The following is a 54,485-nucleotide window of genomic DNA, read 5'->3' on the forward strand; positions in this document are numbered from 1 at the left end:
AATCGACCGTTCGATTCCCGCGACTTCTCACGTTTCGGGGCCGTCAGGCGTCGATGATGCGGACGAGCTCGTCGATGAAGGCGGTGAAGGTGTCGGCGCGGCGGATGAGGCCGAGGACGGCCTCCCGGTCGGAGAAGACCTCCACGAACTGATCGAAGACGGTCTGGAACGCGGCGCGGCCACCCTCCGAGAAGGCGATGAACGCGATCACGTTCACGCGCGCGTCGCCCCAGTCCATCGCGGTGTCGTTGACGACGATCGCGATCGCCGTCCGCTTGGCGTTCATCGTCATGGCGTGCGGCACCGCGAGCGTGTCCGTGAACGCCGTGGACGACATCTGCTCGCGCTCGACGGCCTGCTCCACGTAGTCGCGGCCGATCGCGTCGGCCGCGATCATCCGGTCGCCGAGCGCGCGGATCATCGTGATGGCGTCGCGCGCGTAGAAGTTGCGCAGGAACAGGCTCTCGTCGAAGTACTCCAGCAGCTCGTTCTTGATCCCGGCCCTGCGGCGCTGCCGGCGGATGCGCGCGACTGACTGCCGGATGTGCTCCACGTCCGTCGCGGTCAGGAAGGGCTGCACGATGACCGTGTTCTCGCGGCGCCCGCGCGGGTCGATCGTGGTCAGCACGAGGTCGGCGTCGATCGCGGACCAGTCGGCGTCGGTGGAGGTGATGACGCTCACGATGTCCAGCTCGTCGCCGAGCGCGCTCTCCAGCTTCTCGCGCAGCAGGATGTGCATGTCGTAGTAGTTCGGGCAGACGACCGCGGTGCGCACGGCGTCCCGGCGGCGCGACTGCTGCTCCAGGTAGGCGCCGACGTGCATCGCGATGTAGGCGATCTCGTCGTCGTTGACCGCGATCCCCTCCGCCGCCTGCAGCCGGCTGGCGATGTAGACGGCCAGCTCGTAGGTCATCGGGTACGAGCTCTTGATGGAGCGCGTGAGCGGGTTGCGGGAGTAGGTGTTCTCGTGCGCCCTGGCCACCAGGTTCTGGACGTGCAGGGTGAGCCGCACGATGAAGTCCTCGTCGCGGAGGTCGACCAGGTACTCGGTGGAGGCCCGCGCGACGATCCCGCGCACGATCTCGAGGTCGGTCTCGCTGACAAACTCGGCCACGCTGTCGGCGCGTGCTCCCGGCGCGATGACCCGCGTGCGCAGCAGGATCGCGAGGTAGCGCAGTTCCGTCGGGTCGAGCTCCACGTCGAAGTGGGTGCGCACGAGCCCGCCGAGGTCGTCCGCCAGCCCGCGCAGGGCCTCCCCCGCGTCCGCCGCGCCGGCCGCGGGCAGCACCCGGTCCTTGGCGACGCGGTCGAGGGCGACGGCCATGTGCAGCAGCACGTCGTTGATGCCGTACTCGTTGACGAAGAACCCGCGCGCGTCCAGCATCTCGACCAGGTCGGACTTGAACGCACCCAGCCCCTCCGACGCGAACGCCTCCTGGATGCGGGAGACGTCCACGACGCCCTGCCGCATCTCGTCCCGGAACAACCGGCTGATCAGCTTGCGCCGCGCGATCTCGGGCCCGTTCAACCGCGCGACCGGACCGTGCCGATCGAGCTCCAGCTCGGTGTCGGCCAGGAGGCTGCGCACCCGCGTGAGGTCCGCCTCGATGGTCGAGTCGCTCACGAAGAGGCTCTCCGCCGTCTCGTAGACGTCGATCCCCTCCGGCTCGTCCAGCAGCCGCCGGGCGAGGAAGGCGAGGCGCTCCTGCGGCGAGCCCGCCGTCGGGGAGGCGCCCGGCGCGTCGGCCAGGTAGGCGGCGTAGGCGTCGCCCTTCACGCGGTAGCCGTTCGGCCCCGACTCGACCAGCTCGCCGAGCGCGGCGGAGTAGCTGCGGATGCTGCGGGAGGTCACACCCAGGTCGTGCGCGAGCTCGGCGGCCGTCACCCAGGCAGCACGACGCGACAGGATGTCGAGCATCCTCGTCTGCTTCGCCGAGAGCGCCATGCGACGCGACCACCTTTCCGGTTCCGAGTCAATCACGACCACGGCGCGGACGGAGGTGTCCCGGCGGCTGTTTCCGCACCCCCAGGAAGAAACCCTCCTGGCCCCCACCCGGGCGTCAGGACGAGCATGGTCACGATCCACCGGACCATCCGATCCACCCCGTTCCACCCGTTCGTGCACCACCGAAAGGCATGAGGTCGATGAAGATCATCGTTGTCTGCGGCGCCGGCGCCTCCAGCACCTTCGTCGCCGTGAAGCTGCGCAGCGCCGCGGCCGCCCGCGGGATGAGCGTGCAGGTCGCCGCGGGCAGTGCGAGCCAGCTCGACTCGCTTGCCGCGGTGGACGTCGTCCTCGTCGGCGCGCACCTGGAGGCCGCCGTCCCCGGGCTGCGCGCCCGTGCCGCCGCCACCGGGACCGCCGTCGCCGTCCTTCCTCCCGTGTCGCCTGCCGCGCTCGACGGCGCGCTCGCGCTGGATCTGGCCCTCAACGCGAAGGCCGGGGCACGATGAGAGCCACTGGCACCGCGGAACTGCGGCGTACCGTGCCAATCGACAACGAAGGAGACCGGAATCATGGCTGAGCGGATCATCACCGTCGGATCGACCCACGGGCTGCACGCCCGTCCCGCCAAGCTCTTCGTGGAGGCCGTCGGCGCCTCGGGCGCGAAGGTGTCGCTGTCGAAGGAGGGCGGCCGCACGGTCGACGCCGGCAGCATCCTCGGCGTCATCTCGCTGGGCATCGACCACGGCGACAAGATCGTGCTGACGACCGACGCGACCAACGGCGAGGCGGTGCTCGACGACCTCGCCGAGATCCTCACCACGGACCACGACGCCTGATCATGTCCGAGACCGTGCAGACAGCCCAGCTCACCGGCGCCGGCATCGGCCAGGGCATCGCCCTCGGCCCGGTGCTCCGGATGTCGGACCCGCTGCCCGAGCCGGAGGCCACTCCGAGCACGCGGACGCCGGACGAGGAGAAGGCCCGCGTCGCGCAGGCCGTCGCGACCGTGGCCGCCGACCTGCGCGAGCGCGCCGGCCGCGTCACCGGCACCGCGGCGGACGTGCTGGAGGCGCAGTCGATGATGGCGGAGGACTCCTCCCTCGCCGACGACGTGGCCTCCCGCATCGACGGCGGCACGACCGCCGAGCGCGCGGTGTTCGAGGGCTTCGGCGTCTTCCGCGACATGCTCATCGGCCTCGGCGGCTACATGGGCGAGCGGGCCACCGACCTGGACGACGTGGCCCAGCGGGTGATCGCGGCACTGGAGGGCCGGCCGGCGCCGGGCGTTCCGGAGTCCGACGAGCCGTACATCCTGGTCGCCCGCGACCTCGCCCCCGCCGACACGGCGCTGCTCGACCTGACGAAGGTCCTCGGCCTGGTCACCCGGGAGGGCGGCCCGACCTCCCACACCGCGATCCTGGCCCGCGAGAAGGCGATCGTCGCGATCGTCGGCGTCGCAGGCGCGGACGACCTGGCCGCCGGCACCGAGGTGATCCTCGACGCCGGGGCCGGCACGGTCACCGTCGCCCCGAGCGAGGCGCAATCCGAGGACGCCCGCCGTCGCATCGCCGAGCGGGAGGCCGCCCTGTCCGGCGGCCTGGAGCCCGGCGCGCTGGCCGACGGCACCGCGATCCCGCTGCTGGCGAACCTCGGCTCGGCCGAGGGCGCGCAGAAGGCGGTCGACGCGGGGGCGGAGGGCGTCGGCCTGTTCCGCACCGAGTTCCTCTTCCTGGACGCGCGGATGGCGCCGACCGTGGAGCAGCAGCGCGAGCAGTACGTGAAGCTGCTGCAGGCGTTCCCCGGCAAGAAGGTCGTCGTGCGCGTCCTCGACGCGGGCGCGGACAAGCCGCTGGAGTTCCTCAACGACGCGCACGAGGACAACCCGGCGCTGGGCCTGCGCGGCATCCGGGCGCTGCGCGCCAACGAGGACATCCTCCGCGAGCAGCTCACCGCCCTGGCCGAGGCCGACAGGCAGACGAAGGCCGACCTGTGGGTCATGGCCCCGATGGTCGCGACGGTCGAGGAGACCCGCTACTTCATGCAGCTGGCCGGCGAGTTCGGGCTGAAGACCGTGGGCGTCATGGTGGAGGTCCCGTCCGCCGCGCTGCTGGCCGACCGGGTGTTGCGGGAGGCCTCCTTCGCCTCCATCGGCACCAACGACCTCACCCAGTACACGATGGCCGCCGACCGCCTCCTCGGCTCGGTCGCCGGCTTCCAGGACCCGTGGCACCCGGCCGTCCTCCGCCTCGTCGGCGAGGTCGGCGCGGCCGGAGCGGCGCACGGCAAGCCGGTCGGCATCTGCGGCGAGGCCGCAGCCGACCCGCTGCTCGCGGTGGTTCTCGTCGGACTCGGCGCGACCACCCTCTCGATGTCGCCCGCGGCCCTCGCCGACGTGCGGCTGTCCCTCACCCGTTACACCCTCGACCAGGCGAAAGCCCTGGCCGGGGCAGCACTGGCCGCCGATGGCGCGGCCGAAGCCCGGGAGGCCGTCCGAACCACGGCCGCCGGGTTCGCCCAACCACCTGCCTAGGCAGGACCGACACAGAAACGAGGCACCATCATGACATCGGCGACAGCGACGACGCCGAAGCAGCCCAGCAGCGCTCGCGTCCACGTGCAGCGCTTCGGGACCTTCCTCTCGAACATGGTCATGCCGAACATCCCGGCGTTCATCGCCTGGGGGTTCATCACGGCCCTCTTCATCGCCACCGGCTGGCTCCAGAACACCGGCTGGGCGATCAGTGGAATCCTGGGCGGCTTCGGCGACCAGGCCAAGATCGGGTGGAGCGGCGCGGCGACCGTGCTCGCTCAGGACCCGAGCGGCCACACCTTCCAGCAGTACGTGGGCCTCGTCGGCCCGATGATCACGTACCTGCTGCCGCTGCTGATCGCGAACACCGGAGGCCGCATGGTCTACGGCGTGCGCGGCGGCGTGGTCGGCGCCATCGCCACGATGGGTGTCATCGTCGGCTCCAACATCCCGATGTTCATCGGCGCGATGATCATGGGCCCGCTCGGCGCCTGGGTGATGAAGCAGGTCGACCGGATCTGGGAGGGGAAGATCAAAGCCGGCTTCGAGATGCTGGTCAACAACTTCTCCGCCGGCATCGTGGGCATGCTCTTGTCGATCGGCGCGTTCTTCGGGATCGCTCCGCTCGTCGAGTGGCTGAGCTCGGTCCTGAGCAACGCGGTCAACTGGTTGGTCACGGCGCACCTGCTGCCGTTCGCGAGCCTCCTGATCGAGCCGGGCAAGGTGCTGTTCCTCAACAACGCCATCAACCACGGCGTGCTCACCCCGCTCGGCATCGAGCAGGCGCAGCAGCAGGGCAAGTCCATCCTGTTCCTGCTGGAGGCCAACCCCGGCCCCGGCTTCGGCATCCTGATCGCGTACTCGATCTTCGGCCTCGGCATCGCGAAGGCGAGCGCCCCGGGCGCCGCGCTGATCCAGTTCGTCGGCGGCATCCACGAGATCTACTTCCCGTACGTGCTGATGAAGCCGATGATCGTCATCGCGGCGATCCTCGGCGGCATGACCGGCATCGCGATCAACGTCACGTTCAACTCGGGCCTGCGCGCCCCGGCCTCCCCGGGGTCGATCATCGCCGTGCTGATCCAGTCGCCGGCCAACAGCATCGTGGGCGTCACGCTCTCGGTGATCGGCGCCGCGACGGTCTCGTTCGTGGTCGCGTCGATCATCCTGCGGGCCAGCCGCAAGCGTGACCTGGCCGCGGGCAACGCGGGCGACCTGCACGCCGCGGTCGCTCAGACCGAGGCCAACAAGGGCAAGTCCTCCTCGGTTCTGGAGGGTCTTGTCCAGGAGGGCGAGCACGACACCGGCGACGCGCAGGGCGACGCCACCGAACGACTGGTGCGCAACATCGTGTTCGCGTGCGACGCTGGGATGGGCTCGTCCGCGATGGGCGCGTCCGTGCTGCGGAACAAGATCAAGAAGGCCGGCGTGGAGGGGGTCACGGTGACGAACCAGGCCATCAGCAACCTCGACGGCTCGGCCGACCTGGTGATCACGCAGCGCGAGCTCACCGACCGGGCCAAGGGTCAGTCGCCGGACTCGCTCCACGTGTCCGTCGACAACTTCATGAACAGCCCCAAGTACGACGAGGTCGTCGACCTCGTCGCGAAGCAGCAGACCGTTACGGAGGACGCCACCAAATGACCGACACGATTCTCGACCGGGCGAACGTCGTGGCCGCGGGCACCGCGACCACGCGGGAGGACGCGATCCGGGAGGCGGGTGAGCTGCTCGTCAGGGCGGGCGCCGTGCAGCCGGGTTACGTCGACTCGATGGCGCAGCGCGAGGCCACCGTCTCCACCTCCATGGGGAACGGCCTGGCCATCCCGCACGGCACCAACGAGTCCAAGGACGAGATCGTGCGTTCGGCGCTCTCCTTCATCCGCTACTCCTCGCCGCTCGACTGGGGCGGCGAGGAGGTGCGGTTCGTCGTGGGCATCGCCGGCAGGAACAACGAGCACCTCGACATCCTGAGCAAGATCGCCATCCTCTTCTCGGAGGAGGACGACGTGCAGCAGCTCATCGACGCGCCGGACGCGGACGCCCTGTTCGCGCTGCTCGGCGACGTCAACGACTGAGACGGGGGCTCGCATGAAAGCCGTCCACTTCGGTGCGGGCAACATCGGGCGCGGCTTCGTGGGGCTCCTGCTCCACGAAGCCGGGTACGAGGTGGTGTTCGCGGACGTCAACGCCGAGCTGATCGACGCGCTCGACGCGGCGGACTCGTACGAGGTCCACCTCGTCGGGGACGACGCGGAGACCAAGACCGTCACCGGCTTCCGGGCGATCAACAGCGCCACCGCGGAGGACGCGCTGGTCGCCGAGATCGCGACCGCGGATGTGGTGACCACCGCCGTCGGCCCGCGCATCCTGCGCTTCGTCGCACCGGTGATCGCGCGCGGGCTCGCCGCCCGGGCGTCCGACGCTCCCCGTCTCGCGGTGATGGCGTGCGAGAACGCGATCGGGGCGACCGACCTGCTCGCGGCCGAGCTGATGGACGGCCTCCCCGACGACGACACCCGCGACGAGCTGGCCGCCCGCGCGGTCTTCGCGAACACGGCCGTCGACCGGATCGTCCCCGCCCAGGCGCCGGACGCGGGCATCGACGTGACGGTGGAGACCTTCTACGAGTGGGTCGTGGACCGCAGCCCGTTCAACGGGAACGTGCCGCCGATCCCCGGCGCGCACTTCGTGGACTCCCTCGGTCCGTACATCGAGCGCAAGCTGTTCACGGTCAACACCGGGCACGCGACGGTCGCCTACACCGGCTTCCTGGCGGGCGCGACGATCATCAGCGAGGCGATCGGCATCCCGTCGGTGCTCGCGGCGACCGAGGCCGCGCTGGCGGAGACGTCGGCCGCACTCAGCGCCAAGCACGGGCTCGACCCGGAGGAGCTGGCCGCGTACCGCGCGAAGATCCTGAACCGCTTCCGCAACCCGTACCTGGTGGACGAGGTGACCCGCGTCGGCCGCGAGCCGCTGCGCAAGCTCGGCCGCAACGACCGGTTCGTCGGCCCAGCCGCCGACTACGTGCAGTACGTCGGCGGCGTCCCGTCGGCGCTGCTCGCCGCGATCGGCGCGGCACTGCGCTTCGACGTGCCCGAGGACACGCAGAGCGTCGAGTTGCAGCAGCTCCTCCAGCGCGCCGACCCGGAGGACATCGTGGACGAGGTCATGGGCGTCCAGCGGGGCGACGCCTTGTTCGAGCCCCTGGTGGAGGTCGTGCGCGGCGCCGGGCGCTGAGCGCTCCGCCGTCGCCGCCTAGCGCGGGACGATCGTGGCCGTCGGATCGAGACACCAGTCGAGAACCGACGGCCACGTCCCGTATCCGGACGCGGGCGTGAGGTGCCCGCCGCCCGGGATGGTCGTGAGCGGGAGGCCGAGCGGCCCGGCGAAGACGGCGGCCGCGCCCTCCGGGTTGCAGGGGTCGGCATCGGACGCGACGATGCGGGTCTCGGCCGCAGGGCAGGACGGTTCGAGGGCGGCGAACGCGGCGACCGCCGGGTTCGCGCGCAGATAGCCGGGCGACGGCGGCGCCACGAGGAGGACGCGCTCGACGGATGACCCGGCCTCCGTGTCGTCCGGCCGTGCGCCGAGCCAGAGCATCGCGCTCAGGCTGTGGGCGATCACGGTCACGCGGGCTCCCCCGTCCGCCGCCTCCGCGAGCGCTGCCGCCGCGGCCTCCCGCCACGCGTCCAGGTCCGGCTGCGCGGCGTCCGGGAGCTGCGGGTAGGCGACGCGCTCGCCCCGCTCGTGGAGCGCCGCGGCGAGCTCGTACTGCCAGTGCCCGGGAGGCCGGAAGTTGTCCCAGCCGTGCAGGATCAGGAAGGCGCGCATGAGGGTGAGCGTAGCGGGTGGGCGGGTGGCGGGGGGGCGGGCGTTCGTTCAGTCGCCATCCGCGCATTGAAACTGCACCTGAAACATGTAAAACTCGAACATCACGAGCGGGAAATCGCGCTCGATCAACACAGCTGTGGGGGCTCATGTCGTCGGGGAAAGTCAGTTCGAACGTTGTCGATGCCGATGCCGCCGTCAACGAATTGCTGGGAATCAACACCTCCGGTCACGTGGATCAGCAGGTCAGCTTCGGGGGGACCAACGGGATCGCCGGGATGGACGCCGGCCGTGACGTCACCAATCAGCTGTTCCAGACGATCACGCAGTTCTGCTCCGCGGTGTTGGGGCAGGCGAACAAGTTCCCCGAACTCGCCCGCAGCATCGAAAAGCGTGACGTCGCCGACGCCGAGCGGTGGGAGAGCGCCGAGTGAGTGCAGACAGGAGCGCGAACGAACGCTTCCGACTCACCGCCGAAATCGCGCATGTCGAGCGGCGAGAAGACGAGTTCTCCGAGTTCCGGGACGCGTACGAACGGTCGTTGGAGCAGTTCCGGCAGCAGTTTCACTCGGTGACCCGCCGATTGGAGTCCGTGCTCTCTCGTGACCCGCACCCTAACAGCGCCGCGCGACAGGAGCACGAAGCCCAGCACGAGTTGCTCTTTCACGTCGATCGGTACGTCCAAGAGTCGGTGGAGGAGCTGGCGTGGACGAGCACACAGGTGAGGATGCCTCTCCACGATGAGCGGGAGCGCCTGATTCGCGAGAGGAATGCGTTGCCATGGGAGTGAAGTTCGGTGTCGACGATTCGAGCAACCTCATCAGCGCGATGCGCAACAACGTCTCGATCGCGAACACGATCATCGATCGATTGAGTGCAGGGTCGCAGCATCTGATTTCCCATCTCGACGCCGGCGTGTTGCACGGCGCCGCCTACACGGCCGGGCGTGGGCTGTTCAGCGAACTGATCATTCCCGCAATCGGGAAACTCGGCGAGGCCATCGACGACATTCAAGCCGAGCTCAGGTCCTACGAGCACGCGCATTCCGTCGTGGCGGAGCATGGCGACCTTGATCTGGACGTTCTGCGGGCAGCCTTGGCGAGCGCGGAAGAACAGCTCCGTCTTACCGAGGACCAGCTCGAACGGAACAGGGAGTTCTTCACCCAGGTCCAGGCGTTCGTAACGGGCGAGCTGCCCACCCTCCACCTGCAGAACCAGGCACTCGAGCGACTCGCAGAGCGCCTGGAATACACGATCCGCGAGCACAAGACGAAGATCGAGAAACTCGAGTGGTTCGTCGCTGACGTGTCGAACTACTTCTCCGACAGCCTGCAGGCCCTGCAGCTCGCGACGCGGGCTGCGATCGAGTTGAACAATGTGGCGGTCGAAGCGGACGGAACGTATTACCCGAACGGCGTGAACCTGGCGCTGATTCGGCAGTTGAACGGTGCGGAGGTAACCACCCACGAAAGCTCGATCGAGACGCTCATGGAGCTGTACGGCTTCACCAAGGAAGAGGCCGCAGCGATCCTCCTCGCCGAACGCCTGTACCTCAGGTCGGGTGAGCATTCCGATGAGCACGAATTCCTCGCGATGATGGCATCGCTCTGCGACAGCTATCGCGCGACGCGGTGGACGATCACTGCGGGAACCACTTCGATCGAGCACGCACGGGAGTACTTCGCCGGCTTGGGACTCACGGCCAAGGACGTGAATGCGTTGGTCGCAGCACTCAATCGCCAGCACGCCGAAGCGAGCAACTCTGGCAGCAAAGACTTCGCGCACGAGATGGTCGGCCTGGCGATCTTCACTGCGCCTCGCGGAGGGACCCCGGCGGGCATCATGGACCTCCTGCTGGCCGGGCAGCTCGATGAATTCTCGAGCTACAAGGGTGACGTCGCCTCGACTCGATTCGGCCGCGACGACATGCAGTCCGACACCGACATGATCAACATCCACCGACGCTCCCTGAACCCCGGCGCTAGCGTGCTGCAGGCGATCAGCAGCTACAACAGCGAGCTCGCCAGCGGAGACACGAACAGAGCCCAAGAACTCATCGACTCGCTGGGTGGCGGAGACTTCGAGCAACTCAGGAGCGTGCTGACGAAGGAGGTCGAGTCGTACAACCTCGGGGACGAGGTGATGAACGACCACCTGCACCTCACGGCAGGGTATTTAGGGTCGTTCGGGTACAGTCCAAGGGCCGCTAAGCACTATGACGACGCCATTCAAGACTACAAGAGGCTCAAGCGCAACAGCCTTGAAGCGTATTTGAGCTTCTTGGAAAGGGAGCTGTCCAGATGAAACACAGACCTCGGCGTCGGTTCGCGGCTCTTCTCGTCGCAGCCACAGGGACGGCGACGGTAAGCCTCTTAGCATCGTGCGGGCTGTCGACCCTTGAATACGGGCCGTACCTTCGAGGGCTGGAGGACAACTGCGAGCGACTGACATCTCACCTGGAGTCAGAAGGAATCAACGCTCACTGCGAAGAAGAGGGTTGGGCTGTCATCGAGGAAGCTGGTGTCAAGTACACCCTCAATGACTCCGGCATGCGATGGTTCGAAACTGACATTGCGTTCTTCTCACATTTGGGCACGATTAAGGGTGGGAAAATCGCATCCTTCACAATCATGGTGGGCGGCGGCTACGACGCACCCAAAGCAAGCTATCCCATGAGCGATCTCTCCAAACCCAGCGCGTACTACTGGGGCGACGACCTCGACTGGGTCCAACGCACGATCGAGGCGTCAATATCGACCCAGGAAATGAAAGCGCTCGTTGAACAGGCCGAGCACTACCAGCGGCTCGTAAGAACCCGACTCGACAACCTGAAATAGGACTGCGACCGCACACTCAGGCGAACCGTTCTGACAGTTCACCGCGACCTCACTCCCGGGAACCACCCCGGTGGTACGTTTCGCATGTGAGCCGTATCGTCGCCGTGGCGCCCGTGCTGCCCGCCCGCAGCTACAGCCAGGGCGAGATCACCGCCGCGCTCCTCGCGATGATCACCAGCGACCCGGCGCGGCAGGCCGTCATGCGGCGCATCCACGCCGCCAGCGGGGTCGAGACGCGGAGCCTCGTGATGCCGCTCGAGCGGTACAGCTCGCTCGCGTCGTTCCGGGAGTCCAACGACTTCTTCATCGCCGAGGGCACCACGCTCGCCGAGCGCGCCGTGACCCAGGCCCTCGCGATCGCGGGGCTGCGCGCCACCGACGTCGACTACCTCCTCTTCACCTCCGTCACCGGGATCGCCGCGCCCTCCATCGACGCCCAGCTCGTGCAGCGGCTCGGGATGCGGCCCGACGTCAAGCGGCTGCCCAGCTTCGGGCTCGGCTGCGTCGCCGGCGCGGCCGGGATCGCCCGCGTGCACGACTACCTGGCAGGGCATCCCGGCGAGATCGCGGTGCTGCTCTCGGTCGAGCTGTGCTCGCTCACCGTGCAGGCCCGTGACGACTCGATGGCCAACATCGTCGCGAGCGGACTCTTCGGGGACGGCGCCGCGGCGGTCGTGATGGCGGGCGACGACCGTGCCCGCGAGCTCGGCCTCCCCGGACCGGAGGTCGTCGACACCCGCAGCCGCATCTACCCCGACACGGAGGACGTGATCGGCTGGGACATCGGCGGGACCGGCTTCCGCATCGTCCTGAGCGCCGGCGTGCCGGACGTGATCGACCGCAACTTCGCCGACGACGCCCGCGGTCTCCTCGCCGAGCACGATCTTGAGGTGTCGGACGTCAGCGCCTGGGCCGCGCATCCCGGCGGCCCGAAGGTGCTGGAGGCCTTCGCCCGGTCGCTCGAGCTGCCGGCGGACGCCCTGGAGGCGAGCTGGCGGTCGCTGGCGCGTGTCGGCAACCTGTCGTCGGCAGCGGTGCTGCACGTGCTGGCCGAGCAGTTGGACGCCCATCCGGCCGGGACGGTCGGGCTGCTGTTCGCGCTCGGGCCCGGGGTGACCAGCGAGCTGGTGCTGCTGCGCTGGGCGGCGGGGACGGAGGCAGCGGACGCCGCCTCGCGGACGATCGGCTCGGCCGCGTGATCTGGTACACCGTCCTCATCCTTGCCACCGGCGCCGAGCGGATCGCTGAGCTCGTGGTCTCCGCGCGCAACGCCCGCTGGTCGTTCGCCCGCGGCGGCGTCGAGTACGGCCGCGCGCACTTCCCGCCGATGGTCGCCCTCCACACCGGTCTCCTGCTCGCCTGCCTGGCGGAGGTGTGGCTGCTCGACCGGCCGTTCCTGCAATGGCTCGGCTGGCCCATGCTCGTGCTCGTCCTCGCGAGCCAGGCGCTGCGCTGGTGGTGCATCGCGACACTCGGCCCGCGGTGGAACACGCGCGTCATCGTGGTCCCCGGCCTCCCGCTGGTCGAGCGCGGCCCGTACCGGTGGCTGCACCACCCGAACTATGTGGCCGTCGTGGTGGAGGGGTTCGCCCTCCCGCTCGTGCACACGGCGTGGATCACGGCGCTCGCCTTCACCGTGCTGAACGCGGTGCTGCTGCTGGGCTTCCGGCTGCCGTGCGAGAACCGGGCGCTGGCGTCCCTCGCTGCCTCCTCCGCCTCCTCCGCCTCCGCATGACGACGGCCGAGCTCGTCGTGGTCGGCGGCGGGCCGATCGGCCTGGCGTGCGCCATCGAGGCGCGGCTCGCGGGCATGGACGTCGTCGTGGTGGAGCCCCGCGACGATCCGATCGACAAGGCCTGCGGCGAGGGCCTCATGCCGGGCGCCCTCGCCGCCCTCCACCGCATCGGGGTCGACCCGCCCGGCCACCGGCTCGACGGGATCGCCTACCTGGACGGCGCGCGACGCGTCGAGCACCGCTTCGCCGAGCGCCCGGGACGCGGCGTCCGCCGCACCGTGCTGCACCGCGAACTGGCGCGGCGTGCCGCCGAGCTGGGGACGCCGGTCGTCCGCGGACGAGTGGCCGCGCTGACGCAGCGCAGGGACGACGTGGAGCTGAGCCTCGCCGCCGGGGAGACGATCGACGCCCCGTGGGTGATCGCCGCGGACGGCCTCCACTCCCCCGTCCGGCGGCTGCTCGGGCTGGAGGGGCGCGCGCAGCACCCCGTCCGTCGCCGCTATGGGCTGCGCCGGCACTACGCGGTCGCGCCCTGGACCGACCTGGTCGAGGTGCACTGGTCCCCCCTCGTGGAGGCCTACGTGACACCCGTGGACGACCGCACCGTCGGTGTCGCCGTGCTCGGCCCGCGCCCGCTCGACCAGGAGGCGACGATCGCCGCGATCCCGGAGCTCGCCGACCGCCTGGCGGGTGCGGAGCCGGTGTCGGACGCGCGCGGCGCCGGGCCGCTCCTGCAGCGCTCGCGCTCCAGGGCGGCGGGCCGCGTGCTTCTGGCCGGGGACGCCTCCGGGTACGTCGACGCGCTCACCGGCGAGGGGATGCGGGTGGGGTTCGCGCAGGCGCGCGCCGCCGTCGCCGCGGTGCGTGCGGGGAACACCGAGCAGTACGAGCGCGCGTGGCGGGCGACGACGCGGGATTTTCGGATGCTGACGACCGGGCTGGTGGTCGCCGCCCGGTCGCCGTTCCGTCCGCGGATCGTGCCGACCGCGACGGCGCGGCCGCAGCTCTTCGGCGCGATCGTCGAGCGCCTGTCGCGCTGAGGAAGCTGTCGGGTCCCTCTCTGGTCTCCCGCGGCCTCATCACGTAGTATGTTGCCGGTAGATGACACATGCGGTATTTTGCGAGGTGCGTTCGTGACTCTTCAAGACCTCTCCCCGGCCATGCAGGGCATCCCGGCCATTCCGGACGTGCGGGCGGATCCCCCGCTCGCGGACGAGCGCCCCGGAGAGACGTCCGACCAGCCGGACGCCGTCGCCGACTCCCTGACCACGCCGCGGAAGACGACGGTCACGTTCTACCTGTCCGAGACGCTGCGCAACCGCGCCCGCGCGGCCTACCGCTCGACCTCCTTCGAGGAGAGGGACAGCAGCTGGTCCGAGATGCTGAACAAGGCCCTGATCGCGGAGGTCGAACGGCGGGAGGCCGAGTACAACCGCGGGGAGATGTTCACCGCGAGCGAGGCGCCGCTGACGCCGGGGCGGCCGATCGGGTTCTGAGGGGCGGATGACGCGCGGCGATGGGCCGGGCCGGTCCTCCGACCGACCCAGCCCCGTCGCGTGGTGCGCGTCGTCACCGCGTGTGGTGGCGGCGCTCCCTGTTCGCGGCTCCGAAGAGCAGCACCGTTCCGATCATCGCCAGCAGTGCGGCGATCGACCCGAAGGCCAGGGCGTCCGAACCGGTGGACGCCAGAATGGAGGCGGTCGGTCCGGTGGAACCGACAGCGGTTTCGCCCAGCATGGACGAGCCCATCGCGGTTTCGCCCAGCGCGGTTTCGCCCAGCGCAGCCGTGGCCACCGTGGCCGGGTCGGTCACGGTCACGGTCCCGGTCGTGGCTCCGGGCCCTGCGGTCCCGCCGACCTGACCGGTCCCCGTGATCGTCGTACCCGACGCGACCGGAGTGGTCACGGCGCCGGTCGTCGCGTTCCCGCCGACAGCGACGGCGTCGGCCCCCGCTGCGACCGGAAGCGCGACCCCGATCGGCGCCTGAACGCCACCGAGGATGCTGCCGGCGCCCGTCGTGACCGGCGTCGTGCCCGCGCCCGACGTGGCAGGAGCGGTCACCGCACCACTGGTGCTCGCGTCACCGAGCACGCTCACCGAGTCACCGCCGACCGTCGCCGGCAGAGCCGCGCTCACCGGCGCCTGAGCGCCGGAGAGGACACCGCCCATGCCCGAGGTCGTCAGACCCGAGGCTGCCGGAGCAGAGCCTCCCGGAGCAGCCGTCGGCGCGCCCGCGGAGCTGGCGTCACCGAGCACGGCGACCGAGTCGCCGCCCACCGTCACCGGCGCCGATGCGGCCACCGGCACCTGAGCACCGGAAGCGACGCCGTTCGCACCCGAGGTCGTCAGACCCGAAGCGGCCGGAGCGCCAGCTGCAGGCATGCTCGCGGCGCCGGTGGCGCCGGCATCACCTAGGACCGCCACCGAGTTGCCGGAAGCGGTCACAGGAGCGGTCGCGTTCACCGGAACCTGCGCACCCGAGCCCACACCGTTCGAGCCCGAGGTCGTCATGCCCGAGGAGACGGGAGCGGACGAGACCGGACCGGACGACTGAGGCGTCATGGTGCTCGCGTCACCGAGCACGGCGACCGAGTTGCCGGAACCGGTCACGGGAGCCGCCGCGTCCACCGGAGCCTGCGCACCGGACAGCACACCGTTCGCGCCCGAGGTTGTCGCACCCGAGGTCGAAGGAGTGCCAGCCGACGTCGGAGCGGACGAGGAGGACCCGCCGCTGCTCGCGTCACCCAGGACCGCCACCGAGTTGCCGGTCGCGTCAACGGGAACCGCCGCCGAGACAGGCACCTGAGCACCCGAGCCCACACCGTCCGTACCGGAGGTGGTCAGACCCGAAGCCGCGGGAGCCGATGATGCCGGAGCGGACGAACCCGTCCCATCGCTGCTCGCGTCACCGAGGACCGCCACCGAGTTGCCGGAAGCGTTCACCGGAGCCGACGCGGCGACCGGCGCCTGAGCACCGGACAGCACACCGTCCGTACCTGAGGTGGTCAGACCCGAAGCCACGGGAGCGGATGATGCCGGATCGGACGAAGCCGTCCCACCAGTGCTCGCGTCACCCAGCACCGCGATCGAGTTGCCGGTCGCGTTCACCGGAATCGACGCGGCGACCGGCGCCTGAGCACCCGAGCCCACACCGTCCGTACCCGAGGTGGTTAGACCTGATGCCGCGGGAGCGGATGATGCCGGCACAGACGAAGCCGTCCCACCAGTGCTCGCGTCACCCAACACCGCCACCGAGTTGCCGGAAGCGTTCACCGGAATCGACGCGGCGACCGGCGCCTGAGCACCGGACAACACACCATTCGAACCGGAGGTGGTCAGACCCGAAGCCACGGGAGCCGACGATGCCGGAACGGACGAACCCGTCCCGCCACTCGCGTCACCCAGCACCGCCACCGAGTTGCCGGTCGCGTTCACCGGAACCGCGGCAGAGATCGGCGCTTGCGCACCCGACCCCACACCATCCGAACCCGAGGTCGTCAGACCCGAAGCGGGAGCAGCAGAGGTGCCGGTCGCCGGAGTACCCGAGCCTCCGCTCGTCGCATCCCCCAGCACCGCCACCGAGTCACCGGTCGCGGTCACCGGAACGGCCGCCGAGACCGGCGCCTGAGCGCCGGACAGCACACCATCCGAACCCGAGGTCGTCGCAGGCGCGGCAGCCGCGGGCGCAGGTGCCGCGGCAGCTGGCGCAGCGCCGCTCGTCGCGTCGCCCGCCGCACTCGCCGCGTTCCCGGACACCGTGACCGGCACGGACACGCTGACCAGGGCCTGGTCGCCGCCGGCCACGGACCCGAGTCCGCTCGTGGTGGCGGCGGGCGCCGGGGCCGGCGCTGCCGGAGCGGCGGACGTGCCGGAGGCGGCGGAGTCGCCGAGCACGGCGATCCCGTTCCCGGTGACGGTCACCGGCGCCGTGACGCCGATCGCGGTCTGGTCGCCGGACGCGATGCCGCCGGATCCTGTTGTCGTCGGTGGTTCCGCGGCGTTCGCGGCCGCGGTGCCGGCGAGCCAGAGCCCGCCGACGCAGAGGGTGAACCACAACCCTCTGGAAACGTACTTGTTCATCGTTCAGCCTTTCGAGTGAGTGTCGGACTCCCGGGCGGGAGTTCGGGTTCCGTGTCCGCGCCGCGCACGTGCGCAGGGCGGAGGGAACCCACTCAGTCGGGGCTGATGTCGTGATCGAAGACGGGTGAAGTCGGGAGGTCGTCGTCCGCGGGGAGGCCGGCGCGGACGCCCAGGGCGGTCGCGGGTGAGGCGTTTCCGCCGAGCGTGGCGACGCCGGAGCCGTAACCGCCGGCCTGGGCGCCACTTGCGCTCGTGCCGAGCACACCCGAGGGAGTCCCCGGCACGGGCACGTCGGAGTCCCCGTGCGGGGCGTCGGCGAGCAGTGCGGAGGGCGCACCGGTGGCCGGCGCGGAGGCCGGCGAGTACGAAGAAGCGGTGGCGCGCACAGTGCTCACCGCAGCCACGCGAGCGACGGCCGGCTGGACGTCGACCGACGGGAGGGCAGACTGCTCACCCGCGGGCGCAACGCCGGCAGGGACAAGCGGCTGGACGGTCTGCACAACGACGCCCGCGACGCCCGCGAGGACGCCGTCCGCGGCGGCCGCGATCGGCGCGGTCAGCGTGCTGACGGGGTGGTTCGCGAGCAGCGACGTCACCGGAGAGAGCGGCGCTGCCAGCGTGCGCACCAGGGCGAGCGTCGACGAGGTCTGCGGGGCGGGAGCCGGGGAGGCAGGGGTGTCGGCAGCCTGTGCAGGCGCTCCGGGGGCGGTTGCTGTCGCGGCCCCAGCGCCCAGCTCCGGTGTCGCAGCACCAGGAGCCACCAGCTCCACCGGCGCTGCCACCACCCGATCCGCCGCGTCCGCAACGGGGCTCACCACAGCCTCCACCGGCGCGGCGCCCGCCGCCTCCCGCACGCCGCTCGCCACCGGCTGGACGACCTGCGCCGCCACCTCCGCGACCGGAGCCGGAGCGGCAGGCGTCACCGACGCGACGGCCGCGACCACTCCGCCCAGCGGGCTCGGTGCGGGCGGTTCGGCCGCGTTCGCCGTGCCGCCCCCGAACAGCATCCCCAGCGCGACGATGCCGCCGCCGAGGACGAGGGATCCGATCAGAAGCCGCGCGGGGGTGAGAGAGGAGCGCCGCTCAGGCACATCCACCACACGATCACCCCCTGATCGTCGGTCTTCCGTTCGAGACAGGTGCGAGTGTACGCCTCTGTCTACCGGACCGGAAGCGTCCGGCCCGACCGGCCGCCGCGACAGCGACGACGGCGAGGGCCGCGACGGTCATCGCGGCGCCGACCCACAGCGGGGACGCGTAGCCGAGCCCTGCCGCGATGGTGAGGCCGCCCAGCCAGGCGCCGAGCGCGTTGCCGACGTTGAACGCGGCGATGTTCGCCCCGGAGGCCAGCGTCGGCGCGGCGTCGGCCGAGCGGAGGACGCGGAGCTGGAGGCCGGGGACCGTCGCGAAGCCGAACGCCCCCATCAGCACGAGCGCGACGACCGCGGCGACCGGCTGGGCGGCGAGCAGCGCGAACGCGGCGAGGCTGACCGTGAGCACGGCCAGCACGACGAGCAGCGTCCCGTCGATCGAGCGGTCGGCGAACCGGCCGCCGATCGCGTTCCCGGCGAACAGCCCGAGCCCGAACAGGATCAGCAGCCACGGGACCGCGGACGCCGGGAAGCCCGAGAGCCCGGTCAAGGTGTAGGCGATGTAGGTGAAGGCGCCGAACATCCCGCCGAAGCCGAGGACGGTCGCCGCCAGCGAGAGCCAGAGCTGGCCGGAGCGGAAGGCGCGGAGCTCGGTGCGGAGGCCGGAGGCCGGGGCGGACGCCTGGCCCCCCGGCACGAGCACGGCGACGCCGACCAACGCCAGCACCCCCACCACGGTGATGGCCCAGAACGTCGACCGCCAGCCGAACTGCTGGCCGAGCAGCGTCCCGAACGGCACGCCGAGGACGTTGGCAGCCGTCAGACCGGTGAACATGATGGCGATGGCCCGCGCCTTCCGGCTGGGGTCGACCAGGCTCGCGGCGACCACCGAGCCGATGCCGAAGAAGGCGCCGTGGCAGAGGGCGGCGACGAGGCGTCCGGTGAGCATGGTCGGGTAGTCGGTGGCCAGGGCGGAGATCGCGTTGCCGAGGATGAACAGCACCATCAGCCCCAGCAGCACGGTCTTGCGCGGGAGGCGGGTGACGGCGGCGGTCAGGCCGATCGCGCCGGCGGCGACGGCGAGCGCATAGCCGGAGATGAGCCAGCCGGCCGCGGCGGCGTCGACGTGGAAGTCGGCGGCCACTTCGGGCAGCAGCCCGGCGATGACGAACTCGGTAAGGCCGATGCCGAAGCCGCCCAGCGCGAGGGCGATCAGGCCTGCAGGCATGAGAACTCCTGGGAAAGTCGGGGATGGGAGAGGCGACCGCGTACACTAAGTACTTGCAGACGCGTCATAAATAGTTGCACATGCAATTACTTTGCGCAAGCACGAGGCACGAACCGAGCACCACGAACCGACCACCGAGGAGACCGCACATGGGCATCGCCGACGACGCCGTCGAGGTGCGCGCACAGGGCTGGCGCACCCTCGCCGCCCTCCACAACTTCATCGAGAACGAGCTGGAGAAGGCACTCTCCCGGGGGGCCGGCCTCTCCGTCGTCGAGTACACAGTGCTCGACGCGCTCAGCCGGCAGGACGGCTGGCACATGCGCATGCAGCAGCTCGCCCGCGCCAGCGCGCTGAGCCCCTCCGCGACCACCCGGCTGGTCAACCGTCTGGAGGAGCGCGGCCTCCTGACCCGCATCGACTGCCTGGACGACCGGCGCGGCATCTACACCGAGCTCACCTCCGGGGGCCACGAACTGCTCGACAGCGCCCGTCCGGTGCACGACGAGGCGCTGGAGGCCGCCCTCCAGGAGGCGCACAGCATCCCGGAGCTCGCCCCGCTGCTCGACGCCCTGCCGCAGCTCGCGCTCGCCCGGAGCTGACCTACCGCAGCACCTCCACCAGCGCCACCCACGAGAACACCACCGTGGTCACGATCGCGAGGATCGTCGCCACCGCCACCAGCACCAGCCCGACCGCGGCCACCCCGCTGAGCAGCAGCACCCCGCCGGCCAGGTCCAGCAGCAGGGGCACCGTGAACAGCGCGATGCGCTCGGCGTCGTACCGTCCGTACCCGGTCGTCGCCGAGTCCCGCCGGATCGCGATCGACGACCGCACGGCGACGAATCCGACGATCACCGTCCCCGCGACGACCTGGAGGCCGAACCCCCACGGCGTCTGCCCCGGGATGAGCGCCGCGCAGCTCAGCGCGACGCCGAGGATGAGGGTCGCGATCGACGCGCCTGCCCGCGCGGCGAGCCCCCGGGACTCCGCGATCTGCCGGATATTCACCGACAGAGCGACGATCAGCAGGCCGCCCAGGGCGGCGCCGGCACCCGCGACCGCGACGTTGAACTCCGACCACTCGCGGAAGATCCCCACCATGCGCACAGCGTACTGGCGCGCTGTCAAGTCTGGCGGGCTCGCCGGACCTGGGCGTATAACGGGGGACATGGCCGACGCGATCACGACCTGGATCGACCGCTATCGCCGCGCGTGGGAGACGAACGACCCCGACGACATCCGGGCGCTCTTCACCGAGGACGCGAGCTACCGCACGGAGCCGTTCGCCGAGCCGTGGGACGGGCACCTGGAGATCGTGGAGGGCTGGCTCGACGCGCAGGACGACCCCGGCTCGGTCGACTTCGAGTGGCGGCTGCTCGGCCAGGACGGGGCGCAGTACTTCGTGGAGGGCGTCACCGACTACCACGACGGGCCGACCTACTCGAACCTGTGGGTGGTGGTGCTGGCCGCCGACGGCCGCGCCGAGGAGTTCACCGAGTGGTGGATGGAGCAGCAGGCCTGAGCCGGCGCCTGCCGCCGCTCAGAGCAGCCCGCCCAGCCAGAGTCCCAGCCCGGCCGCGGCGAGCGCGAGGATCAGCATCCCCGCGCCGTTGAACAGCGCCGCCCGATACCGCCGCTGCTGCGCCAGCCGCACCGTCTCGTAGCTCGCGGTGCTGAACGTCGTGTACCCGCCGAGGAACCCCGTGCCGAGGATGGCGCGCCACTCGGGCGGCAGCCCGTGCGCGAGCGCCAGCCCGGTGACGAGGCCCAGCAGGAACGACCCCGTCACATTGATGACCGTGGTGCCGAACGGGAAGGTGATCCGGAACCGGCTGCGCAGCACCCCGTCGAGGACGAGCCGCGCCACCGCTCCGAGGCCGCCCGCGACCGCGACGGCGAGCACCAGCAGCGGCGTCACTCGGCCGCCTCCGCCCGGCGCGCACGCCGCCTCCCGAGCGCAGCGGCCGCCGCGATCCCCGCCACCGACGCCAGCGCGCCGATCAGGATCGTCGCCACCGCGTATCCGATTCCCGCGCCGGGATTGTGCGCCGCGAACAGCCCGTCCGTGTCCACCGCGAACGAGCTGTAGGTCGTGTACCCGCCCAGGATGCCGGTGCCGGCGAACAGCCGCAGGTCACGCCGCCGCCCGGCGTCCGGTCCGCGCAGGGCCAGCGCCTCCAGCAGCCAGCCGAGCACGAACGCGCCCGTCACGTTGATCACGAGGGTGATGAGCGGGATGCCGGCCACGGTCGGCACGGCGGCCGACAGCAGGTAGCGCACCGTGGTGCCGATCGCGCCGCCGACGAAGACGAGCAGCACGGAGCGCCAGTGCAGGTGCACCGGCAGCGGGGTTCTCACGGACACGCGGCATCCACCCTTCAGAACGAAGCGCAGGAACTATCAGCGACCGTCGCGGTTCGGGCTGTTGGCCCCGGCGAGATCCATCGCCGCTGGACCACTATACCGGCGGGTCCTCCCACGGCAGCGCCTGCGACCCGCTGACCGGCGCCAGCGGCACCACGATCACGGGCCGGTGCTGCCGGTGCGCCAGGTGCACCGCGACAGAGCCGTTGAAGAACTCGCGGAGGCTGCCGCGCAGGCCCGCCTCGCGCGTGCCCACCACGATGTAGCGCGCATCCATCTCGTCCGCCAGCCGGGCGAGCGCCCAGGCCGGGTCGCCCGCGAGCTGCTTGAGGGAGTACGGGACGCCGCGGCCGTTCAGCGTCGTGCGGATGTCGGCCTCCAGCTCGGCGTCGAACGTCTCGTCCTCCACCTCGGGGAGGTCCGGGTCGTACGGCAGCGCGACGACGGTGCCGTCCACGTAGCTGGAGACCAGGTACCGGTTGGGGTCGACGTTGGCGCACACCAGCGGGACGTCGAGGTCGTCGGCGAGCCGCGCCGCCGCGTCGAGCACCGCGGTCGGCTGACCGGGGACGACCGCGACGAGCACTCCCCCGGGTCTGATGCCGGCCGATCCGCCGCCGCCCGCGCCATTGCCGCCGATGCCGCTCATGCGACTAGTGTGCACTATCCCGTGGGCCACGCGGAGACGGCACTCCCTTGGCTCGCCCCCAGTGGTGGGGTACGTTCGGACCCGAACCCAGGGAGGCCATGCATGACCGAGAACAAGGCCGCGCTCCCCCGCGAGCGCCGCCGGACCACGCGCGGACTGCGCCCGCTGCCGGAGCTGACGCGCGACGCGGCAGCCCAGCTCAAGCGGCTGCTCAGCGCCGAGCTGGCCCTGTTCAAGGCCGAGATGACGGCGAAGGCGAAGGCGGCCGGGGTGGGCGTCGGCCTCCTGGTCGGCGCCCTGGTGTTCGTGTTCTTCGCGCTCGGCGTCCTGGTCACGGCCGCGGTGTTCGCGTTCGCGCTCATCGTCCCCGGCTGGCTCGCGGCACTCATCGTCGCGGGCATCTTGATCGTGCTGGCGATCATCGTCGCCCTCATCGGCCGCGCCATGCTGAAGCGCGGGATGCCGCCGGTCCCGGAGGACCTCGGGCCCGAGCTGAAGGCCGACGTGCAGGCGCTGAAGGGGGAGCAGCCGTGAGCGGCAAGGGGATGAACACACTGAAGCTCGAGCTGGAGGAGACCCGCGACCAGCTCGCCGGGACGCTCGACGACATCTTCGCCACCTTCAACGTGCGCGTGCAGATCCGGTCGCACCCCGTCGCCGCGGCTGCGGTGTTCCTGGCGGTGCTGGGTGGCGCCGCCGCTCTCGTGGCGCGAGGGATGGCGCGTGGCCGCTGAAGCCTCCCGGCGCCGCCTGCCGTGGGGCTACATCCTGAAGCGCACGCTGCGCAGCTTCGGCCAGGCGTCGTGCACCGACCTGGCGGCGGGACTCACCTACTTCGGCGTGCTGTCGCTGTTCCCGGCGATGATCGCGCTCGTCAGCGTCCTCGGCCTGGTCGGTCAGAGCAAGTCGGGCATCGACGCGCTGTTCGGGATGATCGACCAGCTCGCGCCCGGGATGCTCACCGTCATCCAGGCCCCGATCGAGACGCTCGCGAAGTCCCCCGCCACCGGCGTCGCGCTGGTGATCGGCATCGTGGGCGCGATCTGGTCGGCGTCCGGCTACGTGGGCGGCTTCGGGCGCGCGCTCAACCGGGTGTACGGCGTGCGGGAAGGCCGCTCGGCGTTCACGCTGCGCCCGGTCCAGCTCGGCGTCACGCTGGCGTCGCTGGTGCTCATCGCGATCGTGGCGGTGCTGCTCGTGATCTCCGGCCCGATCCTTCAGGCCCTCGGCAACGTCCTCGGCGTCGGGGACGCGGCGAAGACGGCGTGGTCGGTCCTGCGCTGGCCGGTGGTCGTGTTCGCCCTGGTGCTGCTGGTCGCGCTGCTGTACTCGGCGACCCCGAACGTCCGGCAGCCGCGGTTCCGCTGGCTGACTCCCGGCGCCGTGGTGGCGATCGTCCTGCTCGGCGTCGCGTCGGCCCTGTTCGCCTTCTATGTGGCGAACTTCGGGCACTACGACAAGACGTACGGCACGCTCGCCGGGATCATCGTGTTCCTGTTGTGGATCTGGATCGCCAACGTCGTGCTGCTGCTCGGCGCGGTCTTCGACGCGGAGATCGCGCGCGCCCGGCTGATCCTGGCCGGGGTGGAGGTCGAGAACGGCTACGAGTTGCCGCTCAAGTCGGACAAGGCCATCGTGAAGGCGAAGGACGCGGAAGCGGCCGACATCCTGGCCGTGCGCGCAATGCGGCGGAAGCTGCGCTGACGCTGTCGAATCCGCGCCGCCCGGTTCGACGTCCTGGTGACGACAGAGAGGATCGCTCATGGCCCAGTTCGCCATCTTCATCTACGGCAACGGCGTGGCCGGCACTCCCGAGGAGCTCGCCGAGCACGACCGGCACTCGGAGGACCTGATCGGCGACGGCTCGCTGACCGCGGCGTTCGCGCTCGCCCCGTTCACGGAGGCGACCTCCGTCCGCGGCGACGGCGTCACGGACGGCCCGTACACCGAGAGCAAGGAGATCATCGCGGGCATCGGCATCGTGGAGGCCGCCGACCGGGAGGCCGCGCTCGCCATCGCCCGCCGCAACCCCGCCACCTGGCAGGGCGGCGGCGTGGAGGTCCGCGAGATCGTCGGCGCGTACATTCGCGCGGGAGAAAGCTCCGATACCCTCCTGCCATGAGCGGTGAGGAATCGACGGAGCACGACGCACGACCCGGGCACGACCTCCCGGACAGCAGGGGGCGCACCGGGCTGCACCGCACCGGGCGCTCGGCCACCGGCAACCCCGCCGTCCGCGTCACCGACGTGGAGGTCGTGTCCGACGGCTGGCACGTCCTCCGCCGGACCACCTTCGACTACCGCGGGCGCGACGGCGTGTGGGTGACGCAGTCGCGGGAGACCTATGACCGCGGCAACGGCGCGACCGTCCTGCTGTACGACCCCGCCGCGCGCACCCTTCTGCTCACGCGGCAGTTCCGCCTCCCGGCGTACGTCAACGGCCACCCCGACGGGATGCTGGTGGAGGCCGCCGCGGGCCTGCTGGACGGCGACGCCCCGGACGAGGCGATCCGCCGCGAGGCCGCCGAAGAGCTGGGCGTGCGGGTGGGCGACCTCCACCACCTGTTCGACCTGTACATGAGCCCGGGCTCGGTGACCGAGCGCGTCCACTTCTATGCGGCCGAGTACCGGCCGGGCGAGATCGTCGGCGGGGGCGGCGTGGCCGAGGAGGGCGAGGAGATCGAGCCGGTGGTCGTGGGGTACGAGGAGGCTCTGGCGATGGTGGCGGACGGGCGGATCGTTGATGGGAAGACGGTCATCCTGCTGCAGTGGGCGGGGTTGAACCTGTTCTGAAATTCTTGACGTCACAGTTCAGTTCGACCAGAATGGCCCGAACATGATTGCACATGTTCGGGAATCGGAAAGGACTCAACGGTGCAAATGGGACGACCCAATGTCGGATACGCTGCCACCGTCGCCGCAAGCTGTAATCCATGAACCGCGCTTCTGCAATCGCGACATGGGTTCTCGTACTGCTGGCGACGACAGCGTCGACGGTTCTCACGTGCTGGTGGTTCGTGATCGACGGTGAGATCATCGAGCGCGCCGACCTGCGCGGATGGAATGGCCGGACGATGCTGCCTGCCCAGGAGCTCATCTGGCTGGCGGTGAACATCCAGTTCCTCGTTCTGGTCGCCGCCTCGGTTCTGACGACGGTCGTCGTGATTCACTCTCGACGTTCACGCAACCATGACGCGCTCCCCGCGCTCAGTGCTGCAGGAATCGCTCCACCAACAGGCTCGCCCCGATGAGCACCATCATCGCGCCCGACAGCTTCCCCACGATGGCGAGCGCTCGCGGCCGGGACCGCAGCAGCCGGCGCGCGAGCAACGCGACCAGCGTGTAGATGACCGCGATGTCGGCCAGCTGGATCGCGCCAAGCACCAGCATCTGGACGGCCGCCGGCATCCCGGTCGGCGAGGTGAACTGCGGCAGGAGCGCGAGCAGCAGCAGGAGACCCTTGGGGTTGAACCCGGACACCCCCGCGCCGCGGAGGAACTGGGAGGTCGCGCTCCCGACGATCGGCTCGCCGTGCGGCCCGACCGGCTCGGCGCGCTTGAGGAGGGCGGCGATCCCGAGCCAGATCAGGTAGGCGCCGCCGCCGAGCGTGAGCGCGGTGAGGACCACCGGGAACCGCGTGACGAGCGCGCCGACACCGAGCGCGACGGCCGCGATGACCAGTGCGTAGGCGGTCAGCATCCCGAGGATCGAGGGCGCGGCGGACTTGGCGCGCACACCGGCGCCCATGATGTAGGCCCAGTCGGCGCCGGGCGTCAGCGTGAGCAGGACGGCGATCGTCCAGAACTGCGCGACCAGTGCGGGATTCATGTCGCAGAAGCTACGGCAATACCTGCGAAAGGTGCTTCGCAATCTGCGACGGAAACGCCGAAACAGCGGGAGAATAGTTCACATGGACAGCCTCGACCGGGAGATTCTCTCAACCCTCCAGCAGGACGGCCGCATCAGCGTGACCGAACTGGCCTCCCGCGTCGGGCTGAGCCTGTCGGCGTGCCACCGCCGGGTCCGCGAACTGGAGCAGTCCGGCGTCATCGAGCACTACCGCGCGGTGGTGTCGCCGACCGCGGTCGGGCTGACGTTCGAGGCGATCGTGTTCGTGACGGTCAGCCGCACCGACCCGGACACGGTCGGCGCGTTCGAGGAGGCGGTGGTCGCCATCCCGAACGTGATCGAGGCCGAGCGCCTCTTCGGTGACCCGGACTACATGCTGCGCATCCTGACCCCGAGCCTGGCGGCCTACCAGGAGCTCTACGACGGGGAGCTCGGCGGGCTGCCGGGGATCCAGCGGATGACGTCGACGCTGGTGATGAAGCGGCTGGGGTCGGGGGTGGCGGTGCCGCTGGGGTGAGCAGCGGCTGCCGATCACCCGTACCGGAGCGTCGCCCCCTGCGACTTCAGGAAGTCGATGTGCACGTGGTTGCAGGTGTCGTCGAACGGGGCGAAGTTCTGCACGCTGATCGAGCCGCGGCACTCCGCCTGGCCCAGGCCGGAGCCCTTCGGGACCAGGGGGTCGAGGAGGCGGATGAGCTGGAGGGACTTCGCGTCGCCGCCGGTGAGGGCCGAGCCGTTGAGGAGGAAGAAGTCGACCGCGTGGCCGCCGCCGTCCGCGTAGTGGGCGGAGTCGGTGCCCGCGCCCTCGATCTGGCCCGTGCACTTGCGGTTGATGTCGCTGATGCCGACCTGGCTGAAGTTGTCCAGCGCGACGGAGATGGCCTGGAGGACGCGGTAGTCGACGCCGCAGTTCGGGACGACCTTGCCCTCGGCGAGGTTCGCGATCTCCGGGATGTGGTTGGGCGTGGAGCCGACCAGGCGGCCCGCGGCGACGGCACCCATGAGCTGCACGGCCAGCGCCTGCACCGTGGGCGACACGGCGCTGTTGGTGGTCGAGTCGAGGGCCTGCGGGCTCTCGGCGATACCGAGGCCGTCGCGGGAGACGACCTGCGCGGTGGCGTCGCCACCGGTCAGGGTCTGCACGGCGAGGGCGGTGCGCGCGGCGCCGGCGACGGAGGCCTCGCCCGTCGTCGCGTACGCCGGGAGGGAGGCGGTGCCGAAGAACGCGGTCAGCGCGACGAGCACGAAGAGGTGGAAGCCGCGGCGGTGGCGGCTCTCGGTGTGGAGCTTGCGGTAGATGCCGCGACGCGGGTGACGGGGGTTCGTCGGGTCGGCGACCGAGGGGCCGGCGGCGACCTGCGTGGCGGGGACGGACGACTGCTGCGCAGCGGCGGCGGCACGGCGCTCGGCGCGGGACGGGCGGGTCGGCTTGACGACGACGCGCTCGCGGACGACGCGCTTCTTCTTCCGCGGGGCGGTGTGCTGCTCATCCGCGCGACGGCGGGCGACGGCGCTCTCGTTCTCGGCCGCGGGGGCCTCGGCAGCCAGGGTCTCGGCGAACAGCGACGCGATGCCGTCCACCGGAGCGGCCTGCGGCGTGACAGGCGCGACAGCAGCGGCCTGCGCCTTCGCGGCCTGCGTCCGGCGCGCCTGGGCACGCTCGGCCTCCAGCGCGGCACGGCGGCTCATCGGCGCCGGGGCAGCGGGCGCCGCGGGAACAACAGGTGCGGCCGGGGCCAGCGACTCGGCCCGCGTGAAGTCCGTGATCGGGTCGGCCACTGCCTGCGTCTGCGCGTCCACGTCGAGTACGACGGGTCCCCGAGTACCGCGGCGAGGCCGCAGGGGGGCAGAGGACTCGGGCAAAAAGGGCCTTCCTGGACGAACTGAACTCGCCTGGGACGGTCGGGTCCGAGCGCCGCGGGGGGACGACGCTTTCAGGCGTACCGATCATTCTTATCAAATTTCCGCTGGACGTTCTATCAATGCAGACGAATAGATCGCACCAATTCGGGGCACGACGCCGCTGAACGGGCGAACTCGCGGATGAATGCAGGTCGGCGGAATCCCGCGGGATGCCGGGGGCGGGGCGCATTCCGCGCGTTCGGGTCGCGCGGAAACCACCCCGGCCCTGACGACGACGGATGCGGGTCCGATCACCTTGAAGGTAACCCTTCGAGTCCACTCAGACGCCACCGGGTACGGCTGCTACGACTGGCGACCGCAGGCCGGTCGGATGCTAAGGAACGACCACCGCGAGTTCGACCCGGCCGGCGAGCTCCTGCAGCGCGACGTCCCCCCGCTCGGCGAGCTGACGGAGCCCGATCCCGGGCACGGCGGCGGACAGCGCCCCGCCGGAGACGATCACGACCGAGACGCCGTCGCCGGACGCAGGGAGCACGTCGAGCGTGACCTCCGACCCGTCGCCGTGGCGCACCGCGTTCGCCAGGCCCTCCGAGATCGTGTCGATCACCGCGGCCGCGCGCACGGGCTCGCGCAGCCGCTCCCAGACGTCGTCGGCGAACGACGACCGCAGCGGGATGGCGCACGCCCAGCTCTCGACCAGCGCGGCGATCCGCTCGGCGGCGTCCGGCTCCACGCGCGGCGCGCTCAGCTCGGCACGGATGCTCGCCACCACCCTGCGCAGCTCGGCCGAAGCGTCCGCGGACGGCCCCGCCGCCAGGGCGAGGGCCGAGGCGATCAGCTCGGACTGGACTCCCGAATGCAGCAGGCGCGCGAGCGCGGCCCGCTCCCGCTCGAAGTCGCCCCGGATGGCGGCCGCGGCGCGGATGTTCTCCTGGACCGCCTCCTCCAGCTCGCTCTGATCCCGGCGCACCTGGGCCGTGAGCGAGGCGACGAAGGCGACCCCGAGGCCGACCAGCCAGTACGAGGCGGCCTCGAACCAGACCAGCTCCGGCTCGCCTCCCATCAGGCGGACGGTGATCTCGCTGGTCGCCGAGAGCAGCACACCGATCAGGGCGTAGCCGCTCGCGAGGGCCAGCGCGCGCAGGGCGGGCGGAGTCCGCGTCGCCGCGAGCCCCAGCAGCATGTTCGCCGCCCACACCACGAGAAGGCCGGACAGCAGCGGGGGGATGCAGAACAGCAGGCCGTACTGCCAGACGCCGAACGGGAGCACCATCGCCGCGAAGAGCACGGCGAGCAGGAGCGGAGGGGCCGCCTGCATCCCGCCGAGCACCGACGCGATCCAGTCGCGCCGGCGCACACGGCCCGCGTCGGACTCCTCCCCGGCGGGGGCGTCGGTGTCGAAGACCCGGTGGCTGGCCGGGCGCACCACCTGCTCGGCCACCTCGCGGAGCAGGTTCGCCGCGTCGACGGGACGGATCCCGTGACTCTCGGCCGCGACGGTGGCCCGCTCCAGCCCTTCGGAGACGGCGTCCAGGGCGGAGTCCCGCAGAGCCCTCGCGCGATCCGCCGCCCGCATCGCATCGCGAGCCGACGCCTCCTGCGCCGCGCGCAGCCGTCGGTAGACGCCGAGATGGTCCTCGACGAGCTGCACCCCGATCGCGATGAGCGAGAACACGGCGACGGTCGTCACCAGGTTGATCGTCATCCGCCCGCCGAGGTCGCCGGCGGCGGCAGGGATGCCCAGCACCCATCCGGCGGCGAGGAAGAGGACGGGACGGAGGATGCCGATGACGGCGAACACGGCGAACACCGTCGCTGCGCGCACCGCCGCCGGCGTGACCCGGAGCAGCGCCCAGCCCGCCAGCAGCAGGAGACCGACCGCCAGGTGTTCGACGAAGGCCACCGCGAGGACCGCCCACGGCCCCCCGGTCACGTACTGCAGCCCCGACATGACGGTCAGCGCGACCGGGGCCGTGATCAGCCACGTCCACCAGGTGATCGCGCGACGGCCGGTCGCCTGAGCGACGATGCGCCGGACCCGCGACGCGACGGACGGATTCACAACCCCGACCCCGGATCGCCGAACGTCGCCGTGTAGAGGGTCGCAGCCGCCACCCGCGGGGCGATGCCGTCGTCACCGCCGAGGCCGAGCGCCTGGAAGACGCGCTCCACGCTCTTCTCGACGGCCCGCACCGAGACGCCGCGCCGGCGGGCGATCTCCGCGTTCGTGAGTCCCGCGGCGAGCAGCCGGGTCGTCTCGCGCTGGGCCGGGCTCAGCCGGAGCAGCGCGCCCTGGGAGCCGGTCGCGCCGGTCAGGTGCTCGACGGGTCGGTCGGCCAGGACGGCCTCCGCGGCGTCGACCAGCTCGGCGACCGACCCGATCGCGCCCTTGTTGACGAAGGAGGCGCCCTCGACGGTGTCGCGGGCCTGGGCCGCCGCGGCCTCCCGCGACAGGTTGCTGAGGAACATCACCGCGACGTGCGGGGCGCGCTCGCGGACGATCGTCGCCAGCTCCACACCGTTGGGCCGGGAACCGAGGTCGATGTCGGTCACGAGCAGGTCGGGGTCGGCGTCGTCCACGAGCCGGAGCGCGTCCACCGCGGAGGGCGCCGCGGTGATCTCGAATCCGCGCTGCGCGAAGGCGTCGGCCACCAGCGAGCGCATCAGGGCGTGGTCCTCGACCACGAGCACCCGCCTGCGCCACATACCGACCGCCACGTGGAAAGACTAACCGGGCGTGCAGTATGTATTGCCCGCATTACGCGCCCCCCATTCGGGACTGGATCGGCGGACTCGGTGATGTTGCCCGCCCCGGGGTTCGCGCGGCCCGGGGCGGGCGGTCTGGGTCAGCCGCGGACGAACCGCAGCGTGACGATCTCGAAGGGACGCAGCGCGAGCGTCGTGCCGGCGTCGCCCGTCGCGCGCTCCAGCAGGTCGGTGCGCTCGATCCGCTCGTACGGGAAGCCGACCGCGAGCGTGGTCGTCGCCCGTGAGCCGTGCGCCTCGTACAGGCGGACGACGACGTCGCCCGAGCCGTCCTCGGCGAGCTTGACGGTCTCGACCACGACGCCCGCCGTCGAGGAGGCGATGAGCGGCTCGCTCGCGGCCGCGGCCGGGCGCAGCGGGAGGTTGAGCCGGTAGCCTGCCTCGATCGCCGCATCCACGCCGCCGACGACGACGGAGCTGCGCAGCGTGTGCTGGCCCTGGTCGGCCTCCGGGTCCGGGAACAGCGGCGCGCGCAGGAGGGTCTGGCGGACCAGCGAGTAGGTGCCGCCGCCCTCGCGCTCGTGCCGGGTGATGTCGTGGCCGTAGGTCGCGTCGTTGGCGACGCCGACGCCGAAGCCGGGCTCGGCCACGTGCACCCAGCGGTGCGCGCTGGTCTCGAACCGGGCGACGTCCCAGCTGGTGTTGGTGTGCGTCGGCCGGTCGATGTGCCCGAACTGGATCTCCGAGCGCGCCGACGTGGTGTGGACGTCGACCGGGAAGCCGAGCTTCAGCATCCGCTGGCGCTCGTGCCAGTCGACGTGGGTCTCGATGTCGAGCGCGGGCGACCCGGCGGCGAGGGTCAGCGTCTGCGTGACCGTGGAGGCGCCGAAGCGGCGGACCAGGCGCAGCGACACCGCCTCGGGCGTCTCGGTGGCGACGTCGAGGGACTCCACCCGCGTGAGGTCCTCCCCCGCGAGCCGGTACTCGATGTCGACGTCCCAGGCGTCCCACTGGGTGGGGGTGTCCCGGAAGAGCTGGAGGAGGTTGGCGCGGGTGCCCGCCGGGACGACCTCCCGGCCGGTCGTGAGCTCCACGATCGAGGGGATGAGACCCTCGGCGTCGACCGTGACCGCGATGCGGTCGTTGACGAGCCGGAACCCGTCGCCGTCGCGCTCGACGCGGGCGTCGGAGCCGCGCTCCGGGACGCCGATCCCGCCGGGGGCGATCCCGTCGACGCGGTATGGGGAGGCGTTGGCGACGGCGTCCGAATCGGTCGCGCCCGCGGCGAGCGCCGCCAGCGACCTCCCGATCACGTCCTCCAGACTGCGCGCCACCGCGGCGTAGTTCTCGACGGCCTGGTCGTGCACCCAGCCGATGGAGGACCCGGGCAGGATGTCGTGGAACTGCTGCAGCAGCACCGTCCGCCAGGCCTCCCGCAGCTCCTCCGCCGGATACGCCGCGCCGGCCCGGACGGCAGCGGTCGCCGCCCACAGCTCCGCCTCGTGCAGCAGCGCCTCGCTGCGGCGGTTGCCCTGCTTGGTGCGCGCCTGCGACGTGTAGGTGCCGCGGTGGAACTCCAGGTAGAGCTCCCCCGCCCACACCGGCGCCGGGTCGAACTCGGCGCGCGCGGCGTCGAAGAACGCGGACGGCGCCGCGACCCGCACGGTCGGCGAGCCCTCCAGGTCAGCCGTGCGCGCGGCCGCGGCGACCATCTCGCGGGTCGGACCGCCGCCGCCGTCGCCGAACCCGAACGGCACCAGGGAGGTGTTCGCGCGGCCCTTGTCGGCGAAGTTCTGCTCGGCGTGCGCGAGCTCTCCCCCGGAGAGGATGGAGTTGTAGGTGTCGACCGGCGGGAAGTGCGTGAAGATGCGCGTGCCGTCGATGCCCTCCCAGTCGAAGGTGTGGTGCGGGAACTTATTGGTCTCGTTCCACGAGATCTTCTGGGTGAGGAAGTAGTCCATCCCGGCCTCGCGCGCGATCTGCGGGAGGGCGCCCGAGTAGCCGAACGAGTCGGGCAGCCAGACCTCGCGCGGCTCGTAGCCGAGCTCCTCCAGGAAGAACCGCTTGCCCTCCACGAACTGGCGGGCCAGCGCCTCCGAGCCGGGCATGTTGGTGTCCGACTCGACCCACATCCCGCCGACCGGCACGAACCGGCCCTCGGCGACGCGCACGCGGATGCGCTCGAACAGCTCGGGGTAGAAGCGCTGCATCCACGCGAACTGCTGCGCCGACGAGCACGCGAACACGAAGTCCGGGTCCTGGTCCATCAGGTCGAGGACGTTGGAGAAGGTGCGCGCGCACTTGCGGATCGTCTCGCGCACCGGCCACAGCCAGGCCGAGTCGATGTGAGCGTGGCCCACCGCGAACACCCGATGCGCCGTCGCGGCGGCGGGCGACGCCAGCACGCCGGCGAGCGCGGCGCGGCCGGCCGCCGCGGTCGCACCGACGTCGAACGGGTCGACCGCCGTCACCGCGTCCTCCAGCGCGGCGAACAGCGCGGCCCGGCGCGGGGAGGTCGCCGGGAGCTCGGCGGCCAGACCGCGCACCGTGAAGATGTCCTGGATCAGCTCCCACACGTCCCGGTCGCGGTGGACGACGTCCACCCGCCGCAGCGTGTAGATGGAGTCCGTCGACGCGGTCGATTTCCGGCCGACCGGCGTCGGCCGGAACGACCAGTCCGACCCCACGTCGGGGTTGGAGGCCGCCTCCACGAACAGCTCGAACGACTCCCCCGGCGCCGCCTGCAGCCGCACGTAGTTGTTGAGCGGCTCCAGCGCCTTGACGATCGTGCCGTCCGTCGCCCAGACCAGGCCCTCGGCCTGGAAGCCGACCTGTCCGGCGGTGAAGCCGAGGTCGACGACCAGCTCGACCTCGTCCGGCGCCGCCGACCACTCGGCCGGGACCGTCCCGGTCACGCGGAACCAGACCGTGCCCCACGGACGCCCCCACGGCCTCCCGACGGCGAACGGCTCGAAGGCGCCCTCCACCGCCTGCGCGAACGGCACCGGCTCGTCCGGCACCTCCCACGCCTCCACGGTCACCGGGACGGACGCCCGTTCGAGGGCGGGCGTCAGGCGCTCGCGGACGAAACGGTCGACCCGCAACTCGGCGAGCTGGTTCTGCTGGTACAAGGAGGACTCCTTCTCTATAAGAGGTACGGCTAGCCCTTGACCGCCCCGGCGAGCGCGGACGAGCCGCCCAGCGCACGGGACACGATCACGTAGAGCGCGATGACGGGCACGGAGTAGATGAGCGAGTAGGCGGCGAGCTGGCCGTAGGCGACCGCGCCGTACTGCCCGAAGAACGTGAAGATGCTCACGGCCGCCGGCTGGTTCTGCGGGCTGAGCAGCAGCACGAACGGGACGAAGAAGTTGCCCCACGCGGCGACGAACACGTAGATGAACACCACCGCGATCCCCGGCCGCACGAGCGGGACGACGACCGTCCACAGCGTCTTCATGCTGGACGCGCCGTCGACCCAGGCCGCCTCCTCCAGGGAGATCGGCACGGAGTCGACGAAGTTCTTCGTCATCCAGATCGCCATGGGGAGCGACGAGGCCGCCATGAACAGGATCGTCCCACCGAGCGAGTCGATCAGGTTGAGCGACACGAACAGGCTGTAGACCGGCACCATCATCGCGGTGATCGGCAGGCAGGTCCCGAACAGGATCGCGTACAGGAACGGCCGGTTGAACCGGTTGCGGTATCGCGACAGCGGGTAGGCGGCGAGCACCGCGATGATCACGGTGAGGACCGCGCAGCCGGCCGACAGCAGGAGGCTGTTCCACAACGGCACGAACGCCAGCTCGGGCGTGAGCACCTTCTGGAAGTTCTCCAGCGTCCACTGCTTCGGCCACGCGACGGAGAGGGTCGCGCTGCCGTCGAACGAGGCCAGCACCACCCACACCAGCGGCAGCACGAAGACCACGCCGATCAGCAGCAGCAGGATGTTGGCCGTCCACTTGAGGGCGATGCCGTTGGGCGACGAGAGCTTCATCAGTCCACCTCCGTCTTGAGTGCGCGCACGTAGACGATCGCGAAGACCGCTCCGACGAGCAGCAGGATGGTCGCGATCGCGGTGCCGTAGCCGAGCTCGGAGAACTTGAACGCCTCCTGGTAGGCCAGCACCGGCAGGGTCATGCTCTTGTTGCCCGGGCCGCCTCCGGTCATCACGTAGATGAGCGTGAAGACCGAGAGCGTCTGGAGCGTGATGAGCATGAGGTTGGTCGAGATGCTGCGCCGGATCATCGGCAGCGTCACGAGGAAGAACCGCTTCGCCCCGTTGGCGCCGTCGACCTCCGCCGCCTCGGTGATCTCCGGCGGCACCTCCTGCAGCGCGGCCGAGTAGACCAGCATCGAGAACGCCGCGCCGCGCCAGGTGTTCGCGAGGATGATCGACAGCATCGGGAAGGCGAACAGCCACGACGGACCCGTGATGCCGAACCCGGCGAGGATCGCGTTGAGCGTGCCGTGCTGGCTGAAGAACGCGTACGACGCGAACGCCGCCACGATCTCCGGCAGCACCCAGGCGCCGACCACGAAGGTCGAGACGAGGGCCCCGACCCAGCGGCTGCCGCTGCGCATCAGCAGGGCGAGCACCATGCCGACGATGTTCTGGCCGATCACCGCCGAGCCGATCAGGAAGACCAGGGTCAGCCAGACCGAGACCGGGAAGTCCGGGCTCTTGAACAGGTCGATGTAGTTCTGGAGGCCCACCCACTCCGCCGACGCCGCCGCCGAGCCGGTGAGCGACATGTTGGTGAACGAGCCGTAGAACGACGACAGGATCGGCCCGACCAGGAAGACGACCAGCAGGCCGATCGCCGGGACCAGGGGGACGGCCCGGGCGAGCGAGCGCCGGGCGTGTGCGCGCGAACGTGTCTTCGGCCCGCGCGGCGGCCGGACCGGGGTGGTCCGGCCGCGCGCGTCGGTGCCGACGGCATCCAGAGTGGAGGTCACCTTACTTCGACTCCGTCTTGTCCTTACCGACGATCCCCACGACCGAGTCGTCGTAGGTCTTGGCGGCCTGCGCCGGTGTGGCCTGCCCGGTCATCACCGACTCCATCGCCACCTGGATGCCGTTGGAGATCTTCGGGTAGTCCGGGGTCGCCGGGCGGAACTTGGTGACGGCGACCAGCGAGGAGAAGAACTCCGACGTGGGGTTGGACGTCTTGTACTTCTCGTCGTTCGCGACGTCCTTGCGAACCGGGATGCCGGCCGTGTTGATGTTGTACTCGAGCGAGCGCTGCTTGTCCGTCACGAAGGTGATGAACTTCCAGGCCGTGTCCTTCGCCGAGCTCTTGGAGCCCATCGAGAACGTCCAGCCGCCCGAGAGGCTGATCGAACCGGGCGCGCCGCCGTTCTGGGTCGGCATCTTGGCCGTGCCCATCACCTTGTCCCAGTCGGCCCACGGGGTGGCGCCGGTGGGCAGCCACGCGTTGGAGGCCCAGGAGCCGTCGAGGTTGATCGCCAGCTTGCCCTGCGGCACCAGCTCGTTGTTGACCGTGTTCTGGTAGTTGGTGTCGCTGGTGATCTCCGGGCTCGGGCCGAGGCCGCCCTGGTAGACCTCCTTGATCACGTCGAGCGCGTCGGTGAACGCCTTCGAGCCCGTGATCCACTTGGAGGAGGAGTCGTCGTAGAGGCCCTTCGCGCTGGCGCCGTACATGAGCATCTCGAAGCCCTGCATCGAGCTCGCCTCACCGGCGGCCTTGCCGGAGAAGATGTTGAGCGGGATGACGCCGGGGTCGGCGGCCTTGATCTTCTTGGCCGCGCTGATGACGTCCTCCCAGTTCTTCGGCTGCCACGGCGTGGGGATGCCGGCCTTCTCGAAGATCTGCTTGTTGTACCAGAGCCCGCGGGTGTCGGTCCCGGTGGGGATGCCGTACACCTTGCCGTCGTCGCCCTTGCCCGCGTCCTTGGCGTTGTCGAAGAAGTTGGACCAGTCCGACCACTTGGAGACGTAGGAGTCGAGGGGCGCGAGGTACCCGGCCTGGGCGTCCGCGCGGATGAGGAAGGTGTCCTCGCTCATCACATCGGGCGCGGTGGTGGCGGCCCGGTTCATGAGCGCGAGCTTGGTGTAGTAGTCGTTCTCCGCGGCCTTGATGGGCACCAGGTCGACCTTGGTGCCGGGATTGGCCTTCTCGAAGTCGGTCTTGGCCTTGTTCATGAAGTTGGCCATGATGTCCGACCCGAAATCCTGGAAGGCGACCTTGATGGTCTTGCCGTCACCACCCCCGGACGACGACGAACAGCCCGCCAGTGCGACGAGCGCGGCGGCGGCGACTGCTGCGACCACAACCCTGCTTCGCTTCATGGATGCTCCTTTGCATTGGGGTCCTCCGGCTCCCATGCCGCGGACTCTTCGTAATTTATAAATCAAATTGATTTATAAGTAAAGAGCGCAGAGCAAATCGCCCGTCCACCCTCGGGTGGGGGACGCGGCGAAGGCCCTGCGCTAGGACTTTTTCCGGCTGATGCGGCGAAGCCAGACGGCGACGAGCACGATCGCGGCGATGAACAGCGCGATCTGGAGCGCAGCGAGTATGTTCCAGAGGATCATGGCATCCCTCAGTTGTCGTTCCAACTGACCCGCGCGGACCCACCGTAGACCGTGAGCTGCAGCCAGAAGACAGTGGCGTATGGGAGGACGCACATCTGGGCCGATACTTTCAGCCGGACGATCTTGCCGGCTGGCCCGTTGAGACTTGATGAGGCGCCGCGCGCGCCGAGCGGGGCTGGTGGGCGCGATCGACCCAGCAGGGTAGGTGCCGATCGTGTACGCGTCTTCGGCCTCGGTGGAGCTCCGCGTCGAGATGGGGCTCTTCGAGCTCGACATCGAATCCCACACCCCGCCGGCACGATATTCGGCGAGGAGCCGGTCCCGCGTGCTCTCATCCGCGCCGTACCGAGTGAGAAAGCCGCGGACGAGTTCGATTCCTTCATCGGCGGCAGCCCGCGCCGACGTTCCGGATGCGAGGACGAGAGTCGGCGGTGAGCAGCACGGCGAGCGCACTCGTGGCGCGTCCCCGGTGGATTCTGGTGTTCACGGTGTCGTCCTCCCATCGAGCGACAGCCGTTGTCACTCTGAGATTTAGCACCTTAGCACTGGAACAACATTACCGAAACGCTCCTTCACCCCCGCCCCACCCGCGGCGAGAACGTCTCATTCAGCACCAGACACGCAGCCCCCACCGCCGCCACGTCCTCCCCCACCGCGCTCCCCTCCAGGAGCACGGGATGCGTCAATATCCCCATGTCGATCTCCGCAAGGCGGTCGGCGAGCTGCGCGAGGTAGCGGCGCTCGACACGCGACCACGACGGCCCGCCGAACACCACGCGGTCCAGGTCGAGCAGCGCCGTGAGGTTCGACAGGTAGAACGCCGTGTTGCTGATGGAGCGGTCGATGATCGCCGCGGCCCGTTCGTCGCCCGAGTCCGCGGCCTCCGTCAGCTGCGTGAAGAGCGCGTCGACGACCTCCACATCGAGGTCCAGATCGACCCCGTCGACGACCGACGTCCCCGCCGGCGCCGTCAGCACTCCGGCCCACAGGCCCTGCATGACCAGCCGCTGCGGCCGCACCGACTCGCCCCAGCAGCCGCGGCGGCCGCACGCGCACAGTGCCCCGCCGGGGTCGACCAGCACGTGGCCGGCGTCGCCCGCGTTGTCGGTCGAGCCGGTGTAGACCTCGCCGTCGAGGACCAGGCCGATGCCCGCGCCGGTGCCGTAATAGATGAACGCGTAGTCCTTGCTCGCGCCGGCAGGGTCGCGCCAGCGTTCGGCCACGGCGGCGCTGATCACGTCCTTCGCGACCAGCGACGGGAGGCCGGTCGCGGCGGTGAGCTCGTCGCGGAGGTGGAAGTCGTTCCAGCCCGGGATGAGCGGCGGCCGCACCACGACGCCGGTCGCGGTGTCGAGGGGGCCGGGGGCTGCGACGCCCACGCCGATCACCCGCGACGCGTCGACGCCCGGCGTCGCGAGCAGCGAGCGGATGGCGTCCAGGATGACGGCGAGCGTCGCCTTCGCGTCGCCGTCCGGCGGGGACGGCCGGCGCAGGTGCTCGACCACCTCGCCTTCGAGGTCGAGGAGCACGCAGGTGATCACGGTGGGGTCCAGGTGCACGCCGACCGCGTACGCGCCGGCGGGGTCGAGCCGGAGCAGGGTGCGCGGCTTGCCCGGGCTGCCCTCGCTCTGCTTCCCGGCCTCCCGGATCAGCCCCTGGCCGAGCAGCCGCCGCGTCACGTTCGTCACCGTCTGCGCGGACAACCCCGTGACGGAGGTGAGCTCCACGCGGCTGAGGCCGCCCTCCGAGCGCCGCACGGCGTCCAGCACCACGGTCTCGTTGAACGCGGCGATCGCCGGGAGGTTCGCTCCCTTGGGCACGGCATCCTCCTCCACGCTCGGGTCGGGAACCCGGCGTCCCTCGTAATATACCCACGCACATACAGGTTTCCGGTTCCGTACATCTGTACCCCAGCCCGCGCCCAGCCTGGTGGGGCATGGTGAGAGCCGTGGAGATCGTGGTCGACGTCGTGCTGCTGGTGCTCGCCGTCCTCGCGATGGCGGCGGGCTGGAGCAATGGCGCGATCCGTGCTGCGGGGGCGCTCATCGGGCTCGGCGTCGGGCTCTCGCTGGGCCTCCTCCTGGCGCCGATGGTCGTGAACTGGATGGCCGCGTCCGGGCTGACCGGCGTCAGCCAGCGCTCGATCGTGGCCGCGGTGGTCCTGGTCGTGTGCGCCGGCGTCGTCTACGCGCTGGCGACCGCGGCGGCGTCGGTGATCGGCAAGCTGCTCCGGCACGGGCCGGTCAAGTGGGTGGACTCGCTGATCGGGGCGGTCCTCGGCTTCGTCACCTGGGCGGTCGTCGTCTGGCTGGTCGCCGGCTTCGCGATGGCCACCAGCCTCGCGACCGTGGTGCAGGCCGCGAACTCGTCGCAGGTCGTCTCCACCCTGAACAGCATCGCGCCGATCCCCTCCTCGACCGTGCTGGGCGCCGTGGATGACGCCCTCGCCGGGGCCGGCCTCCCGAAGGTCTTCGAAGGCGGCGAGTCGATCAAGACGATCGGCGCGCCCGACCCGAACGTCCCCGCCGCGGTCGCCTCGTCGCAGCAGTCCACCGTCACCATCCTCGCGTCCAAGCCGGCCTGCGGCGTGGACTCCGAGGGCAGCGGTTGGGTCGTTCAGCCGGGCCGCGTGGTCACCAATGCGCACGTCGTCGCCGGCGCCTCGTCGGTCGTGGTCCGGGAGTCCGGCGGCACGACGGTCGATCGGGCCACGCTCGTGGCGTTCGACCCGGAGCGCGACCTGGCCGTGCTCGACGTCACCGACCTCCGGGCGCCGGCCCTGCACCTCGGGCAGAACCTGGGCGCGGGCGATTCGGCGTACGCGGCCGGCTATCCCGGCGACGGGCCGTTCACCATCAGCCCGCAGCGCGTCCGCGACCAGGTCACCGCCCGCGGGACGGACATCTACCAGAGCGGCTCGGTGGAGCGGCAGATCTACTCGCTGCGCGGCACCATCCGCCCGGGCAACTCCGGCGGCCCGCTGCTCGACCAGGCGGGCCAGGTCGTCGGCGTCGTCTTCGCCCGCTCCACCATCGACCCGCAGACCGGCTACGCGCTGACCCTGGACGAGCTCCACCCGGTGCTCGCCTCGGTCGGCTCGGCGCCGATCAGCTCGGGAGCCTGCTCCGCGGGCTGACGACGGGCGCCGTCCCGTGGTTGGCTTGAGCCATGAAGGCTGTCAGCTACACCTCGACCGGCGACTCCGACGTCCTCGTCCTCGGCGAGCGCGCCGAGCCGCACCCCGGCGACGGCGAGGTGCGCGTCCGCATCCACGTCTCCGGCGTCAACCCGACCGACTGGAAGGCGCGCCAGGGCAGCGGCCCGGCCGACCTCCCGCGGGCGCAGGTGCCGAATCAGGACGGCGCGGGAGTGGTCGACGAGGTCGGCGCGGGCGTCACCACTGTGCGGCCCGGCGACCGGGTCTGGGTGTGGGACGCCGCCTACCAGCGCCCGGACGGCACTGCGCAGGAGCTCGTCGTCCTCCCGGAGGCGCACGTCGTGCCGCTGCCGGAGGGCGTGGGTTTCGACGTCGGCGCGTCGCTCGGCATCCCCGCGCTGACGGCGCACCGCGCGCTCGCGGCCCACGAGGGCGTGGCAGGAGAACTCGCACCCGGCACGCTCGACGGGCGGACGGTGCTCGTCGCGGGAGGCGCGGGAGCGGTCGGCCACGCGGCCATCCAGCTCGCCGTCTGGGCGGGCGCCACAGTCATCGCGACCGTCAGCAGTCACGAGAAGGCCGAGCTCGCGCGCGCTGCGGGAGCCCACCACGTCGTCAACTACCGCGAGCCGGACGCCGCCGAAGCGATCGGAGCGCTCGCCCCACGCGGCGTGGACATCGTCGTGGAGGTCAACGCCAGCGCCAACGCCGAGCTCGACACGAAGGTCGCCGCCCGGGGCGCCACGATCGCGGTCTACGCCGACGCTCCCGGCTCGACCGAGGTGACGATGCCGATCCGCCCGGCGATGCAGAAGAACCTGCGCTGGCAGTTCGTGCTCACCTACACGGTCGCGCCGGAGGCCAAGGCGGCTGCGGTGCGTGCGGTGTCGGCGGCCGTCGCGGCGGGTGCGCTACCGGTGGGCGCCGAGCACGGCCTCCCGATCACGCGCTTCCCGCTGGAGGAGACGGCCGCCGCCCACGACGCCGTGAAGGACGGCGCCGTGGGCAAGGTGCTCATCGACCTGGCGTGAGGGCAGGCTCGGCGGAGGCCGCCGCCTCGGCACGCACTCCGCGCGCCAGCCGCACGATCTGCACCACCATCGCGACCGCGGCGGCGACGGCGATGGCGGCCGCGTAGCCGAGCGCGGTGGGCAGCAGCCCGACGACGCCGATCAGCTCGCCCGCCGCCAGCGCGGGGACGCCGTAGGCCAGGTAGCTCACCAGGAACACCCCGGCGAACAGCTCGGCACGCTGGTCGTTCGGCGCGAGCGGCGCGATGATCCGCAGCATCGCCGAGAATCCGGCGCCGAAGCCCGCTCCCGCGACGACCGCGCCCGCGAACAGCACGGGCAGGAGGCCGGCGCCGATCCCGATGGCGGTCAGCGCGATCCCGGCCATGATCGCCGCCATCGCCCAGACCGTCGTGGTCCGCGCCGGCGCGCGGGTCAGCAGCAGCCCGGCCACGGCGCCGACCGCGGGCGGCACGGCGACGATCGCGCCGTTCAGGAGGCCGGAGTCCAGGTGGAAGACGCCGTGCAGGATCGACGGGGACAGCCCGATGAACAGACCGGCGAGCATCCAGGTCGCGAGGAAGAGCGGCAGCGCTGCCACGAACTCGCCCCGTGCGGCCCGCGGGATGAACAGCCGCGGCGTCAGCGAGCGCAAAGCGCCAGGACGGGCCGCGACGGTCTCCGGCGACGCCAGCACCACGAGGATGCCCGCGGCGAACAGCAGTGCCAGTGTGACGAAGACGAGCGTCGTCGGCTGGGCCGTGAACTGCACGGCCAGCCCGGTGAAGAACGCGCCGAGCGCGATGCCGCCGACCGGGGCCGTCGAGCCGATGGTCGCGCCGAGCTTCTTCTGCCGCTCGGGGGCCAGCTCGACCAGGGAGGCGGTGAAGGTGCTCATCGCGGCGCCGGTGGCGACGCCCTGCACCGAGCGGGCGGCGATGATCGAGCCGATGTCCTTCGAGAACAGGAACATCAGCATCGCCGCGATCTGGAGTGCGAGCGCGCCGACCAGCACCGGACGCCGGCCGATGTGGTCGGACAGCGAACCGGCGACGAGCAGCGTGATCAGCAGCGTCACCGCATAGATCGCGAAGGCGACCGTCAGCAGCCAGGACGGGAAGCCCCACTCCTGCTGGTAGAGGACGAACAGCGGGCTGGGCGCGCCCACGGCGAGCGCCACGGCGACGAACGCCAGGGCGGTTCCGGCGAACGCGGCGGTCGGGCGCAACCGCACTGAGCGACCGCGCTGGCGCGGCCGGGTGGCGGCGGTCGACCCGGTCGCGAGCGTCGGGCTCGCGAGCGTCGGGCAGCTCTCCCCTGCAGTGGACATCTCGGCCTCCTAAAAGCAAATCTGATTGCTTTAATGGACTATAGAGCGCGGTCTGGTAAAAGGCAACAATCTTTGCTTTAAGCTATTCCCATGACTACGACCACACCGTCGAAGCGGACGGGCGGACGCAGCGCCGCGGTCATCCACAGCGTGCGCACCGCCGTCGAGGAGCTCGTCCGCGAGAAGGGCAGCGAGCGCGTGACCGTCCCGATGATCGCCGAGCGCGCCGGGGTCAACCCGACCAGCATCTACCGGCGCTGGGGCGACCTCCCGACCCTCCTCAACGACATCGCCACCTACCACCTCGACCCCGACCGTCCGCTCGCCGACCGCGGCGACCTGCGCGACGACCTCACCGACTGGGCGAGCGGGATCGTCACGCACTTCCGCAAGCCGGTCAACGCGGCGCTGCTGCGCGGCGGCGCGGGCGCGGCGGGAGAGCGCACCTCCGACTGCCTCCGCAACCGGCGCACCGAGGCGGAGCTGCTGCTCGCGCGGCACCCCGAGTCCGACGTGACCGAGGACGACGTGATGGACGTCGTGATCGCCCCGATCGTCAACCGCGTCATCTTCCAGCCGTGGACGCTCGGCGACACGACGGCGGAGGACATGGTCGCGCGCCTGTTCCGGCCGGGCGCCGGCTCCGCCCGGTAGGGGCCTCCCGGCCCGCTAGTCTCGTCAGAATGGCACGCCCTCCCCGCACCGCACAGGAGCGCGCCGCCGCCCGCTCCGGCTGGGCGGTCGGCGTGGCGACGGCGCTGTACGGCATCTCGTTCGGCGCGCTCGCCACCGCCTCCGGGCTCGACGTCTGGCAGGCGTGCGTCCTCAGCCTCGTCATGTTCAGCGGCGGCTCGCAGTTCGCACTCATCGGCGTGCTCGCGTCCGGCGGGGTCGCCGCCGGCGGCACGGCCATCGCCTCCGCCGCCCTCCTCGGCGTGCGCAACTCCTTCTACGCGCTGCGCCTCTCGCGCATCATCGGCCCGGGATTCTGGAGGCGGACGGCGGCCACCCAGCTCACCATCGACGAGTCCACCGCCGTCGCCACCGCCCAGACCGAGCCGCGCGCGCAGCGCATCGGGTTCTGGGTGACCGGCCTCGTCGTCTACCTCGGCTGGAACCTGATGACCCTCGCCGGGGCGCTTCTCGGCAACCTGATCGGCGACGTGAAGGCGTACGGCCTGGACGCGGCGGCGGCCGCGGCGTTCCTCGGGCTCCTCTGGCCGCGGCTGAAGGCGCGCCAGACCCAGGCGGTCGCCGTCGCCGCCGGGTTCGTCGCGACGCTGCTGACGCCCGTCCTCATGCCGGGCCTGCCGGTGCTCGCGGCCGCGGTGGTCGCGATCGTGTTCGGCGTCCTCAACCTGTTCGGCCGCGGCGACGACCGGCCGCATCCCGACCCGATCCCGATGGAGCGGGAGGTCGAGCCGTGACGACCTGGAACATCATCCTGCTCAGCTCGATCGCCGTGCTCGCGCTCAAGGCCGTGGGCTGGCTCGTCCCGCCCAAGGCGCTCGACCATCCCGTCGTCGCGCGCACGAGCGACCTTCTGACGGCCGCCCTGCTCGCCGCACTGATCTGCGTGCAGACCTTCGGCTCCGGGCAGTCGCTGCACCTGGACGCGCGGCTGCCCGCGGTCGCCATCGCCGCCGGGCTGTACGCGCTGCGCGTGCCGTTCATCGTGGTGGTGCCCGCGGCCGCCGTCGTCGCCGCGGTCATCCGGCTGCTGACCTGACGCCGCCGCGCGGCGCCCCTGGGCCGGTGTCGGCGGCCGTCTCTAACGTTCTGACGTGACCGTATCCTGGCATCCCGTGGCGAACGCGCAGCCCTCGGAATGGGTGCTGAGCCAGGGCGCCCTCGGGACGCCGTACGCGGTCGTCCGGCGGTTCGCGTTCGGCGACCTGAACCGGCCCGACGTCTGGTTCCGCGTGGTCACCTGGGCGCCGGCCTCGGAGGGCCGGGAGCTGATCGGCTGGTGCCGCACGCTGGAGGCCGCGGCGGCGGTCGCCTGGGACCACCGCTGCGCCGCCGAGTCGTGGCGGCACCACATGGCCGCCCGCAGGTCGGACGCCGCGACGATGGCGTCGAAGCGGCCCAGCGCCGCCGAGCTCGTCCGGTTCTACCGCGCGGCACTGGCGGCCCAGGGAGTCCACCCGTTGCGTGGGTCCCCTCCCCGGACGACGATGGAGCGATGACCCAGAACCCGGATCGGGACGACATCGACCCGGAGGACGGACGCCCGGAGTCCGCCACCCAGCGCGCCGACCGCAACTGGAACGAGATCCTGCAGGAACTCCGGGTGACTCAGACGGGCACCCAGCTCATCAGCGGCTTCCTGCTCGCGATCGCGTTCCAGGCGCGCTTCGGCACGCTGGACGGGTTCCAGGTCGGCTTCTACCTGGTCCTCGTCGTGTTCGCCGCCGGGAGCACCGCGCTCGGGCTCGCGCCGGTCGCGCTGCACCGCCAGCTCTTCCGGCACCACGAGAAGGCGCAGTCCGTCGCCATCGCCAACCGGCTGCTGAAGATCAACCTGGCCCTGGTGGCCCTGCTGACGTCCGGCGTGGTGTTCTTCGTCTTCGACGTGACGCTGGGCCCCACCGCCGCGATCGTCGCGGGCGCCGGCATCCTGCTGGTGCTCGCGCTCCTACTGCTGGTGTTCCCGGCGGCCGTGCTCAGCCGGCTCCGCCGACGCGCGGACTGAGCGCCTCGGAGAGCTCGAGCAGCATCCCGTCCAGGACGGCCACCGCCCGCTCGTCGCCCAGGACCACCGACCGCACGAAGTCGAGGACGCGCTCCCGCGAGACGGCCGCCGCACCCTCGTCCGACAGCGTCACGAAGCGCACGAAGCGCGGGATGAGGTTCTCGATCGTCTCGGCGAGCACACGGTCGGGGATCACGGCCAGGATGGCCGCGGTCGAGCGCTGGAACGCGTCGATCGGCGAGGCGTCGCCCGCTCCGTCGGACTCGCGCTCCAATCGCTCGGCCACCACCGTCAGTTCCAGCTCGGTGTCCACGTCGACGCCCTGGATCACGTGGCGGATCGCCGGGGGCATCAGGAGCCGCAGCACGCCGACGACGTCGACGATCTCGCGGAGTTCGAGAGGCGACACGAGGGTGTAGCGGTTGGGTGCCGTGCGGATCAGCCCGACCTGCTGCAGCTTGCCGATCGCCTCGCGCACCGGGGTGCGGGAGACGCGGAGCGCGTCGGTGAGCTCTCCGTCTTTGAGGCGCTCACCTGGTGCGAGGTCTCCGGCGATGATGCCGGCGAGGAGTACAGCGTAGACATCGTTTCGGAGGAGGCGCCGGTCAGCCGCGAGCGAGGGGAAGCGCTGGCGGAGTTCTTCGAGGGTCATGGGGGAACTCGTTTCGTGAACTCAGTTTTGCTCTGGTATATTTATAGATTACCAGTAGGCATCTGACCAGAGCAAACTGTTCGTTCCACTCACCCCGACCCAGGAGCACCCGACCATGCCAATGCCCACCGATCACGTCGCCCGCATCTCCCTCTCCGAAGAGGCCTACGTGCGCATCGAAGCCGCCATCATGGACGGCACCCTCGAACCCGGTGAACGCCTCCGCGACGCCGACCTCGTCGAGTGGCTGGGGATCTCGCGCACCCCCATCCGCCACGCGCTCGACCGGCTCGCCGAGCAGGGCCTCGTCGAGATGGAACGCAACCGCTTCACGCGCGTGGCCCAGTTCGACATCCGCGGCGTCCTCGAATCCGTGCAGGTCGCCGGAGACCTGTGGGCCGGCGCGGCGTTGCGCGGGCTCTCGCTCTGGGACGCCGACGACGACGAGCTGATCGGCGACATCCAGGCCGAGCTCGTCGCGACGGCGGCGAACAACGACACCCATCGGTTCGTCACCGTCTTCGCGCACCTCGTCATCGCGTTCGCGCGGATCGAGGAGAACGAGGTCCGCATCCGCGCCCTCGGCAACGTGCTTCCGCAGGTCCGGCGGCTCGGCCGCAAGCTCCACGGCCACCTCGACCCGCTCGCCGTCGAGCGCTTCGCGCGCGATCTGCGCGTGGCCACCGCACGGCGCGACGGGCGTGCCGCGGTCACGCTCATCGACGACTACGTGACGCGGATCGGGGAGGTCCTCGCCACCCTGTGACCCCCCTTCCGACCGCGGAACCCCCACTCGCGATCAGGGTCACCACGGGTGCGGATATCCGTGGTGGCCCTGATGCCGTGACCCCGCACGCGCCCTAGCGTGAGTTCAAGGCCGCCAGAGGGGGAAATCCCGGGGGAACTGTCCAGGGGGGACACAGAAGGCCGGTCCCGAAGCGGGACCGGCCTTCTGCGCGGGCGAAAACAGCCCCGGCGGGGGGCCGCCAACCTGGTGCTCTGACTACAGCTGCCCGGGAGGGGCGCCGACTACTTGGTCAGCGGCTCCAGGGTCGGGTCGTTGGCGTAGGCCTCCGCCGCGTTCGCCTTGGTGACGATGACCGGCTTGAGGAGGTAGGCCGGGACGACCTTGACGCCGTTGTTGTACGACTTGTCGTCGTTCGTCTCCGGCTTCTTGCCCGCCTGCAGGTCCTTGACCATCTGGATGGCCTGCTTGACCAGGTTGCGGGTGTCCTTGTTGATGGTCGAGTACTGCTCGCCCGCCATGATCGACTTGACCGACTCGGCCTCCGAGTCCTGACCGGTGACGATCGGCACCGCCTTGCCTGCACCCTTCACCGAGGTGATGATGGCGCGGGCCAGGGTGTCGTTCGGCGACAGGACGCCGTCGAGCTCGGTCGAGCCGTAGCTCTTCGCGAGCAGGGTGTCCATGCGGGTCTGCGCGTTCGCCGGCAGCCAGCCCTGGGTGGCGGTCTGCTTGATGTCGGTCTCGCCCGAGACGACCTTCAGCGTGCCGTCGTCGATCTTCGGCTGCAGGATCTTCATGGCGCCGTCGAAGAACACCTTCGAGTTGGCGTCGTCGGGCGAGCCCGAGAACAGCTCGATGTTGAACTTGGTCTTGCCCGGGTACTTGGCCTTCATGCCGTCGAGGAGGGCCTGGCCCTGCAGCTCGCCGACCTTCTCGTTGTCGTACGCGACGTAGTAGTCGACGTCCTTGGTGTTGAGGATGAGGCGGTCGTAGGCGATGACGGTCGCGCCGGCGTCGTGCGCGGCCTTGGCCTGCGCGGCGAGCTGGCCGCCGTCGACGGCGCCGATGATGACGACCTTGGCGCCGTTGGTGATCATCGACTGGATCTGCGACTGCTGGTCGGAGACGCCCGAGCCGCCGGCGTACTGCACGTCGCCCTTGAAGCCGGCTGCCTTGAGGCCGTCGGTGAACAGGCCACCGGCGAGAACCCAGTTCTCCGACGTCTTGGTCGGGAGGGCGACGCCGATGGAGGCGTCCTTGGCGAAGCCGGACGCGGTCGACGCGGTGCCGGAGCCGTCGCGGCTCGAGCAGCCCGACAGGGCCAGCGCGGCGGCAGCGGCGACAGCCACGGTCGCGAGTGCGATCTTGCGCATTCTTATCTCTTTCTCTGGATGTGATGGTGCAGGGTTCGGGAAGGGAGGTGCAGGTCAGGAGGTGAGCGACCGCGAGGACTCCTCGGCGGGGTCCGAGGTCGGCAGCACGGCGGGCTGCTCGGCGCCGGCCGCGTCGACCGCGGACTCCCGGCGCCCACGGCCGCCGAGCAGGCGCCCGATCAGCGAGGGGCCGCCGCGGCGGTGCGAGTAGACGTCGATGCCGACGGCGATCAGGAGGACGAGGCCCTTGATGATCTGCACCCAGTCGCTGGTCACGCCGAGGAGCTGGAGGCCGTTGTTGAGGACGGCGATGACGAGACCACCGACGATCGAGCCGGCCACGGTGCCGATGCCGCCGGAGACCGCGGCGCCACCGATGAAGACGGCGGCGATCGCGTCGAGCTCCCAGCCGAGTCCGTCCTGCGGGCCGGAGGAGACCGAGCGGGCGACGGCGATCATGCCGGCCAGCGCCGCGAGCACCGACATGTTCATCATCACGTAGAAGTTGACGCGCTTGATCTTGACGCCCGACAGCTCGGCGGCGTGCGAGTTGCCGCCGACCGCGTAGATGTGGCGGCCGAAGATCGTGTTCCGGGTGATGAACGAGTACAGGATGATCAGGACGCCGAGGATGATGCCCGAGACCGGGAACGAGGTGCCGACGCGGCCTCCCGCGAACAGGAACGTGAAGTAGATCACGACGGCGTCGAGCACGACGACCTTGAAGACGCTCACCCACAGCGGCGCCTTGTCGGAGCCCATCTTCGTCTGGCTGCGGCGGGTGCGGACCTCCAGCAGCGCGATGACCACGGCGATGATGATGCCGAGCAGGAGGGTCGAGTTGTTGTAGCCGGTGTTCGGGCCCCACTCGGGGAGGAAGCCGCCGCCGATGAAGGTGAAGCCGTCCGGCACCGGGATGGTGTTGGCGTTTCCGATGAGCTGGTTGAGGCCGCGGAAGATCAGCATGCCCGCGAGCGTCACGATGAACGCCGGGACGCCGACGTAGGCGACCCACCAGCCCTGCCAGGCGCCGATCACCGCGCCGACCGCGAGGCCGAGCACGATGGCCAGCGGCCAGGGGAGGTTCCACTGCGTCATCGCCTGGGCGACGATGATGCCGACGACCGCGGCGACCGATCCGACCGACAGGTCGATGTGGCCGGCGATGATCACCATGACCATGCCGATGGCCAGCACCAGCACGTACGCGTTCTGGTTGACCAGGTTGATCAGGTTGACCGGGTCGAGGGTCTTGCCGCCGGTGAGCAGCTCGAACAGCAGGACGATGACGACGAGCGCGCCCAGGATGCCGAACTGGCGACCGGTGGACTGGCCGCCGCCGAACATCTTGCCGAGGTCGCGGATGCCGCCGGACTTCTTCTTCTCTTCGATCTGAGTCGTCATTATCGGGTGGCCTTCTTCTTGGCGGAGGTCATGCTCTTCAGGAGCGTTTCGGGGGTGGCTTCGCTGATGGGGAGCTCGTTGGTGATCTGCCCCTCGAAGATCGTGTAGATGCGGTCCGAGATGCCGAGCAGCTCGGGCAGCTCGGAGGAGATGACGATGACGCCTTTCCCCTGAGCCGCGAGCGCCTGGATGATGCCGTAGATCTCGTACTTGGCGCCGACGTCGATGCCGCGGGTGGGCTCGTCGAGGATGAGGATGTCCGGGTCGGTGAACATCCACTTGGCCAGGACGACCTTCTGCTGGTTTCCGCCCGACAGGGTGGCGACACCGCGGTCCACGTCCGGGGTCTTGATCCGGAGGCTCTTGCGGTACTCGTCCGCGACCGCGTACTCCTGCTGGTCGTTCACGACGCCGCGCTTGGCGATCTTCTTCAGCTTGGCGGCGACGATCGACTGCTTGATGTCGTCCAGGAGGTTGAGGCCGAGCACCTTGCGGTCCTCGCTCACGTACGCGAGGCCGTTGTCGATGGCCTCGGAGACGTTGCGGACCTGGATCTGCTTGCCGTCCTTGTAGATCTCGCCGGAGACGAAGGTGCCGTACGAGCGGCCGAAGACGCTCATCGCGAGCTCGGTGCGGCCGGCGCCCATGAGGCCGGCGAAGCCGACGATCTCACCGCGGCGGACGGTGAAGCTGGAGTTCTTCACCACGAGCCGGTCCGCGACCTGCGGGTGCTGCACGACCCAGTCGCGCACCTCGAAGAGGACCTCGCCGATGTCCGGCGTGCGGTCGGGGAAGCGGCTCTCCAGCGTGCGGCCGACCATCCCGCGGATGATGCGGTCCTCGTCCACGCCGTCGCCCTTCACGTCGAGGGTCTCGATCGCGCGGCCGTCGCGGATGATCGTGATCTGGTCGGCGACCTTCTCGATCTCGTTGAGCTTGTGGCTGATGATGATGGAGCTGACGCCCTTGTGCTTGAGACCGACGATCAGGTCGAGCAGGTGGGCGGACTCGGCCTCGTTGAGCGCGGCGGTCGGCTCGTCGAGGATGAGGAGCTTGACGTCCTTGTTGAGTGCCTTGGCAATCTCAACGAGCTGCTGCTTGCCGACGCCGATGTTCTTGATCTGGGTGTCCGGGTCGTCGTTCAGACCGACGCGGGCGAGCAGCTCGACGGCGCGGCGCTTGGCCTGGCTCCAGTCGATGACGCCGCCGCGTCCCGGCTCGTTGCCGAGGAAGATGTTCTCGGTGATCGAGAGTTCGGGGATCAGCGCGAGCTCCTGGTGGATGATGACGATGCCGCGCTGCTCGGAGGACTTGATGTCCTTGAAGCGCATGACCTCGCCCTGGTAGACGATGTCGCCCGTATAAGTCCCGAACGGGTACACGCCCGAGAGGACCTTCATCAGCGTGGACTTGCCCGCGCCGTTCTCTCCGCAGATGGCGTGGATCTCGTTGGCGTGGACGGTGAGGGAGACATCCTCGAGCGCCTTCACTCCCGGGAATTCCTTGGTGATGGCGCGCATCTGCAGGATGACTGCGTTCGACGGCATCGTCGCTCCTTGGTGTGCTGTTCGGGTGCGGGTTGTGCCTAAGTAGTAAACGCTAAGTTCAGTCTTGGCGTCAAATAGTAAAGACAACGGATGCATAACGGTATCCCGTGCACGGGATACGGCGCCTATTCGTTGCCGTCGAGGGCGCCCTGGATGACCAGGGCTGCGGCGCCGAGCGATTCGGCGCGGTCGCCGAGCGACGAGATCCGCACGACCGTCGTCTCGGCGATGACCGGGATGGCGTTGTGCTGGATGCCCCGCCGGATCGGCTCCAGGAGCGCGTCCCCGAGCCCGACCAGAGGGCCGCCGATGAGCACCAGCTCCGGGTTGATGACGTTCGCGATGTTGCCGATGGCCTGGCCGATCGCCGTTCCGGCGTCGCTCACGACCCGCAGCACGGCCGGGTCGCGCTCGCGTCCGCGCCGCAGGATGTCCGCCGTGCTCACCGGCGCGTTGACGCCGTGCCCGAGCGTCTCGATCATCACGCTCGTGGAGGCGATCGTCTCCAGGCAGCCGCGGTTGCCGCAGCGGCAGATCACGCCCTGCTCGGTGACCGGTGTGTGGCCGAGCTCGCCCGTGATCCCGAGGGATCCGTAGTACGGCAGGCCGTTGAGGATCAGCCCGGCGCCGATGCCGGTGCCGATCTTCACGAAGATCAGGTTGCGCACTCCCCGGTTGGCGCCCCAGGTCACCTCCGCGAGCGCGCCGAGGTTGGCGTCGTTGTCCACGACCACCGGGAACCGGAACGCGTCCTCCAGGTCGCGCAGCCGCACGCCCACCCATTCCGGGAGGATGGCGCCCTGCAGCACGGTGCCGGTGCGCCGGTCGATGGGACCCGGGATGCCGATCCCGACCGCCAGGACGGCCTGCCGGTCGTGCCCGCCGTCCGCCAGCATCCGGTCGAGGAGCTCGGCCGCCTGCTGCACCGCGCCGGACACGTCGTAGCCGAGCGGGAGCGCCATCGCCTCCTCCGCGATCACCTCGTAGCCGAGGGTCGAGAGCACGATGCGCGCGTGCCGGCGGCCGAAGTCCACGCCGACCGCGATGTCCCCGGTGTCGGTGAGCTGGACGAGCAGCGCGCGGCGGCCGCTCGAGGTCACCGGCGAGGTCTCCACGACACCCTTCGCCGCCATGTCGCGGACGATGTTGGACACGGTGGCGGTGGAGAGTCCCGTCCCGCGCGCCAGCTCAGCCTGGGTGGATGGTCCGTTGGTCAGGAGGAACTCGACGAGCCGCTCCTGGTTCAAGTGCCTCAGCGCGCCTTGCGACCCGGGATTGCGTGCGCCACGCGGGGGAAGACCCTGAGTGGCGGTCATGCGATAAGAGTGAATGAAGTCTGAGATGTAGTCAAGTTGTGAACGTAACGGTTGGATAGGGGCGGCTGCGAAGGCGTTCATGCGCCCTGCCACAATGGACGCATGCCCATCCTGAACAAGGACATGCAGGTCTGCATCTCGCTGTCCGGCCGCCCCAGCAACATCGGCACCCGGTTCCACAACTTCCTGTACGACGAGCTCGGACTGAACTTCGTCTACAAGGCGTTCACCACCGACGACCTGGAGGGCGCCGTCCGCGGCATCCGCGCGCTCGGCTTCCGCGGCTGCTCGGTGTCGATGCCGTTCAAGGAGGCCATCATCCCGCTGGTCGACAACCTGGAGCCGTCGGCGCTGGCGATCGAGTCGGTCAACACCGTCGTCAACGAGGACGGGCTGCTCACCGCCTCCAACACCGACTACGAGGCGGTGGCCCAGCTCCTCGCCGAGCACGCGGTCGATCCCGCGTCGCGCGTCGTCGTGCGCGGGTCGGGCGGCATGGCCAAGGCGGTCGTCGCGGCGTTCCGCGGCGCCGGTTTCGGCGACCTGACCGTCCTGGCCCGCAACGAGGAGGCCGGCACCGCGTTGGCCGAGAAGTACGGGTACACCTGGACGGCGAGCGAGCCCGAGCCGGACTTCGACGTGATCGTGAACGTCACCCCGCTCGGGATGCGCGGAGCCGACGAGTCCGCGCTGTCGTTCGGCGACGCGTTCGTGGAGCGCTCGTCCGTCGTCTTCGACGTCGTCGCGTTCCCGTCCGAGACGCCGCTCATCGCGGCAGGGCGGGCGGCCGGCAAACGGCTGATCACCGGCGCGGAGGTCATCGCGCTGCAGGCGGCACGCCAGTTCGAGCGGTACACCGGCGTCGCGCTCACCCCGGACCAGGTGACACGGGCGTCCGAGTTCTCCCGGGCCGAGTGATCGGCCGGACCGAGTGATCAGGCAGCAAGGCCGGGCCGGAGCCTAGAATGACCGACGTGTCCGAAGACCTCCTCGCCCTGGAGAATCAGGTCTGCTTCGGCCTCGCCGTCGCCGCGCGGAGCGTGATCGCGCTGTACCGGCCCGTGCTGGAGCCCCTCAACCTGACCCACCCGCAGTACCTGGTGATGCTCGCCCTCTGGGAGCGCGAGCCGCGGTCGGTGAAGGAGCTCAGCGACGCGCTGCAGCTCGAACCGGCCACCCTCTCCCCCCTGCTCAAGCGGCTGGAGGCGAACGGCTACGTCGAGCGCAGGAGGAGCTCGTCCGACGAGCGCGCGCTGGAGGTCACCCTCACGCACGCGGGACGCGAACTGCGCGCCGAGGCCGAGAAGATCCCGCCGCGGATCGTGGAACGGCTCGGCCTGCCGGTGGACGAGATCGTGAACCTGCGGGAGAGCCTGCGGACGATCATCGCGGCGGCCGTCCGGGAGTCCTGAGCGGGCGTCAGGCGGCGATCGGGCAGACCAGGCGGCTGGCGTCGCGCTGACCCTCGGGCCGCAGCACGGAGTGCTCGGTCATCGGGTGCCCGCAGATCGGGCAGGGTGCGGCCGGCGATCGGAGGTCGGGGCCTTCGGGATGCCCGGCGCCGAGCTGCGCGGGACCGGCCACGCGGATCAGCTTGGCGTTCCAGTTCGCGTACCACTGCGCGAAGCGACCGGACATCTCGACTCTCCCATCGACACCCCGAATAGTTAGGGCACTAACTAATAGTGTAGCGCGATTCGACCATGACCCGGGGGTCAGGGTTTACGCTGACGGCGGAGCGAATCATCCCGGCTCCGCGAGGTGAACATGCAGATCGGCGAACTGGCCGGCCGTGCCGGCGTGACGGTGAAGGCCGTCCGCTACTACGAGCGCCTCGGGCTCGTCGCGCCGGAGCGGCTGCCGAACGGCTACCGCGACTACGACGACGCCCAGCTGCGCGCGGTCCGGGAGATCCGCGAGCTGGCGGCCACCGGCATCCCCCCGGGGAAGGCCGCGCCGTTCATCGCCTGCCTCGGC

Annotated in this window: 59 protein-coding genes and 1 riboswitch (1 of these 60 running past the window's edge); of the genes, 34 read left to right on the forward strand and 25 right to left on the reverse strand. The window is 70.6% G+C overall.

Annotated features, from left to right (window positions below; translation table 11 throughout):
• Positions 1-43: 43 nt before the first annotated feature.
• On the reverse strand, positions 44-1,945 hold the full coding sequence (locus ABCS02_RS26325; RefSeq protein ID WP_345838671.1) for a PRD domain-containing protein: 1,902 nt from the start codon (positions 1,943-1,945) through the stop codon (positions 44-46).
• Positions 1,946-2,145: 200 nt separating this feature from the next.
• Here ABCS02_RS26325 and ABCS02_RS26330 point away from each other — a divergent pair, with 200 nt between their 5' ends.
• The 6 genes from ABCS02_RS26330 (at position 2,146) to ABCS02_RS26355 (ending at position 7,721) form a co-directional block, all read left to right on the forward strand.
• Positions 2,146-2,454, forward strand: coding sequence for a PTS IIB subunit (locus ABCS02_RS26330; protein ID WP_345838672.1), 309 nt, complete (start codon positions 2,146-2,148; stop codon positions 2,452-2,454).
• Positions 2,455-2,517: 63 nt separating this feature from the next.
• Positions 2,518-2,784 (forward strand): HPr family phosphocarrier protein, encoded by a 267-nt coding sequence (locus ABCS02_RS26335; protein ID WP_345838673.1) that lies wholly within the window; start codon positions 2,518-2,520, stop codon positions 2,782-2,784.
• 2 nt (positions 2,785-2,786) lie between these two features.
• A complete protein-coding gene (gene ptsP / locus ABCS02_RS26340) occupies positions 2,787-4,478 on the forward strand; it encodes a phosphoenolpyruvate--protein phosphotransferase (protein WP_345838674.1) in 1,692 nt (563 codons plus the stop codon).
• 30 nt (positions 4,479-4,508) lie between these two features.
• Positions 4,509-6,122 carry a PTS mannitol transporter subunit IICB gene (locus ABCS02_RS26345; RefSeq protein WP_345838675.1) on the forward strand — a complete coding sequence of 538 codons (1,614 nt, stop codon included), beginning with the start codon at positions 4,509-4,511 and terminating at the stop codon, positions 6,120-6,122.
• Positions 6,119-6,556, forward strand: a complete 438-nt coding sequence (locus ABCS02_RS26350) for a PTS sugar transporter subunit IIA (protein WP_345838676.1) — start codon at positions 6,119-6,121, stop codon at positions 6,554-6,556. The genes ABCS02_RS26345 and ABCS02_RS26350 overlap by 4 nt, the downstream gene beginning before the upstream one ends.
• Before the next feature lie 13 nt (positions 6,557-6,569).
• Positions 6,570-7,721, forward strand: a complete 1,152-nt coding sequence (locus ABCS02_RS26355) for a mannitol-1-phosphate 5-dehydrogenase (protein WP_345838677.1) — start codon at positions 6,570-6,572, stop codon at positions 7,719-7,721.
• An 18-nt stretch (positions 7,722-7,739) separates the two neighbouring features.
• Here the strand turns inward: ABCS02_RS26355 and ABCS02_RS26360 are convergent, their stop codons facing one another.
• Positions 7,740-8,315 carry an alpha/beta hydrolase gene (locus ABCS02_RS26360; RefSeq protein ID WP_345838678.1) on the reverse strand — a complete coding sequence of 192 codons (576 nt, stop codon included), beginning with the start codon at positions 8,313-8,315 and terminating at the stop codon, positions 7,740-7,742.
• A gap of 146 nt (positions 8,316-8,461) precedes the next feature.
• Here ABCS02_RS26360 and ABCS02_RS26365 point away from each other — a divergent pair, with 146 nt between their 5' ends.
• The 8 genes from ABCS02_RS26365 (at position 8,462) to ABCS02_RS26400 (ending at position 14,380) form a co-directional block, all read left to right on the forward strand.
• Entirely contained in the window at positions 8,462-8,746 is a 285-nt protein-coding gene (locus tag ABCS02_RS26365; RefSeq protein WP_345838679.1) for a hypothetical protein, read from the forward strand.
• A complete protein-coding gene (locus ABCS02_RS26370) occupies positions 8,743-9,102 on the forward strand; it encodes a hypothetical protein (protein WP_345838680.1) in 360 nt (119 codons plus the stop codon). Before ABCS02_RS26365 ends, ABCS02_RS26370 begins: the two co-directional genes overlap by 4 nt.
• On the forward strand, positions 9,093-10,616 hold the full coding sequence (locus ABCS02_RS26375; protein ID WP_345838681.1) for a hypothetical protein: 1,524 nt from the start codon (positions 9,093-9,095) through the stop codon (positions 10,614-10,616). The genes ABCS02_RS26370 and ABCS02_RS26375 overlap by 10 nt, the downstream gene beginning before the upstream one ends.
• The gene (locus ABCS02_RS26380) at positions 10,613-11,149 is read left to right on the forward strand and encodes a hypothetical protein (protein WP_345838682.1); all 537 of its coding nucleotides are present in this window, start codon (positions 10,613-10,615) and stop codon (positions 11,147-11,149) included. The genes ABCS02_RS26375 and ABCS02_RS26380 overlap by 4 nt, the downstream gene beginning before the upstream one ends.
• An 86-nt stretch (positions 11,150-11,235) precedes the next feature.
• On the forward strand, positions 11,236-12,348 hold the full coding sequence (locus ABCS02_RS26385) for a 3-oxoacyl-[acyl-carrier-protein] synthase III C-terminal domain-containing protein (RefSeq protein ID WP_345838683.1): 1,113 nt from the start codon (positions 11,236-11,238) through the stop codon (positions 12,346-12,348).
• Positions 12,345-12,884 carry an isoprenylcysteine carboxyl methyltransferase family protein gene (locus ABCS02_RS26390; protein ID WP_345838684.1) on the forward strand — a complete coding sequence of 180 codons (540 nt, stop codon included), beginning with the start codon at positions 12,345-12,347 and terminating at the stop codon, positions 12,882-12,884. Before ABCS02_RS26385 ends, ABCS02_RS26390 begins: the two co-directional genes overlap by 4 nt.
• Positions 12,881-13,924 (forward strand): NAD(P)/FAD-dependent oxidoreductase, encoded by a 1,044-nt coding sequence (locus tag ABCS02_RS26395; protein WP_345838685.1) that lies wholly within the window; start codon positions 12,881-12,883, stop codon positions 13,922-13,924. The genes ABCS02_RS26390 and ABCS02_RS26395 overlap by 4 nt, the downstream gene beginning before the upstream one ends.
• Positions 13,925-14,017: 93 nt before the next feature.
• Positions 14,018-14,380, forward strand: coding sequence for a hypothetical protein (locus ABCS02_RS26400; RefSeq protein WP_345838686.1), 363 nt, complete (start codon positions 14,018-14,020; stop codon positions 14,378-14,380).
• A 73-nt stretch (positions 14,381-14,453) separates the two neighbouring features.
• Here the strand turns inward: ABCS02_RS26400 and ABCS02_RS26405 are convergent, their stop codons facing one another.
• The 3 genes from ABCS02_RS26405 to ABCS02_RS26415 form a co-directional block, all read right to left on the reverse strand.
• Positions 14,454-16,964 carry a chaplin family protein gene (locus ABCS02_RS26405; RefSeq protein ID WP_345838687.1) on the reverse strand — a complete coding sequence of 837 codons (2,511 nt, stop codon included), beginning with the start codon at positions 16,962-16,964 and terminating at the stop codon, positions 14,454-14,456.
• Between the two features lie 92 nt (positions 16,965-17,056).
• Positions 17,057-18,064 (reverse strand): hypothetical protein, encoded by a 1,008-nt coding sequence (locus ABCS02_RS26410; protein WP_345838688.1) that lies wholly within the window; start codon positions 18,062-18,064, stop codon positions 17,057-17,059.
• A 4-nt stretch (positions 18,065-18,068) separates the two neighbouring features.
• Positions 18,069-19,283 (reverse strand): MFS transporter, encoded by a 1,215-nt coding sequence (locus tag ABCS02_RS26415; protein WP_345838689.1) that lies wholly within the window; start codon positions 19,281-19,283, stop codon positions 18,069-18,071.
• A 149-nt stretch (positions 19,284-19,432) separates the two neighbouring features.
• On the opposite strand from ABCS02_RS26415, the gene ABCS02_RS26420 reads away from it, so the two are divergent.
• Positions 19,433-19,885 carry a MarR family transcriptional regulator gene (locus ABCS02_RS26420; RefSeq protein WP_345838690.1) on the forward strand — a complete coding sequence of 151 codons (453 nt, stop codon included), beginning with the start codon at positions 19,433-19,435 and terminating at the stop codon, positions 19,883-19,885.
• A 1-nt stretch (position 19,886) separates the two neighbouring features.
• On the opposite strand, the gene ABCS02_RS26425 is transcribed toward ABCS02_RS26420, so the two are convergent.
• On the reverse strand, positions 19,887-20,387 hold the full coding sequence (locus ABCS02_RS26425) for a hypothetical protein (protein ID WP_345838691.1): 501 nt from the start codon (positions 20,385-20,387) through the stop codon (positions 19,887-19,889).
• Positions 20,388-20,454: 67 nt separating this feature from the next.
• Here ABCS02_RS26425 and ABCS02_RS26430 point away from each other — a divergent pair, with 67 nt between their 5' ends.
• On the forward strand, positions 20,455-20,808 hold the full coding sequence (locus ABCS02_RS26430; RefSeq protein WP_345838692.1) for a nuclear transport factor 2 family protein: 354 nt from the start codon (positions 20,455-20,457) through the stop codon (positions 20,806-20,808).
• Between the two features lie 18 nt (positions 20,809-20,826).
• Here ABCS02_RS26430 and crcB read toward each other — a convergent pair whose 3' ends face one another.
• The 3 genes from crcB to ABCS02_RS26445 all read right to left on the reverse strand — a co-directional run bounded on the left by crcB (position 20,827) and on the right by ABCS02_RS26445 (position 22,299).
• A complete protein-coding gene (gene crcB / locus ABCS02_RS26435; protein WP_345838693.1) occupies positions 20,827-21,204 on the reverse strand; it encodes a fluoride efflux transporter CrcB in 378 nt (125 codons plus the stop codon).
• Positions 21,201-21,650 carry a CrcB family protein gene (locus ABCS02_RS26440; protein ID WP_345838694.1) on the reverse strand — a complete coding sequence of 150 codons (450 nt, stop codon included), beginning with the start codon at positions 21,648-21,650 and terminating at the stop codon, positions 21,201-21,203. The genes crcB and ABCS02_RS26440 overlap by 4 nt, the downstream gene beginning before the upstream one ends.
• Before the next feature lie 20 nt (positions 21,651-21,670).
• A riboswitch (Fluoride riboswitch) is annotated at positions 21,671-21,744 on the reverse strand.
• On the reverse strand, positions 21,745-22,299 hold the full coding sequence (locus ABCS02_RS26445) for a universal stress protein (RefSeq protein WP_345838695.1): 555 nt from the start codon (positions 22,297-22,299) through the stop codon (positions 21,745-21,747).
• A gap of 102 nt (positions 22,300-22,401) precedes the next feature.
• Between ABCS02_RS26445 and ABCS02_RS26450 the strand changes: the two genes are divergently transcribed.
• From ABCS02_RS26450 to ABCS02_RS26475, 6 genes are all read left to right on the forward strand, one after another.
• Positions 22,402-22,833: a phage holin family protein gene (locus ABCS02_RS26450; RefSeq protein ID WP_345838696.1), complete on the forward strand. Its 432-nt coding sequence runs from the start codon at positions 22,402-22,404 to the stop codon at positions 22,831-22,833.
• Positions 22,834-22,844: 11 nt separating this feature from the next.
• Positions 22,845-23,033 (forward strand): hypothetical protein, encoded by a 189-nt coding sequence (locus ABCS02_RS26455; protein WP_345838697.1) that lies wholly within the window; start codon positions 22,845-22,847, stop codon positions 23,031-23,033.
• The gene (locus ABCS02_RS26460) at positions 23,023-24,003 is read left to right on the forward strand and encodes a YihY/virulence factor BrkB family protein (protein ID WP_345838698.1); all 981 of its coding nucleotides are present in this window, start codon (positions 23,023-23,025) and stop codon (positions 24,001-24,003) included. The genes ABCS02_RS26455 and ABCS02_RS26460 overlap by 11 nt, the downstream gene beginning before the upstream one ends.
• 58 nt (positions 24,004-24,061) lie before the next feature.
• Positions 24,062-24,421 (forward strand): YciI family protein, encoded by a 360-nt coding sequence (locus tag ABCS02_RS26465; protein ID WP_345838699.1) that lies wholly within the window; start codon positions 24,062-24,064, stop codon positions 24,419-24,421.
• Positions 24,418-25,092 carry an NUDIX domain-containing protein gene (locus ABCS02_RS26470; RefSeq protein WP_345838700.1) on the forward strand — a complete coding sequence of 225 codons (675 nt, stop codon included), beginning with the start codon at positions 24,418-24,420 and terminating at the stop codon, positions 25,090-25,092. The genes ABCS02_RS26465 and ABCS02_RS26470 overlap by 4 nt, the downstream gene beginning before the upstream one ends.
• 140 nt (positions 25,093-25,232) lie before the next feature.
• Positions 25,233-25,550: a hypothetical protein gene (locus ABCS02_RS26475; protein WP_345838701.1), complete on the forward strand. Its 318-nt coding sequence runs from the start codon at positions 25,233-25,235 to the stop codon at positions 25,548-25,550.
• Here ABCS02_RS26475 and ABCS02_RS26480 read toward each other — a convergent pair.
• Entirely contained in the window at positions 25,507-26,127 is a 621-nt protein-coding gene (locus ABCS02_RS26480; RefSeq protein ID WP_345838702.1) for a LysE family translocator, read from the reverse strand. The two genes, ABCS02_RS26475 and ABCS02_RS26480, sit on opposite strands and share 44 nt — an antisense overlap.
• A gap of 82 nt (positions 26,128-26,209) precedes the next feature.
• On the opposite strand from ABCS02_RS26480, the gene ABCS02_RS26485 reads away from it, so the two are divergent.
• Positions 26,210-26,665 (forward strand): Lrp/AsnC family transcriptional regulator, encoded by a 456-nt coding sequence (locus tag ABCS02_RS26485; RefSeq protein ID WP_345838703.1) that lies wholly within the window; start codon positions 26,210-26,212, stop codon positions 26,663-26,665.
• 14 nt (positions 26,666-26,679) lie between these two features.
• On the opposite strand, the gene ABCS02_RS26490 is transcribed toward ABCS02_RS26485, so the two are convergent.
• The 8 genes from ABCS02_RS26490 to ABCS02_RS26525 all read right to left on the reverse strand — a co-directional run bounded on the left by ABCS02_RS26490 (position 26,680) and on the right by ABCS02_RS26525 (position 39,096).
• The gene (locus ABCS02_RS26490) at positions 26,680-27,927 is read right to left on the reverse strand and encodes a hypothetical protein (RefSeq protein ID WP_345838704.1); all 1,248 of its coding nucleotides are present in this window, start codon (positions 27,925-27,927) and stop codon (positions 26,680-26,682) included.
• A 457-nt stretch (positions 27,928-28,384) separates the two neighbouring features.
• Positions 28,385-30,073, reverse strand: a complete 1,689-nt coding sequence (locus ABCS02_RS26495) for a hypothetical protein (protein WP_345838705.1) — start codon at positions 30,071-30,073, stop codon at positions 28,385-28,387.
• The gene (locus tag ABCS02_RS26500) at positions 30,070-30,729 is read right to left on the reverse strand and encodes a response regulator transcription factor (RefSeq protein ID WP_345838706.1); all 660 of its coding nucleotides are present in this window, start codon (positions 30,727-30,729) and stop codon (positions 30,070-30,072) included. Before ABCS02_RS26500 ends, ABCS02_RS26495 begins: the two co-directional genes overlap by 4 nt.
• Before the next feature lie 128 nt (positions 30,730-30,857).
• Complete coding sequence (locus ABCS02_RS26505) at positions 30,858-33,848, reverse strand: glycoside hydrolase family 38 C-terminal domain-containing protein (protein WP_345838707.1); 2,991 nt, start codon at positions 33,846-33,848, stop codon at positions 30,858-30,860.
• 29 nt (positions 33,849-33,877) lie between these two features.
• Complete coding sequence (locus tag ABCS02_RS26510) at positions 33,878-34,714, reverse strand: carbohydrate ABC transporter permease (RefSeq protein ID WP_345838708.1); 837 nt, start codon at positions 34,712-34,714, stop codon at positions 33,878-33,880.
• Entirely contained in the window at positions 34,714-35,676 is a 963-nt protein-coding gene (locus tag ABCS02_RS26515) for a sugar ABC transporter permease (RefSeq protein ID WP_345838709.1), read from the reverse strand. The genes ABCS02_RS26510 and ABCS02_RS26515 overlap by 1 nt, the downstream gene beginning before the upstream one ends.
• Position 35,677: 1 nt before the next feature.
• Positions 35,678-37,030 (reverse strand): extracellular solute-binding protein, encoded by a 1,353-nt coding sequence (locus ABCS02_RS26520; protein ID WP_345838710.1) that lies wholly within the window; start codon positions 37,028-37,030, stop codon positions 35,678-35,680.
• A gap of 818 nt (positions 37,031-37,848) precedes the next feature.
• Entirely contained in the window at positions 37,849-39,096 is a 1,248-nt protein-coding gene (locus ABCS02_RS26525) for an ROK family transcriptional regulator (RefSeq protein WP_345838711.1), read from the reverse strand.
• A gap of 116 nt (positions 39,097-39,212) precedes the next feature.
• On the opposite strand from ABCS02_RS26525, the gene ABCS02_RS26530 reads away from it, so the two are divergent.
• Together ABCS02_RS26530 and ABCS02_RS26535 are read left to right on the forward strand one after the other, a co-directional pair.
• Positions 39,213-40,412, forward strand: coding sequence for a MarP family serine protease (locus ABCS02_RS26530; protein ID WP_345838712.1), 1,200 nt, complete (start codon positions 39,213-39,215; stop codon positions 40,410-40,412).
• 32 nt (positions 40,413-40,444) lie between these two features.
• Positions 40,445-41,464, forward strand: coding sequence for an NADPH:quinone reductase (locus tag ABCS02_RS26535; RefSeq protein ID WP_345838713.1), 1,020 nt, complete (start codon positions 40,445-40,447; stop codon positions 41,462-41,464).
• Here ABCS02_RS26535 and ABCS02_RS26540 read toward each other — a convergent pair.
• Positions 41,448-42,773: an MFS transporter gene (locus ABCS02_RS26540; protein ID WP_345838714.1), complete on the reverse strand. Its 1,326-nt coding sequence runs from the start codon at positions 42,771-42,773 to the stop codon at positions 41,448-41,450. The two genes, ABCS02_RS26535 and ABCS02_RS26540, sit on opposite strands and share 17 nt — an antisense overlap.
• Before the next feature lie 90 nt (positions 42,774-42,863).
• Here ABCS02_RS26540 and ABCS02_RS26545 point away from each other — a divergent pair, with 90 nt between their 5' ends.
• Genes ABCS02_RS26545 through ABCS02_RS26565 form a run of 5 tightly spaced genes read left to right on the forward strand, consistent with a single transcriptional unit; the run spans position 42,864 to position 45,468 of the window.
• Complete coding sequence (locus tag ABCS02_RS26545; protein WP_345838715.1) at positions 42,864-43,427, forward strand: TetR/AcrR family transcriptional regulator; 564 nt, start codon at positions 42,864-42,866, stop codon at positions 43,425-43,427.
• Between the two features lie 29 nt (positions 43,428-43,456).
• Positions 43,457-44,200 carry an AzlC family ABC transporter permease gene (locus tag ABCS02_RS26550; RefSeq protein ID WP_345838716.1) on the forward strand — a complete coding sequence of 248 codons (744 nt, stop codon included), beginning with the start codon at positions 43,457-43,459 and terminating at the stop codon, positions 44,198-44,200.
• Positions 44,197-44,502 (forward strand): AzlD domain-containing protein, encoded by a 306-nt coding sequence (locus tag ABCS02_RS26555; RefSeq protein ID WP_345838717.1) that lies wholly within the window; start codon positions 44,197-44,199, stop codon positions 44,500-44,502. The genes ABCS02_RS26550 and ABCS02_RS26555 overlap by 4 nt, the downstream gene beginning before the upstream one ends.
• Positions 44,503-44,557: 55 nt before the next feature.
• Positions 44,558-44,962 (forward strand): hypothetical protein, encoded by a 405-nt coding sequence (locus ABCS02_RS26560; protein WP_345838718.1) that lies wholly within the window; start codon positions 44,558-44,560, stop codon positions 44,960-44,962.
• Complete coding sequence (locus ABCS02_RS26565; protein WP_345838719.1) at positions 44,959-45,468, forward strand: DUF6328 family protein; 510 nt, start codon at positions 44,959-44,961, stop codon at positions 45,466-45,468. The genes ABCS02_RS26560 and ABCS02_RS26565 overlap by 4 nt, the downstream gene beginning before the upstream one ends.
• Here the strand turns inward: ABCS02_RS26565 and ABCS02_RS26570 are convergent.
• Positions 45,440-46,120 (reverse strand): GntR family transcriptional regulator, encoded by a 681-nt coding sequence (locus ABCS02_RS26570; protein ID WP_345838720.1) that lies wholly within the window; start codon positions 46,118-46,120, stop codon positions 45,440-45,442. The genes ABCS02_RS26565 and ABCS02_RS26570 overlap by 29 nt on opposite strands.
• Positions 46,121-46,235: 115 nt before the next feature.
• On the opposite strand from ABCS02_RS26570, the gene ABCS02_RS26575 reads away from it, so the two are divergent.
• Entirely contained in the window at positions 46,236-46,886 is a 651-nt protein-coding gene (locus tag ABCS02_RS26575) for a GntR family transcriptional regulator (RefSeq protein ID WP_345838721.1), read from the forward strand.
• A gap of 263 nt (positions 46,887-47,149) precedes the next feature.
• On the opposite strand, the gene ABCS02_RS26580 is transcribed toward ABCS02_RS26575, so the two are convergent.
• From ABCS02_RS26580 to ABCS02_RS26595, 4 genes are all read right to left on the reverse strand, one after another.
• Positions 47,150-48,241 carry a sugar-binding protein gene (locus ABCS02_RS26580; RefSeq protein ID WP_345838722.1) on the reverse strand — a complete coding sequence of 364 codons (1,092 nt, stop codon included), beginning with the start codon at positions 48,239-48,241 and terminating at the stop codon, positions 47,150-47,152.
• 54 nt (positions 48,242-48,295) lie between these two features.
• Positions 48,296-49,645, reverse strand: a complete 1,350-nt coding sequence (gene mmsB / locus ABCS02_RS26585) for a multiple monosaccharide ABC transporter permease (protein ID WP_345838723.1) — start codon at positions 49,643-49,645, stop codon at positions 48,296-48,298.
• Entirely contained in the window at positions 49,645-51,192 is a 1,548-nt protein-coding gene (gene mmsA, locus ABCS02_RS26590; RefSeq protein ID WP_345838724.1) for a multiple monosaccharide ABC transporter ATP-binding protein, read from the reverse strand. The genes mmsB and mmsA overlap by 1 nt, the downstream gene beginning before the upstream one ends.
• Before the next feature lie 125 nt (positions 51,193-51,317).
• On the reverse strand, positions 51,318-52,508 hold the full coding sequence (locus ABCS02_RS26595; RefSeq protein ID WP_345838725.1) for an ROK family transcriptional regulator: 1,191 nt from the start codon (positions 52,506-52,508) through the stop codon (positions 51,318-51,320).
• Between the two features lie 102 nt (positions 52,509-52,610).
• Between ABCS02_RS26595 and ABCS02_RS26600 the strand changes: the two genes are divergently transcribed.
• Entirely contained in the window at positions 52,611-53,426 is an 816-nt protein-coding gene (locus ABCS02_RS26600) for a shikimate 5-dehydrogenase (protein ID WP_345838726.1), read from the forward strand.
• Between the two features lie 47 nt (positions 53,427-53,473).
• Positions 53,474-53,920, forward strand: coding sequence for a MarR family transcriptional regulator (locus tag ABCS02_RS26605; RefSeq protein WP_345838727.1), 447 nt, complete (start codon positions 53,474-53,476; stop codon positions 53,918-53,920).
• A 7-nt stretch (positions 53,921-53,927) separates the two neighbouring features.
• Here ABCS02_RS26605 and ABCS02_RS26610 read toward each other — a convergent pair whose 3' ends face one another.
• A complete protein-coding gene (locus ABCS02_RS26610) occupies positions 53,928-54,146 on the reverse strand; it encodes a hypothetical protein (protein ID WP_345838728.1) in 219 nt (72 codons plus the stop codon).
• Positions 54,147-54,275: 129 nt separating this feature from the next.
• Here ABCS02_RS26610 and ABCS02_RS26615 point away from each other — a divergent pair, with 129 nt between their 5' ends.
• Positions 54,276-54,485, forward strand: the 5' portion of a protein-coding gene (locus ABCS02_RS26615; RefSeq protein WP_345839169.1) for a MerR family transcriptional regulator. Its footprint extends 204 nt past the window's final position; 210 of the gene's 414 nt are visible here — the first part of the coding sequence; the start codon lies at positions 54,276-54,278; the stop codon falls past the right edge of the window.

The sequence above is a fragment of the Microbacterium sp. X-17 genome (genome assembly GCF_039615055.1).

Bases quoted from the DNA above. Each gene is read 5' to 3' on its own strand.
- ABCS02_RS26325 (WP_345838671.1), bottom strand. From the start codon at position 1,945: ATGGCGCTCTCGGCGAAGCAGACGAGGATGCTCGACATCCTGTCGCGT.
- ABCS02_RS26330 (WP_345838672.1), top strand. From the start codon at position 2,146: ATGAAGATCATCGTTGTCTGCGGCGCCGGCGCCTCCAGCACCTTCGTC.
- ABCS02_RS26335 (WP_345838673.1), top strand. From the start codon at position 2,518: ATGGCTGAGCGGATCATCACCGTCGGATCGACCCACGGGCTGCACGCC.
- ptsP (WP_345838674.1), top strand. From the start codon at position 2,787: ATGTCCGAGACCGTGCAGACAGCCCAGCTCACCGGCGCCGGCATCGGC.
- ABCS02_RS26345 (WP_345838675.1), top strand. From the start codon at position 4,509: ATGACATCGGCGACAGCGACGACGCCGAAGCAGCCCAGCAGCGCTCGC.
- ABCS02_RS26350 (WP_345838676.1), top strand. From the start codon at position 6,119: ATGACCGACACGATTCTCGACCGGGCGAACGTCGTGGCCGCGGGCACC.
- ABCS02_RS26355 (WP_345838677.1), top strand. From the start codon at position 6,570: ATGAAAGCCGTCCACTTCGGTGCGGGCAACATCGGGCGCGGCTTCGTG.
- ABCS02_RS26360 (WP_345838678.1), bottom strand. From the start codon at position 8,315: ATGCGCGCCTTCCTGATCCTGCACGGCTGGGACAACTTCCGGCCTCCC.
- ABCS02_RS26365 (WP_345838679.1), top strand. From the start codon at position 8,462: ATGTCGTCGGGGAAAGTCAGTTCGAACGTTGTCGATGCCGATGCCGCC.
- ABCS02_RS26375 (WP_345838681.1), top strand. From the start codon at position 9,093: ATGGGAGTGAAGTTCGGTGTCGACGATTCGAGCAACCTCATCAGCGCG.
- ABCS02_RS26380 (WP_345838682.1), top strand. From the start codon at position 10,613: ATGAAACACAGACCTCGGCGTCGGTTCGCGGCTCTTCTCGTCGCAGCC.
- ABCS02_RS26395 (WP_345838685.1), top strand. From the start codon at position 12,881: ATGACGACGGCCGAGCTCGTCGTGGTCGGCGGCGGGCCGATCGGCCTG.
- ABCS02_RS26405 (WP_345838687.1), bottom strand. From the start codon at position 16,964: ATGAACAAGTACGTTTCCAGAGGGTTGTGGTTCACCCTCTGCGTCGGC.
- ABCS02_RS26415 (WP_345838689.1), bottom strand. From the start codon at position 19,283: ATGCCTGCAGGCCTGATCGCCCTCGCGCTGGGCGGCTTCGGCATCGGC.
- ABCS02_RS26420 (WP_345838690.1), top strand. From the start codon at position 19,433: ATGGGCATCGCCGACGACGCCGTCGAGGTGCGCGCACAGGGCTGGCGC.
- ABCS02_RS26425 (WP_345838691.1), bottom strand. From the start codon at position 20,387: ATGGTGGGGATCTTCCGCGAGTGGTCGGAGTTCAACGTCGCGGTCGCG.
- ABCS02_RS26430 (WP_345838692.1), top strand. From the start codon at position 20,455: ATGGCCGACGCGATCACGACCTGGATCGACCGCTATCGCCGCGCGTGG.
- ABCS02_RS26445 (WP_345838695.1), bottom strand. From the start codon at position 22,299: ATGAGCGGCATCGGCGGCAATGGCGCGGGCGGCGGCGGATCGGCCGGC.
- ABCS02_RS26450 (WP_345838696.1), top strand. From the start codon at position 22,402: ATGACCGAGAACAAGGCCGCGCTCCCCCGCGAGCGCCGCCGGACCACG.
- ABCS02_RS26455 (WP_345838697.1), top strand. From the start codon at position 22,845: ATGAACACACTGAAGCTCGAGCTGGAGGAGACCCGCGACCAGCTCGCC.
- ABCS02_RS26465 (WP_345838699.1), top strand. From the start codon at position 24,062: ATGGCCCAGTTCGCCATCTTCATCTACGGCAACGGCGTGGCCGGCACT.
- ABCS02_RS26470 (WP_345838700.1), top strand. From the start codon at position 24,418: ATGAGCGGTGAGGAATCGACGGAGCACGACGCACGACCCGGGCACGAC.
- ABCS02_RS26475 (WP_345838701.1), top strand. From the start codon at position 25,233: ATGAACCGCGCTTCTGCAATCGCGACATGGGTTCTCGTACTGCTGGCG.
- ABCS02_RS26480 (WP_345838702.1), bottom strand. From the start codon at position 26,127: ATGAATCCCGCACTGGTCGCGCAGTTCTGGACGATCGCCGTCCTGCTC.
- ABCS02_RS26485 (WP_345838703.1), top strand. From the start codon at position 26,210: ATGGACAGCCTCGACCGGGAGATTCTCTCAACCCTCCAGCAGGACGGC.
- ABCS02_RS26510 (WP_345838708.1), bottom strand. From the start codon at position 34,714: ATGAAGCTCTCGTCGCCCAACGGCATCGCCCTCAAGTGGACGGCCAAC.
- ABCS02_RS26520 (WP_345838710.1), bottom strand. From the start codon at position 37,030: ATGAAGCGAAGCAGGGTTGTGGTCGCAGCAGTCGCCGCCGCCGCGCTC.
- ABCS02_RS26530 (WP_345838712.1), top strand. From the start codon at position 39,213: ATGGTGAGAGCCGTGGAGATCGTGGTCGACGTCGTGCTGCTGGTGCTC.
- ABCS02_RS26535 (WP_345838713.1), top strand. From the start codon at position 40,445: ATGAAGGCTGTCAGCTACACCTCGACCGGCGACTCCGACGTCCTCGTC.
- ABCS02_RS26540 (WP_345838714.1), bottom strand. From the start codon at position 42,773: ATGTCCACTGCAGGGGAGAGCTGCCCGACGCTCGCGAGCCCGACGCTC.
- ABCS02_RS26545 (WP_345838715.1), top strand. From the start codon at position 42,864: ATGACTACGACCACACCGTCGAAGCGGACGGGCGGACGCAGCGCCGCG.
- ABCS02_RS26550 (WP_345838716.1), top strand. From the start codon at position 43,457: ATGGCACGCCCTCCCCGCACCGCACAGGAGCGCGCCGCCGCCCGCTCC.
- ABCS02_RS26565 (WP_345838719.1), top strand. From the start codon at position 44,959: ATGACCCAGAACCCGGATCGGGACGACATCGACCCGGAGGACGGACGC.
- ABCS02_RS26570 (WP_345838720.1), bottom strand. From the start codon at position 46,120: ATGACCCTCGAAGAACTCCGCCAGCGCTTCCCCTCGCTCGCGGCTGAC.
- ABCS02_RS26575 (WP_345838721.1), top strand. From the start codon at position 46,236: ATGCCAATGCCCACCGATCACGTCGCCCGCATCTCCCTCTCCGAAGAG.
- ABCS02_RS26580 (WP_345838722.1), bottom strand. From the start codon at position 48,241: ATGCGCAAGATCGCACTCGCGACCGTGGCTGTCGCCGCTGCCGCCGCG.
- mmsB (WP_345838723.1), bottom strand. From the start codon at position 49,645: ATGACGACTCAGATCGAAGAGAAGAAGAAGTCCGGCGGCATCCGCGAC.
- mmsA (WP_345838724.1), bottom strand. From the start codon at position 51,192: ATGCCGTCGAACGCAGTCATCCTGCAGATGCGCGCCATCACCAAGGAA.
- ABCS02_RS26595 (WP_345838725.1), bottom strand. From the start codon at position 52,508: ATGACCGCCACTCAGGGTCTTCCCCCGCGTGGCGCACGCAATCCCGGG.
- ABCS02_RS26600 (WP_345838726.1), top strand. From the start codon at position 52,611: ATGCCCATCCTGAACAAGGACATGCAGGTCTGCATCTCGCTGTCCGGC.
- ABCS02_RS26605 (WP_345838727.1), top strand. From the start codon at position 53,474: ATGACCGACGTGTCCGAAGACCTCCTCGCCCTGGAGAATCAGGTCTGC.
- ABCS02_RS26610 (WP_345838728.1), bottom strand. From the start codon at position 54,146: ATGTCCGGTCGCTTCGCGCAGTGGTACGCGAACTGGAACGCCAAGCTG.